Annotated in this window: 40 protein-coding genes and 1 pseudogene (2 of these 41 running past the window's edge); 20 read left to right on the top strand and 21 right to left on the bottom strand. The window is 59.3% G+C overall.

The window, feature by feature from the left end:
• The 4 genes in view from MWU51_RS16865 to MWU51_RS16850 are tightly spaced (at most 12 nt apart) and all read left to right on the top strand, a layout consistent with a single transcriptional unit that may run on beyond the window.
• Positions 1 to 419, top strand: partial view of a carbohydrate ABC transporter permease gene (locus MWU51_RS16865; RefSeq protein ID WP_247039688.1) — the 3' portion only. It extends 412 nt beyond the left edge of the window; only the last 419 of its 831 coding nucleotides appear in the window; its start codon lies off the left edge, out of view; the stop codon is at positions 417 to 419.
• Positions 420 to 431: 12 nt separating this feature from the next.
• Positions 432 to 1,448, top strand: a complete 1,017-nt coding sequence (locus MWU51_RS16860) for an ABC transporter ATP-binding protein (protein WP_247039686.1) — start codon at positions 432 to 434, stop codon at positions 1,446 to 1,448.
• Entirely contained in the window at positions 1,445 to 2,218 is a 774-nt protein-coding gene (locus tag MWU51_RS16855; protein WP_281502799.1) for an L-iditol 2-dehydrogenase, read from the top strand. The genes MWU51_RS16860 and MWU51_RS16855 overlap by 4 nt, the downstream gene beginning before the upstream one ends.
• A complete protein-coding gene (locus MWU51_RS16850) occupies positions 2,206 to 3,684 on the top strand; it encodes a mannitol dehydrogenase family protein (RefSeq protein ID WP_247039682.1) in 1,479 nt (492 codons plus the stop codon). The genes MWU51_RS16855 and MWU51_RS16850 overlap by 13 nt, the downstream gene beginning before the upstream one ends.
• Before the next feature lie 400 nt (positions 3,685 to 4,084).
• On the opposite strand, the gene MWU51_RS16845 is transcribed toward MWU51_RS16850, so the two are convergent.
• Positions 4,085 to 5,017 carry an alpha/beta hydrolase gene (locus tag MWU51_RS16845; protein WP_247039677.1) on the bottom strand — a complete coding sequence of 311 codons (933 nt, stop codon included), beginning with the start codon at positions 5,015 to 5,017 and terminating at the stop codon, positions 4,085 to 4,087.
• Between the two features lie 85 nt (positions 5,018 to 5,102).
• Here MWU51_RS16845 and MWU51_RS16840 point away from each other — a divergent pair, with 85 nt between their 5' ends.
• On the top strand, positions 5,103 to 5,816 hold the full coding sequence (locus tag MWU51_RS16840) for a WYL domain-containing protein (protein WP_247039676.1): 714 nt from the start codon (positions 5,103 to 5,105) through the stop codon (positions 5,814 to 5,816).
• A 9-nt stretch (positions 5,817 to 5,825) separates the two neighbouring features.
• On the opposite strand, the gene MWU51_RS16835 is transcribed toward MWU51_RS16840, so the two are convergent.
• On the bottom strand, positions 5,826 to 6,725 hold the full coding sequence (locus tag MWU51_RS16835) for a LysR family transcriptional regulator (RefSeq protein WP_247039701.1): 900 nt from the start codon (positions 6,723 to 6,725) through the stop codon (positions 5,826 to 5,828).
• Between the two features lie 123 nt (positions 6,726 to 6,848).
• On the opposite strand from MWU51_RS16835, the gene MWU51_RS16830 reads away from it, so the two are divergent.
• Both MWU51_RS16830 and MWU51_RS16825 read left to right on the top strand, forming a co-directional pair.
• Entirely contained in the window at positions 6,849 to 7,571 is a 723-nt protein-coding gene (locus MWU51_RS16830) for a DUF4386 domain-containing protein (RefSeq protein WP_247039671.1), read from the top strand.
• 12 nt (positions 7,572 to 7,583) lie between these two features.
• The gene (locus MWU51_RS16825) at positions 7,584 to 8,585 is read left to right on the top strand and encodes an NAD(P)-dependent alcohol dehydrogenase (protein WP_247039669.1); all 1,002 of its coding nucleotides are present in this window, start codon (positions 7,584 to 7,586) and stop codon (positions 8,583 to 8,585) included.
• A gap of 537 nt (positions 8,586 to 9,122) precedes the next feature.
• Here MWU51_RS16825 and MWU51_RS16820 read toward each other — a convergent pair.
• The 8 genes and pseudogenes from MWU51_RS16820 to MWU51_RS16785 all read right to left on the bottom strand — a co-directional run.
• A pseudogene (locus MWU51_RS16820) lies at positions 9,123 to 9,344 on the bottom strand (IS481 family transposase); the annotation flags it as partial.
• A 24-nt stretch (positions 9,345 to 9,368) separates the two neighbouring features.
• Positions 9,369 to 12,737, bottom strand: coding sequence for a hypothetical protein (locus MWU51_RS16815; RefSeq protein WP_247039667.1), 3,369 nt, complete (start codon positions 12,735 to 12,737; stop codon positions 9,369 to 9,371).
• A complete protein-coding gene (locus tag MWU51_RS16810; protein WP_247039665.1) occupies positions 12,737 to 16,537 on the bottom strand; it encodes a hypothetical protein in 3,801 nt (1,266 codons plus the stop codon). The genes MWU51_RS16815 and MWU51_RS16810 overlap by 1 nt, the downstream gene beginning before the upstream one ends.
• Entirely contained in the window at positions 16,527 to 17,561 is a 1,035-nt protein-coding gene (locus MWU51_RS16805; RefSeq protein WP_247039663.1) for a hypothetical protein, read from the bottom strand. The genes MWU51_RS16810 and MWU51_RS16805 overlap by 11 nt, the downstream gene beginning before the upstream one ends.
• A complete protein-coding gene (locus tag MWU51_RS16800; protein WP_247039661.1) occupies positions 17,561 to 19,651 on the bottom strand; it encodes a hypothetical protein in 2,091 nt (696 codons plus the stop codon). Before MWU51_RS16800 ends, MWU51_RS16805 begins: the two co-directional genes overlap by 1 nt.
• A gap of 1 nt (position 19,652) precedes the next feature.
• Positions 19,653 to 29,396 carry a DUF6603 domain-containing protein gene (locus tag MWU51_RS16795; RefSeq protein ID WP_247039659.1) on the bottom strand — a complete coding sequence of 3,248 codons (9,744 nt, stop codon included), beginning with the start codon at positions 29,394 to 29,396 and terminating at the stop codon, positions 19,653 to 19,655.
• Positions 29,393 to 30,154: a hypothetical protein gene (locus MWU51_RS16790; RefSeq protein ID WP_247039657.1), complete on the bottom strand. Its 762-nt coding sequence runs from the start codon at positions 30,152 to 30,154 to the stop codon at positions 29,393 to 29,395. Before MWU51_RS16790 ends, MWU51_RS16795 begins: the two co-directional genes overlap by 4 nt.
• A 69-nt stretch (positions 30,155 to 30,223) precedes the next feature.
• The gene (locus MWU51_RS16785; protein ID WP_247039655.1) at positions 30,224 to 30,421 is read right to left on the bottom strand and encodes a hypothetical protein; all 198 of its coding nucleotides are present in this window, start codon (positions 30,419 to 30,421) and stop codon (positions 30,224 to 30,226) included.
• 343 nt (positions 30,422 to 30,764) lie between these two features.
• On the opposite strand from MWU51_RS16785, the gene MWU51_RS16780 reads away from it, so the two are divergent.
• From MWU51_RS16780 to MWU51_RS16765, 4 genes are all read left to right on the top strand, one after another.
• Positions 30,765 to 31,166 carry a hypothetical protein gene (locus MWU51_RS16780; RefSeq protein WP_247039647.1) on the top strand — a complete coding sequence of 134 codons (402 nt, stop codon included), beginning with the start codon at positions 30,765 to 30,767 and terminating at the stop codon, positions 31,164 to 31,166.
• Positions 31,163 to 31,693, top strand: a complete 531-nt coding sequence (locus MWU51_RS16775; RefSeq protein WP_247039645.1) for a plastocyanin/azurin family copper-binding protein — start codon at positions 31,163 to 31,165, stop codon at positions 31,691 to 31,693. The genes MWU51_RS16780 and MWU51_RS16775 overlap by 4 nt, the downstream gene beginning before the upstream one ends.
• Positions 31,690 to 32,397 (top strand): RNA polymerase sigma factor, encoded by a 708-nt coding sequence (locus MWU51_RS16770; protein ID WP_247039643.1) that lies wholly within the window; start codon positions 31,690 to 31,692, stop codon positions 32,395 to 32,397. Before MWU51_RS16775 ends, MWU51_RS16770 begins: the two co-directional genes overlap by 4 nt.
• A gap of 68 nt (positions 32,398 to 32,465) precedes the next feature.
• A complete protein-coding gene (locus tag MWU51_RS16765; RefSeq protein WP_247039636.1) occupies positions 32,466 to 33,254 on the top strand; it encodes a lipo-like protein in 789 nt (262 codons plus the stop codon).
• A 411-nt stretch (positions 33,255 to 33,665) separates the two neighbouring features.
• Here MWU51_RS16765 and MWU51_RS16760 read toward each other — a convergent pair whose 3' ends face one another.
• Entirely contained in the window at positions 33,666 to 34,796 is a 1,131-nt protein-coding gene (locus MWU51_RS16760; protein WP_247039634.1) for a helix-turn-helix transcriptional regulator, read from the bottom strand.
• Positions 34,797 to 35,066: 270 nt separating this feature from the next.
• Between MWU51_RS16760 and MWU51_RS16755 the strand changes: the two genes are divergently transcribed.
• Positions 35,067 to 37,769, top strand: coding sequence for a calcium-binding protein (locus MWU51_RS16755; RefSeq protein ID WP_247039632.1), 2,703 nt, complete (start codon positions 35,067 to 35,069; stop codon positions 37,767 to 37,769).
• A 291-nt stretch (positions 37,770 to 38,060) separates the two neighbouring features.
• Here the strand turns inward: MWU51_RS16755 and MWU51_RS16750 are convergent, their stop codons facing one another.
• Positions 38,061 to 38,504, bottom strand: coding sequence for a GAF domain-containing protein (locus tag MWU51_RS16750; protein ID WP_247039630.1), 444 nt, complete (start codon positions 38,502 to 38,504; stop codon positions 38,061 to 38,063).
• On the bottom strand, positions 38,501 to 40,093 hold the full coding sequence (locus MWU51_RS16745; protein ID WP_247039628.1) for an ABC transporter substrate-binding protein: 1,593 nt from the start codon (positions 40,091 to 40,093) through the stop codon (positions 38,501 to 38,503). The genes MWU51_RS16750 and MWU51_RS16745 overlap by 4 nt, the downstream gene beginning before the upstream one ends.
• A gap of 310 nt (positions 40,094 to 40,403) precedes the next feature.
• On the opposite strand from MWU51_RS16745, the gene MWU51_RS16740 reads away from it, so the two are divergent.
• Both MWU51_RS16740 and MWU51_RS16735 read left to right on the top strand, forming a co-directional pair.
• The gene (locus tag MWU51_RS16740; RefSeq protein WP_247039626.1) at positions 40,404 to 41,693 is read left to right on the top strand and encodes a WD40 repeat domain-containing protein; all 1,290 of its coding nucleotides are present in this window, start codon (positions 40,404 to 40,406) and stop codon (positions 41,691 to 41,693) included.
• 26 nt (positions 41,694 to 41,719) lie between these two features.
• Positions 41,720 to 42,205 carry a hypothetical protein gene (locus MWU51_RS16735; RefSeq protein ID WP_247039624.1) on the top strand — a complete coding sequence of 162 codons (486 nt, stop codon included), beginning with the start codon at positions 41,720 to 41,722 and terminating at the stop codon, positions 42,203 to 42,205.
• A 103-nt stretch (positions 42,206 to 42,308) separates the two neighbouring features.
• Here the strand turns inward: MWU51_RS16735 and MWU51_RS16730 are convergent, their stop codons facing one another.
• A complete protein-coding gene (locus tag MWU51_RS16730) occupies positions 42,309 to 43,367 on the bottom strand; it encodes a hypothetical protein (protein WP_247039623.1) in 1,059 nt (352 codons plus the stop codon).
• Positions 43,355 to 44,149 (bottom strand): hypothetical protein, encoded by a 795-nt coding sequence (locus MWU51_RS16725; protein WP_247039621.1) that lies wholly within the window; start codon positions 44,147 to 44,149, stop codon positions 43,355 to 43,357. The genes MWU51_RS16730 and MWU51_RS16725 overlap by 13 nt, the downstream gene beginning before the upstream one ends.
• Before the next feature lie 415 nt (positions 44,150 to 44,564).
• Here MWU51_RS16725 and MWU51_RS16720 point away from each other — a divergent pair, with 415 nt between their 5' ends.
• Positions 44,565 to 45,650 (top strand): tyrosine-type recombinase/integrase, encoded by a 1,086-nt coding sequence (locus MWU51_RS16720; protein WP_247039619.1) that lies wholly within the window; start codon positions 44,565 to 44,567, stop codon positions 45,648 to 45,650.
• Between the two features lie 45 nt (positions 45,651 to 45,695).
• Here the strand turns inward: MWU51_RS16720 and MWU51_RS16715 are convergent, their stop codons facing one another.
• Both MWU51_RS16715 and MWU51_RS16710 read right to left on the bottom strand, forming a co-directional pair.
• Positions 45,696 to 46,787, bottom strand: a complete 1,092-nt coding sequence (locus MWU51_RS16715; protein ID WP_247039617.1) for a ParB N-terminal domain-containing protein — start codon at positions 46,785 to 46,787, stop codon at positions 45,696 to 45,698.
• On the bottom strand, positions 46,787 to 48,172 hold the full coding sequence (locus MWU51_RS16710; RefSeq protein ID WP_247039615.1) for an AAA family ATPase: 1,386 nt from the start codon (positions 48,170 to 48,172) through the stop codon (positions 46,787 to 46,789). Before MWU51_RS16710 ends, MWU51_RS16715 begins: the two co-directional genes overlap by 1 nt.
• 490 nt (positions 48,173 to 48,662) lie before the next feature.
• Here MWU51_RS16710 and MWU51_RS16705 point away from each other — a divergent pair, with 490 nt between their 5' ends.
• From MWU51_RS16705 to MWU51_RS16695, 3 genes are all read left to right on the top strand, one after another.
• Positions 48,663 to 49,844: a replication initiation protein gene (locus tag MWU51_RS16705; RefSeq protein ID WP_247039612.1), complete on the top strand. Its 1,182-nt coding sequence runs from the start codon at positions 48,663 to 48,665 to the stop codon at positions 49,842 to 49,844.
• Between the two features lie 114 nt (positions 49,845 to 49,958).
• A complete protein-coding gene (locus tag MWU51_RS16700) occupies positions 49,959 to 50,447 on the top strand; it encodes a twin-arginine translocation pathway signal (RefSeq protein ID WP_247039610.1) in 489 nt (162 codons plus the stop codon).
• A gap of 18 nt (positions 50,448 to 50,465) precedes the next feature.
• The gene (locus tag MWU51_RS16695; protein WP_247039608.1) at positions 50,466 to 51,071 is read left to right on the top strand and encodes a ferric reductase-like transmembrane domain-containing protein; all 606 of its coding nucleotides are present in this window, start codon (positions 50,466 to 50,468) and stop codon (positions 51,069 to 51,071) included.
• A 52-nt stretch (positions 51,072 to 51,123) separates the two neighbouring features.
• On the opposite strand, the gene katG is transcribed toward MWU51_RS16695, so the two are convergent.
• Positions 51,124 to 53,304, bottom strand: a complete 2,181-nt coding sequence (gene katG, locus MWU51_RS16690) for a catalase/peroxidase HPI (protein ID WP_247039601.1) — start codon at positions 53,302 to 53,304, stop codon at positions 51,124 to 51,126.
• Positions 53,305 to 53,418: 114 nt separating this feature from the next.
• Here katG and MWU51_RS16685 point away from each other — a divergent pair, with 114 nt between their 5' ends.
• Complete coding sequence (locus tag MWU51_RS16685) at positions 53,419 to 54,339, top strand: hydrogen peroxide-inducible genes activator (RefSeq protein WP_247039599.1); 921 nt, start codon at positions 53,419 to 53,421, stop codon at positions 54,337 to 54,339.
• Here the strand turns inward: MWU51_RS16685 and aroQ are convergent, their stop codons facing one another.
• Positions 54,340 to 54,783 carry a type II 3-dehydroquinate dehydratase gene (gene aroQ, locus MWU51_RS16680; RefSeq protein ID WP_247039591.1) on the bottom strand — a complete coding sequence of 148 codons (444 nt, stop codon included), beginning with the start codon at positions 54,781 to 54,783 and terminating at the stop codon, positions 54,340 to 54,342.
• A gap of 188 nt (positions 54,784 to 54,971) precedes the next feature.
• Positions 54,972 to 55,877, bottom strand: a complete 906-nt coding sequence (yghX, locus tag MWU51_RS16675; protein ID WP_247039589.1) for a YghX family hydrolase — start codon at positions 55,875 to 55,877, stop codon at positions 54,972 to 54,974.
• Between the two features lie 179 nt (positions 55,878 to 56,056).
• Between yghX and xylB the strand changes: the two genes are divergently transcribed.
• Positions 56,057 to 57,508: a xylulokinase gene (gene xylB, locus MWU51_RS16670; RefSeq protein WP_247039587.1), complete on the top strand. Its 1,452-nt coding sequence runs from the start codon at positions 56,057 to 56,059 to the stop codon at positions 57,506 to 57,508.
• Position 57,509: 1 nt separating this feature from the next.
• On the opposite strand, the gene MWU51_RS16665 is transcribed toward xylB, so the two are convergent.
• Positions 57,510 to 57,671: the 3' end of an FAD-dependent oxidoreductase gene (locus MWU51_RS16665; protein WP_247039584.1), read on the bottom strand. Its footprint extends 1,821 nt past the window's final position; only the last 162 of its 1,983 coding nucleotides appear in the window; its start codon lies beyond the right edge, outside the window — the gene reads right to left on this strand; it ends in the stop codon at positions 57,510 to 57,512.

Raw genomic sequence — 57,671 nt, 5'->3', positions numbered from 1 at the left:
ACAGCCGCATCGCGCTGGTTGTCATCCTGATGTTGATGAACCTGCCGATCATCGTCTGGATGCTTTATACCTACTTCCGCGAAATCCCGGGTGAAATCCTGGAAGCGGCACGTATGGATGGCGCATCGCTGAAAGAAGAGATCCTTTATATTCTCACCCCAATGGCGGTCCCCGGAATTGCCTCAACCTTGCTTTTGAACTTCATCTTGGCATGGAACGAAGCCTTCTGGACGCTGAACCTGACCGCGGCAAACGCCGCACCACTGACAGCTTTCATCGCAAGCTACTCCAGCCCGGAAGGACTGTTTTTCGCGAAGCTCAGTGCGGCCTCCACCATGGCCATCGCACCGATCCTCATTCTCGGCTGGTTCAGCCAGAAACAACTCGTTAGCGGCCTGACCTTCGGCGCTGTGAAATAAGGAACCTGACCAATGGGACAAATCAAACTCAACCAAGTAAGCAAAAGCTTCGGTGAAGTCGAAGTCATTCCACCGCTCGATCTGACAATTGAAGACGGAGAGTTCACGGTATTCGTCGGCCCATCGGGCTGCGGTAAATCCACCCTACTCCGTCTCATCGCGGGCCTTGAGGATATCACTTCCGGGCATATCGAGATCGACGGCGCAGATGCAACCAACGTGCCCCCGGCGAAACGCGGGCTGGCGATGGTGTTTCAATCCTATGCACTTTATCCGCATATGTCGGTGCGCAAGAACATCGCGTTCCCGATGAAGATGGCGGGCGTGCCCGAGGACGAACAGAAGCGTCGGATCGAGAACGCTGCAAAAGCGTTGAACCTGACCGACTATCTGGACCGCAAGCCTGGTCAACTGTCGGGTGGTCAGCGTCAGCGGGTCGCCATCGGGCGGTCGATCGTGCGCGAACCTGCCGCGTTCCTGTTCGACGAACCCTTGTCGAACCTCGATGCCGCGCTGCGGGTCGGGATGCGCCTTGAAATCAGCGAGCTTCACAAGCGCCTTGAAACGACCATGATCTATGTGACCCACGATCAGGTCGAAGCTATGACCATGGCGGACAAGATTGTCGTATTGCGCGCTGGGTTCATCGAACAGGTCGGCACACCGCTGGAGCTGTATCACGCACCACGCAACGAATTTGTCGCGGGCTTTATCGGCTCACCCAAGATGAACCTGATCAAAGGTGCCGAAGCAGAAAAACACGGCGCGACCACCATCGGCATTCGCCCGGAACACACGGATGTCAGCAAGACCGAAGGCGCTTGGAAAGGCATCGTCGGCGTGGCTGAACACCTGGGGTCGGACACCTTCATCCACGTGCATGAAACAGGACTGGATACCGGCCCTGGCGACATGTTCACGGTGCGGATCACGGGGGACATCCAGGCCAAGCATGGTGACGAGATTTACCTCACACCACAGCTCGACAAGTTGCACAAGTTTGACGCTCAAGGCCTGAGAATCAACTGATGCAGTTGGCTGGCAAAACCGCACTCATCACAGGGGCCGCCCGAGGAATCGGGCGCGCCTTTGCTGAAGCCTATGTGACGGAAGGTGCCAAGGTCGCTATCGCCGACATTGATCTGAACCGTGCGAATGCCACAGCCAACGAGATTGGCGATCATGCATTTGCTGTCCACATGGACGTCACGGATCAGGTAAGCATCGAAAAGGCCATGACCCAAACCATCGAGCGTTTCGGGGCGATCGATATTCTGATCAACAACGCGGCCCTGTTTACTGCCGCGCCCATTGTCGAGATTGACCGCGATGATTATCAACGCGTCTTCGATATCAATGTCGCGGGCACGCTGTTTACCATGCAAGCCGTCGCACGCCACATGATCGAACGCGGCCAAGGCGGCAAGATCATCAACATGGCCAGTCAAGCGGGTCGGCGTGGCGAACCACTAGTCGCAGTTTACTGCGCCACAAAGGCTGCGGTGATCAGCCTGACCCAATCAGCCGGGCTTGACCTGATCAAGCACGGTATCAACGTCAACGCGATCTCACCGGGTGTCGTCGATGGCGAACACTGGGACGGAGTGGATGCGTTTTTTGCCAAGTATGAAAACAAGGCACCCGGCCAAAAGAAACAAGAAGTCGGCGATGCCGTGCCCTTTGGGCGAATGGGCACAGCAGAAGATTTAACAGGAATGGCAGTTTTTCTGGCCAGCGACGCGGCGGATTACATCGTCGCGCAAACCTACAACGTGGATGGTGGACAATGGATGAGCTGACTTCCCTTTCAAACGCGACCCTTGACCAACTGAACGTCGAACGCCCCCACTATGACCGCGCGGCATTGCAACCTGGCATCGTGCATATCGGCGTCGGCAATTTCCACCGCGCCCATCAGGCATGGTATCTGCACCGCCTGATGCAGGCTGGCAAAGCCTTGGACTGGGCGATTATCGGCGCCGGTGTGCGCCCCTATGATGCCGCCATGCGGGACAAACTCTTGGCACAGGATTGCTTGACCACCTTGATCGAGCTTGATCCGGATAACGTCTCTTCCGAGGTCGTGGGCTCGATGATCGACTACCTCCCGATCGAGGAAGGCAACGCATCGCTTATCCGCCAGATGGCCGACCCGGCCATTCGCATCGTTGCGATGACCGTCACCGAAAGCGGTTATTATGTTGACCCCGTTACCAAGGGGTTCAATGCTGCGCATCCCGATCTGGTCCACGATGCTGCCCACCCTGACACGCCGCGCACCGCGTTTGGTGCCATGGTTGCCGCTCTCAGGCAGCGTCGTGACGCAGGCCACGGGCCATTTACCGGCCTCAGCTGTGACAACCTGCAAGGCAACGGCGACATCCTGCGCCAGACGGTTGTGTCCCTTGCCGCCATGTCCGATCCCGATCTTGCAGGCTGGATCGACACCAACACCACGTTCCCCAACTCCATGGTCGACTGCATCGCACCTGCCACCGGCCCGAAAGAACTGGCCCTCGCGGAGGACTTCGGCATTAAAGACGCCGCCGTTGTGACCCACGAAGCCTATCGCCAATGGGTGATCGAGGATAAATTCTGCGCCGGGCGACCGGATTGGGACCAAGTTGGCGCGACCTTCTCGGATGATGTCCACGCCTTTGAAACCATGAAGATCCGCATCCTCAATGCCGGACATCAGGTCATTGCAAATGTCGGCGAGGTCCTTGGCATCGAAACCATCGCCGGATGCATGGCGCATCCCGGTATCTTGGCCTTCTTCGGCAAAGTTCAGCGAACCGAGATCGCTGTGACGGTTGACCCGGTCCCCGGTCGCACCCCGGCTGAATACGTCGATTTGATCGTCAAGCGGTTCTCGAACCCGCGGATCGTCGACACGACGCGCCGCGTGGCATTTGACGGCTCTGCGCGCCACACAGGCTTTGTCTTGCCGATCGTGCGCGATCAGCTTGCAGCCGGGCGCACTGTGGAAGGCCTTGCGCTTGTCGAAGCACTTTGGGCGCGCATGTGCGCCGGAACCCGTGAAGATGGCAGCGCTATCGACGCCAACGATCCGCTCTGGGATGACCTCACGAGTGTTGCGCATGCCGCAAAAGAACGTCCAGCAGCATGGTTGGAACAGAGCAATTTTTACGGCGACCTGGCAAATTCCGAAGCCTTTTCAGCAGCGTTCTGCAAGTGGCTTCCGTTGATCTGGACCCAAGGCTGTGAAGCTGCCCTGGGCAGTTATGTACAATCTGCTAAATAAGGCTAGCACATTTGTCGACGGGCGCTCTTGAACCGAGGCGCCCGTCCGTTTCATGGGATCATGCGGACTGTTCCACTTAGTTCCATGCAAAACGTGTCCTGTCAGTGCACCGGCACGATCCAGCATTCTGTACATCACTTGCAGCCTGATGGATGCGAAGGACAGGCAGATAGGCGCTTCATCCAACCGAAATTTTCTGGGAACGACAGGATCGTGACCCGATTTCGCAGCGCTTTCAGGGGTAATCTACGTCTGAAATTGCAAATTTCCCTGTGAAAGCAAGGATGCATTGGCCTACCTACTTGAAAAGACAGGGCAAATAGTCAGGCGAATAGAAAATCCGCCCGAGGCTGGTGGATGTGGGGCGCAGGATTGCCACTCGAAGCGATCCATCGCGTCCTCAAGCCGCCAACCAGTCCAGAATTGCGCGGGTCGTTTCTGCGGGCTTCTCTTGCTGGATCCAATGTCCACATTCAAGGCTGACAACGTCCACCCCCGGCACGAATTCAACTAGGTTCTGCGACTTCGGGATTATGTCATGTTCGCCGTAGATCATCAGTGCAGGCTTGCGAATAATCGGGTCGACGTCCGCTAAAATGTGCCAGTTGCGATCCATGTTTCTGTACCAATTGATGCTGCCGAAGAAACCGCTGGCTTCAAAGGCGGCGATAAACACACCAAGGTCACTTTCGCTCATCACAGGGTCACCTTTTGGCTCCTTTGCCTTGGCAAGATTGATCATCATCATGCCGGGGTCAGGCGGCGCAAGAGGCACGTTCTTGCGAAACAGATTGCGTAGAAATTGTGGGGTGTTTTCCCCAAGAATGGCATCTGCAACGCCGGGTTGGCGATTGAAGTGGACGAAGTAGTTATCGGCTCCAAAAAAAGCCTCCATCATCGCGATCCACGGGATCTCGGTCCGCGTTTGATAAGGCAGTGCGAGATTGATGATTTTTCGCACCCGTCCGGGGTGCAAAAGCGCCAAGTTCCAGACGACATTCGCACCCCAGTCGTGCCCGACAAAGACAGCGTCGCGATAGCCGAAGTGATCCAGAAGGCTGGCAAGGTCGCCCGTCAGTTTGGTGATATCATACTCCGTGACCTCGGAAGGGCAGGATGAGTAGCCATACCCCCGCTGGTTGGGGACGATGACGTGATAGCCAGCCGCCGCCAAAGCAGGCATTTGCTGGCGCCAGGTGTAGGCATGCTCCGGCCAGCCGTGACAAAGCACGATCGGATTGCCTTTGTTTTCCTGACCGGCCTCGAAGACCTCAAGGGTTATGCCGTTCACGGGAACGAATGTTGGGGATGGGAAATCTGTGATGCTGAGCATGAATTGCCTCTTTGGATTGATGTTCAGCAATGGTCTGGATCATAAAGGTTCCATAATCTGACACCTTTCGTGATATCGTGCCCACATGAACAGCAAATCACGACAGGACGCGATTGTGCGCTACTTGCGACGCAGCGGTGCGGCGACGATCAAGGGCCTCGCGCACGAGGTGGGAGCATCCCGCAGCACGATCCTGCGTGACATTGCAGCCCTTCGCGATGAGGGTTTCCTGATCGAAACCGAACAAGGCCGTGGCGGCGGGGTGTCGATAGATACACGATCCATCCAAACGGCCGCGCGGCTTACCGTGACCGAAGTTTTCGCACTGGTGATAAGCGTGGCGAGTATGCGGGCAGCGGGGCAGCTTCCCTTCTCTGGTCATGCCGATACCGGGCTGGCAAAGATCGAAAAAGCTCTGTCGCCCGATCAGGTCCGGGATCTGCGTCGCCTTCTGGAGTGTCTTTATGTCGGCCCGCTCGCGCCGCAGGTCGACACCTCTGACGTCACCGAAATGGACCCGGCTTTGTTACCTGTATTTGAAGGCGGGTTCCTCAACAAACATCTCCTGCACTTCAACTATCGTGATGCGAAAGGGGCAACGACCAATCGAGAGGTCGAACCGCAAGCTGTGCTGATCCTGCCACCCCTCTGGTATCTTGTCGCCTGGGATCCCGGCCGACAGGATTTCCGCCATTTTCGAATGGACCGGATCTCGGCTCCGAAAGTGCTGGCCGGCTCGACGTTCCGCAAAAGGCATGTCACTTTTTCAGAGGGCATGCACTGCATACGATACGCGTGAGCCAGGCCTCTACCGCTTCAGCTCCTCAATCAGGAAATCATAGACCCGCCGGATGCGGCGGCTGGTGTTCAGTTCGCGGTGCGCAACAAGCCAGATCGGGAAGGTCAGTGGTTCCAGATCAGGCAGAACACGCTCCACACCTGGCTCTGCATCCCCAATCTGCGCATCCAGAATGCCGATAGCAGCCCCTTGCTTCACCAACTCCCACATCACCAAATAGCTTTCTGTAAGCAGCGGGAAGTTCGCTTCGGTCAGGCCAAGCCCAAGGCCATTCAATCCTTTCAACATGCCGCCGGTGCGGTCCATGTTCACGAAATCGGCGTGGCGCAGATCATAGGGCGTCTTGGGATTGCCCAGCGTCGCGATATACTCCGGCGAGGCATATAGAATGGCGTCCGCCATGCCGATCTTCTTGGCGATCAGGTCAGGCTCCGTGGGTCGGAAATTTCTGATTGCGATGTCGGCCTCGCGGCGCAGCAGATCGCTGGCGTGGTTCGACACGACGATCTCAACCTGAATGCCCGGCTCCAACTTGCGCAGCTTTGTCACGATCGGCGGCAGCAAGACAGCAGCATAGGTTTCGCTTGCTGAAATGCTGATCGGCCCTTCCAGCGCCTGAGATTGCCCCAAAGCCGCCAGTGAAACGCGGCCCGCAGCCTCGCCCATCGCGCGCACATGTTCCAGCAGTTCCAGCCCGCTCGGCGTCAGCGTCAACCCACGGCCAACGCGTTCGAACAGCACAACACCCAGCTCCTGTTCCAGCCCGTCAACCTGCCGCCCCAACGTGGGCTGCGCCATGCCCAAGGCACGGGCCGCCGCCGACAATGACCCTTCCTCCGCCGTCACCAAAAACGCGCGGGCCTTGTTCCAGTCAAACTTCACCGACCGCCATTCCATGCAAATCTGCATATCAAAACTGTAGAATTGGTCAATTCGCATAGATCGCAGACAGGCGTAGACCTTTCCAAAGGTCAATCAAACCGATCGCAGCTCCCATGGGCCCGAAACGGCACAACCTTGAAAGGACAGGTCATGGAACAATCAACACACCTCTGGGACCCACATGCGTCCCGCAGCGCAGGCGCGCTGTACCTTGCCATTGCCTTCTGCGGAGGTTTCAGTATCGGCTATGTCCCGATGCAGATCGTGGCCAGCGACGCCGCGACCTCAAGTGCGAATCTTCTGGACAACAGGGGCCTTTATCAACTGGGCGTTCTGGCTGACAGCGCAGTGATCCTGTTCGAACTGGCGATCACTGCGATCCTCTATCAGATGTTCCGACAGGTCGGACCAAAGTTGGCCATGGTCGCCCTGATTTCTCGGGCCGGTATGATCACCGTGATGGGGGTCAACCTGCTGCTGTGGGTCATGCCTTACATCCTGCTGACAACTTCCACGAAATGGGATCTCGCCCAGATCCATGCACTCGTCCAGTTCTGTTTTGAAGCGCATGCAATGGGCGTCTTTGTCTGGCAGCTCTTCTTCGGTGTCCACCTTCTGGCGCTGGGGAGGTTGATCTTGAAGACAGACGTGGTGCCACATCTGCTGGGGCGCGGGCTATTCATCGGGGCCTTTGGCTATCTGGTCCAAGGGATCGCCAAGCTCACCTTCGTCGATGTCGCCGCCATCAACTACACTTACATCGCGCTGCTGGTCATCGTCACAGTGTCCGAAATCAGCTTTGGCCTATGGCTGCTGATCCGCGGCAGCCGCACCACCCCCAAACCCATTCAATCCGCACCTGTAGCGGCATAGAAGGAGATAGCGATGCTTGCCTATTCATACACCCAATACGGGTCTGCTGATGTCATCAAAGAAGTCGAAATTCCAACACCGGGCGTGACGCCGAGCGAGGTTCTGATCAGGATCATCGCAACGACGGTCAGTGCAGGGGATTGGCGTGCACGCAGCCTGACCATGCCAAAGGGCCTCGGGTTGGTTGGTCGGCTTGTCTTCGGCATCACCGGCCCGCGCAAATCGATCTTGGGAACAGAGTTCTCCGGCGTAATCGAACGGGTCGGGTCTGACGTCGCAACGTATCACCTCGGCGATGCCGTCATTGGCTTTCCCGGCGCGTCCTTCGGCGCACATGCCGAGTTCATCACCATGCCAGCGGACGGAAAGCTCACCATAAAGCCCAACACTCTCAACTTCGCAGAGGCAGCCGCAATCCCGTTCGGTGGAACAACGGCCTATGACTTCCTGGTCAACAAGGCCAAAGTGACGGCTGGCGACAGGGTTTTGATCAACGGGGCGTCAGGGTCCGTGGGTTCGGCCGGCGTGCAGATTGCCAAGAACTTCGGCGCTCATGTCACGGCCGTTTGTAGCGCCAGCAACGCGGATCTTGTGCGCAAAATCGGGGCTGACCGGGTGATTGACTACCGGACTCAGGACATTGTCGAAGCCGACGTACACTATGACATGGTCGTCGATACGATCGGAACTTTGCCGTGGTCACAAGCACAGCACGCCATCCGGCGTGGGGGCAAGATGGTCCTCATCGCAGGCAAAACGTCAGACATGATATTCGGGCGCCTCAAAGCTGCTTTGAAGGGCAAGAAGATGGTCGGTGGTGTCGCAGCAGAAAGCCGTGAAATCCTAGAGGCCGTGGTGAACCTAGCCGAGTGCGGTGTCTTCAAACCAGTCATCGACAGAAACTATGCGTTCAGTGACATGAAGGCCGCCCACGCCCATGTTGATACCAGACATAAGCGTGGCAATGTCGTCGTGACAGTTGGTGAGACAGCTCATAAATCACTGGCTGTGTAGTGCAGATGGCCTCTGCAATTACTGCCCCGGGACGCCCGGGGCAGTGGGAGCCAGGCTAAGTCGGCTGTGTACCCGCCTTCGTCGCTTTCTGAACCGCGCGCTGCATAAGGGACGGCCTAGCGTCGTTGATCGTCATCAGAGCGTGAGGAAGGGATCATATGGATAACACCTTCGATGGCTGCTTTCATTGCGCTGAGGTGCATCTAACGCTGACATTATCTAAATCGTCGCAGAAGGACGAAGGCCGTGGACTACCAACTCGCTCACTGATCGCCCAATCGGTTTTTTAACTGCGAGCGCCGCCGATGCCTTCTATCGTTATTGCTGGTCTGAACTGGCATACATCCGACAACACCCCCTTGTTTTCCGATCTTGACCTGTCTTTCGGGTCAAGACGCTCCTGAACAACGACGACATTTTGCGAGGCCTCCGTAACCATGAGCGTACTATCGGCCGATCATTTCTCCTTCAAGGCATCTGTATTTTGGCTGTTCGATTTCCCTAATCTGGACATTAGTCAGGGCGTGCAATGTTTGAAAAAGCGTGGCGGATGCCAATATCCTCGACGTGCCGATGGATCTTCACCCAGTGATTGTGGCTATTTTCAGTTCTAACTTCACGGATGCGAAACGGGTATTTCTGCATGACGTGGCCAACAAAATCTATCGCAATGGCTTGTGTGTGTTTCCCTTAGACCCTCAAGGCTCGAACCCGCGCCGCATCTTGAAAGCGGCGCACCTATTCACTTTGATTGCCTCTGTGCTGAAGCAGGCGGAAGTCGGATCAACTTCGGCGTCGGAACCTTCGCGCCGCCACCTTTCGACTGCGGCGGATCAGCATGGCCAAATTGTTGCGGTTGAGCTGTGACAGCGAAACCGGATCACGTGTCGAGCTTACAATGGCCACCAACAGTTCGTCATCGGTACCCGAGGCGTCCGTAACTGGATGGGTCAAATCAGCCGAAAACTCGACCGCGCGCGGAACGCGGGCTTCAACCGGCGCGGTCAAGTTGCGCCGGGGCGTGCCCGGTTCGGCCAAGGCCCAGCCAGCGGGCGGCGTGTTTGATGATCCATCCATCAGCGCCAAAACAGCCTGACGCCACGGCGTATCAATTGGTACCGTGGTCAAATCAATGGGCGCGTTGGCAAAACGCAGCAGAACCACCGTAACCTGATTGCCCGCCAGAGCATCGGTGTCCCGATGATGCACCATCACATAGGTTGGAAAGGTGCCGGGTGATCGGCGAAGATTGAGCCGAAACGGCATGCGCTCTCGCTCGGTCCGGTCGAACAACTGTGCTTCGTTGGGCAGCACTCCCATGCCCCATGGCGGCAGCGCTGCTGATCCGTGCACATAGATATCCGGGCTCATATCCAGCGTGAAGGTTGCGGGCGGGTTTGAGGTGCTCAGAGGATCAATCGGCGCGGCATCCAATTCGGCCTGACGGGTATCAAGGTTGGTCACGCGCAGGTACGTGTTGCCCACCGACGTTGAGCTATCCGAGATGTTCAGCTCCCAAATCCCCCGGCTTTCCAGTGCCGCGCGCAGCAGCCTTAAATCCCCCTCGCGGTAGATCACAAGGTCCTGCACGACCGCCTGCGGCAGACCGTTCAGTTCTCCAGTCCAGTTCCAACTTGGCGTGTCACCGGAAAAACTCAAAACTCCACGCCACACACCCGCACCGCCCCCGACGAAAACCACGTTCGGATTGTCGGGATGGACGACGACAGCGAATTGCGGTGCCTTGGTGCCCGAGGTTCCAGCAACCGGATCAAGCCCCTGATTGCGCAAACCAGTCGGGTGCCATGTCTCTTCGCCGTCAAACCACCAAAGCGTGTCCATTCGGTCCGCCTCGCCGACCTCGCCGGTGTCCGTCATCTTTGATTTGGACGTCGTCGCGACGTAGAACGAGCCATGACTGCCGCGCGTCCGGTCATGGGGAAAGACATCGGTCCATTTGCCGATATAAGGCAACTTCTCTGATGGGCCGGGTTCGATATCTTCATTCTTGCGGATCCGGTTCTTCATCTTCTCCTCGGTAAACCGGTGGGAGGTCCAGGTGTCCTCGTCCGCTGCATAGCTGTATTGAAAGATGTTCCTGTTCGTCAGAACCAAAAGCCGCGCCCCGTCAAAGTCATTGGTCGCGTCACCACGTTGTGCCCAGCGAAGCGTCACCGCCTTTTCGTTTTCGCCGAACGCATCTTGACCGTCATTTTCTGACCCCGGGCTGCGGGAATCCTCGCCCGATGGCAGCGTCACCCAGGTGTTGTCTGCATTTGCCGGGTTCCAGTCAGGTGAAAACCACACGCGCGTCGTGCCGATGGCAATGCGCGTTTCATCTACCTCGCCAGCCACCGCAGCAATCCCGCTGTAAAACAGCGAAGCATCGTTTTCTTTGGTTTCGCTTTCGGGCGGATCGCTGCCCGCAGCAACCGTGGTTCGAAAGACTGGTCTGGTAAACCGCCCGCGGTTTTCCCGCCACGAGGCTTCGGTATATTGGCCAATGTAATAAGCCGGGTTGGAAGCGTGATAAGCAACGCCCCCACCGTCACCCTTGCGCCAAAGTCGCCAGAGCGATCCGCCGACCTTTTCGATCCGGCCATTGTCCTGTGTGCCCGCAATAAGCCCGCCGGGCACATCGGGATGACACGCCAAAAAGCCCGGTTCCGAAATTGCCAACCCATAATTCAGAGATTCCATGCCAGAACCGCGATCCACGAATACGCCGCCATCGCAGCCGATCCAAACCTCGCCCGTCAGCGGGCAGATTGCGTGCACATCGGCATGGGCTTTATCTCCGAAAAACGTGGGGTCCGTGTGGGCAGTAAGATCGTTGTCAGTGTTGAAATCCGTGCTGTAATCATTTGCCGCATGGGTGCCGCTGATTGTCAACTTGTGCATGTTCGCGTTCGACACATTGCTGACCCGGATCGTCGATCCAGCGACGTAGACGATGTTCTCGTTGGCCGGATCGACCGCCACCGAATTGTTGTAGTAGGAGGAGTTTCCGTCCACCTTCACCGTGGTGCCATCCATCTTCGGTTTGCCGAACAGCCCCGGCGGCACGTCATCGACATCGCGGGCAGGCCCGGTGCCTTCGATTCGCCACAACCGCGCGCGGTTATGTGCACCGGTGCCGAGCACATAGACCACGTCCGGGTTTGTCGGTGCGACGGCCAGGCTCAATCGTGCGGTGCGCCGAACACCATCCAGGTCAATCTTGCTATAATCGCTGTCTGGGCCACTTTCTGTGACATAAACGGCCGTCTTGCCTGTTTCATTGTGGGTCAGGGCCGCATAGATGCGTTTGGGGGTCGATCCGGTCCACAGCACATCACACACATGCGGCCACGTATCGGCGTCGAAATTGAACGGCGCGCGTTCGATCCGGGTCCATGGCGCGTCCGCAACAAACGGACCATCGCGAAAATAAAGCCCGGACGACGCTGCCGCGATCATCACGTTGGCACCTGTGGGTTCAAAGGACAGCGGCACCCCCGGTTCATGGGTCAGCCGGAATATCCCTGCCCCGCGCATCGCCGTGCCTTCGCGCAGCCATGGGATTGTTCCCACGTTGGCCAACGCGTTCGACAACGCGCCATCCAGCCGCAGAACGCCAATACCCGCATGTTTGCTGGAATGGGTGCGTCCGACGACGGCTGTCAACTCGCCAGTCGCCGCATAGATCACATCATCGTCGGGTGTGGCCCCGAACTCGACATCCAGCGCGCCGATGGTCAGCGATTGCACGCGTCCGCCGGTGCCTGAAGCGGCACTGGGGTTCACGCCCCAACTGCCAAGCGGTGCCCAGCTTTGCCCGGCATCCAACGTCACCCAGACCCCGCCATTGGCCGCCCCCGCATAGGCGCGGCTGCCATCGGGTGCGACCTTCAGATCGCGCACCCGACCCGCCACGACCGGATTGCCGGTGGCCTGTCCGTTGATCATGCCGGTTGGGCCAAGCGGTATCCAGCGATTGGCATCAGTGAACAGGTCAAGGTCTTCAAGAACGCGCAGATAATTCGCGCGATGACCAAAAATCTCGTCAAAAAGCCCCTCAGGCGCATGAATGTCGATGAAAGTATTGAAATCATGGCGACGGGCGGCGAAGTCGATGCCAGCGCGTCCGCGGCCTGGCCAATTGTATCGCATCAGCTCTCCTCCTCGTTGCCGGGGATCGGCGCGGTGGCAATGCGCACATACCCCTCCTCGATCGCGGCAGGTGCATCCGGCAGAAGTGCGGCTTGCGTTGCCGCCAGAATGGGATCGTCCTTCCAGGAAAAGGGCGTGTCGCGCCGGGTCCAGATCTGGTCCTCACCGAAACTGGCGATCTTGGGCAGGCGCACCTTGTCGGGGTCGATCAGCACCGGACCGATCCGGGCAGACGGCGCCATCCGTCCAAGCCCGGGGTCCACCCAATCACGCGCGAGTTGAAGCGATTTTCGCGGCACAATGCCCGAGGTCAGATGCACCTTGCCCGCCGGATGCATCAGGATCGTCAGGCGTATGACCTCGCCCAGATGAATGGGGAACTCGTCCTCGCCCACCAGATAGGGATGATCTATCGGGTCAGGCTGCGGAATGCGCGAAGCCCCTAACGCGGCAAAGTGGCCCCTGCGTCGCCCGCTTTCCAGCGCACGGGTTTTGACAATCTTGTCGACCACATGAAAGCGTCGATAGTCATCGTTGATGAAATAGCCATACACCCCGTCATCGTCCCGGGTAAACTCGCCAAGGCGCGCGCGGAAGGCGCGATCTGCAAGGTCGTCATAGACCGCCTTGCGCGCATCGCGCGCGCCGGGCGCTGACAGGTCCAGCAGGTCAAGGTCATCGTAGATCTGCATCCTGATCGTGGCCCGCACCATGGCCATGGGACGCCCGACCAACCCCGCGATATGCGGCGTGCCAAGCGAGGCGAAGGTGTCAATCGACCAAAGCGTGGTATCGACCGCGCGCAGGAAGGCTGAAAGCGCCGTTTCACGTTTGGCGCTCAGCGCCGTTCCGCCCCGCGTGCGGGCGTCGGCTTCGATCATCGCGGCGGCGAAACGACCCAAAGGTTGCGCGGAAGCGGGAAGCTGATAAAGCGGCCCGGCATCGGCCGGCCCCTCGCGCCCTGGTGCGATTTCCCACACGACGCCACCGCCGATGGGTTCATGTTGCAACTGGCCCAAGGGCGTGCCCGCGGCATCAAAAACCTCCAGCGCCTCGTCAATCAGATCGGGCAACAGGAACCCGGCAACCGGGTTCACCATCAGGTCCGGGCGTTCCTGGTTGATTGTCGCCTCTCGCGGCAGCGCTGCGCCATCCGCCGGATCGGCCAACCGGAAGGCAATGCGCGCGGGCCGCGTCAACCGGGGCGGCAGTTCCAGCCACGGCCCCGGGTGGACCAAGGCTGCGGGATGCACCACCCCGCCCGGCTCCAGATCGAGCACCCTGCCGAATGCGTCCACCAGACGCGCCGCGTTGATCCTGATCCGGCCCGTAAATAGAAGTTGCGGCAGATCAATCGGTGCAATCTTTGAATCTGGCGCCTCAACCTGCCCGTCCGGCGCCGCGGGCAGACCCAGCAACGCCTCGTGAATACCGCTTAACGTAGCCGAGATCACATCAGCATTCGTCAGATGCTTGTAAACCGCCCGAACCTCTTTTTCGCCGTCTTCGTCAAGCTGACCTTCATCGTCAATATCGCGCAGATTTTCGGCGGTCATCCAATTCGTGACGGTTGCGGTCAGGCTTTCGGCAGCGCCATTGTTGACAGGACTGCGGCCCGAGAGAATCCGGTTGCCCCCGCCCGGCGGTGGCGTCGCGTCATAATCGACCTGCCCCAGCGCCCAACCGGTTAACCGGTCGGTCAGATCAAGTTCGACCTCCCATTCCAGCCAGATCGGCGACCAGGGTTGCGCCCAAACGGTCACGCCCAATGGGGCAGCATCCACGCCATCCAGCAGCGAATGGCGGCGCAATTGATCGCCCAAAGCGGCTTCCATCGGACCGGGAACAGACGCCTCGCCGGACCGCGTCTGCGGGGCGAACCCCGGCACGGTTCCGTCATAAAGCCCATCGCGCGAATAGCGCAGCGCCACCTCTCCCCGCAACCGCGCGGCCAGAACGCTTTGCGGAAACGGGCTTGTCGGCGCGGCTTGTTCGGCCAGCCAAGGCACTGTGAAGGGATCGGTGATCACCGCGTTCTGCGCCAGCCGAACCACCTCGTCGGGCAAAGCGCCATGCGGGAACGGGCCCAAATGCTGACGGCCCGAAATGCCGCCCGGAATGACAATCGGTATCTGGCTTGGCCATCGGCAGGTCAACGTTCCATCCGGCGAGGCCACGCCGTCCTCCTGATGACGACGCGAGCGTTTGGCATCGCGGATCGCCACCACGGGTTCCAAAGCCCGGAAATATCGCGGACCGGGACGGCGCACGCTGCGCACCTTCGGCTCGGCCTGTGCGCGTCCTTCACGTTCGAAATGGTTCGAGGCAAATCCGAGGTGATCCGGAATGACGCCCACAACACCGGGTTTGGTCGCTGACCATGTCAGCTCGGTCGCCAGCGTGCGTTCGGTTTCCTGACGTTCCGTGTTGCCCGCCCTATTGCGCGCGGCGCGCCCGGCGATCAGGTTTTCAGGCCCGCCACGATCAATGATCTTTTCGATCGTATAATCGCGCCCGCGCTCGGCCTCGAAACGGGCGGCATGCTCGCGTTCCTCGATCTCGACCGCGCCATTACGTTCGCCCAATTTCGCGACCTGATCATTTGTCAAAGCTGCGATCAACCGCTCGGTCTCGGCGCGGGCGTCCAGGTCATCGCCCTCCATCGCGGCGGCGGTCAGCGCGGCGATACTGTCTTCGACCTGCGGGCCAAGGGCGGCGCGAACGCGGCGGGGATCGGGGCGCTGATCGGCGGGCACCGGGCCTGTGACCGGCACGCCGTGGACGATCCCGTTCAGCAAGGTGGAGTAGATGTGTTTGGGTTCCACGGCAACGAACTGCCCGCCTTCGGGCAAGAACACCTCGGCCCCCTGAGAACCAGAAAGCGCGGTCGAGCTTGCCAGCGATCCGGTGTCGACCAGCGAAAAGCGGCTGGCGCTTTCAACCCCGAAATCGGCCAGCTCTGCCTGATAGAGCATCGCCTGCTCGGTCACCGCTGTCTGCCCGCTGGTGTCGCTGTTGACCCGCCAGCCCAGATCCTCGGTCACGCTTGCAAAGCCCGACGCGGTGCGCGCGGCATCCAGCGGGTCTTCTGCCGCGCGGCTCCACCATCCTGCAATCAGATAGGTGGCCGCATCGCCAAACACCCCATTTGGTGCGACCTCGGCGATGTCGTCCAACGGATCGTGGAACGCAAAGCGATTGAAGGTGGCGTCATAGCTGGCGGTCCACGCAAGGCTGCCCCCCGCACCCGCGTTCAAGTCCCGACCCTTGAGCGTCTTGCCCGTCGGCGGCAAACCCAGATCGGTGTCCTCTTTCCAATCCTTCAGGGGGATGACCCGCGTCGTATCGGCTTCGATCACCCAACCGGTGACGGCCATCCGCTCGGCCCCTTCGGGGGCTAAGAGCCGCAGCACCAGCCAGCGGTTTGGCAGGGCCGAAAGGCCAAGCCCGTCACCGTCCACATCCTGCATCTGACCGCTCATCACAGCATCCGGCATCGCCCAATGCAAATGAACACCCGAGGGGCGCGGCGCGCCGGGATCAAGCGGTGCGGGCGATGGCTCTGGCGGGTCCCCGTCAGGTGTCGAAACAGCCCCCGGAAGCCGCACAAACGCTTCTGTCGAGCCTTCTTCGACATACAGCGCCTGTACATCTATTGGCACGATCAATCGCGGCTTGCGGATGATCTTGGGGTCCCATGTCGCGAAGTCATCCACCCCAAGCCCTGTGCGCGTGATCACCGACCATCGCGGAGACGTGATGGCTTGGTCCAACAGTTGTGGGTCAAGTTCAATCGGCATCGAACACCCTTTCAAACTCGGCCGCCAGCGTTGTGACCTCTTTCGACACCGTCGGTCGGAACACGGCCGCAATATCGAAATCGCTTGTCACCTGTGGATCACCAAACACCTGGCGATAGGGGAAACGGATCATTTGCAGGGCAAACTCGGCGCCATCAAGCTCCGACCCCATGTTCAGGTCGTCATCCTCAAGAAACGCGCGGCCTGTATTGGCAAGATCCAGCACGCCAGGGCTTCCGGGTCGGAATCGCACCGGCAGGCGCTTGGCTTGGGCCATCGTTTCAACCTCGGTGCCATCCTCGCCGACATAATTCGCTGTTTGCACATTGCGCGCCGGGATCGACGCGGAATAGGTGTTTGACCCTGTCTCTTTCAGGCTGACACCAAATTGCAGTCCCCGCTTGGGTTCTTCGATGTGAACGACCTCGGGCATCCCGTCAAACAGCGCCAACATCACCGCAGGGGCAAGGCGTTCAAGCCGCAAGAGCTTCAGCCTGTCTGGATGGGATTCAGGCAAGATCTCTTCATCATTGCCCTCCGGCTCGCGCGCATAGGCCCGCACATGCAGGCCGGGCCAACCCGACACAGCCCGGGACCGCAGCAGGAAACCGGTCATCAAGCCTGCGCGTCCGGCTTGACGATCTTCACCACCCGGCAGACGCACCAGACGTTCTTCGCTGTCGATCTCGTCTTCGATGGCGCCATAAAGCCGGTCAAGCTGCGCACGGTCCGCCGTGTTGACCGTTCCGACCGACAAGGCACCTTGGGTCAACGCATCGGTCCAACCCCGATCGACATAGAAAAAGCGAATGGATTCTATGGGCAAAAGCGCACTGTCCGCGACGATGTTGGAAAATGGCACACCTTCCAAAAGCCGCAGACGGGCCAGAAACTGCCGGACTTCGCGTGGCGTGATCTTGTCGTCATCGGTGTAATCATCGACATCCGTCACCGCCAGGACGCCTTCGATGGCGGCCACGGCTTCGTTCATAACGGTTTCGGCGGTCAGGGTCGCTTTGGCCATCAGTCCAACTCCTTTTTGCGACGTTCGGTCGTGCGCCGGATCAGGGCATCAAGCGCATCTTCGTCTTCTGCCACTGACCGCCGCAGGTCGCGCACGGGCTGTGCGCCACCTTGGTCAAGCACGCTGCGCAGCGACTCGTCCAGTCCGGCGTCAAGCGCCTGCATGATCGCCGGATCGAGCGTATCGGCCGACGCACCCCGGGCCACTGAAACGCGGTCCAGCATTGCCGGATCGCGCAGCTGTTGGGCCTCGACCAGAACCTGCCGGTCGATCCCAAGCCCATTTGCCAGATCGGTGATGGGGTTGGCGGCCAGATGTTCGATCGGGCGACCGGGGTCGGCAATTGGACGGGCATCACCGAAATTCGCAACCAGATCGGCCGATGCCACCTTCAAAAAGCGCCTGCCAACCTCGCGTGCGACCCCTTGGCCCAACGTCAGATCGAGGGTCCCGGCGAACTGCCCGACCTTGCTGAGCTTACCGTTCAAAAGCCGCGCGCGCTCAGCCCCGAATTGCTCGCGCCGCCAACGCATCAGGGCTGCAACGAAGGACGGTTGCGAAAGGGCCAAAAGCCGCCCGATCTCGAACGCGACAGCCAGCGACAGATCTTCACGGCCATCCGGGATCGTCAGCCGCAACTGGTCCGAGACATGCGCCAGCACCGGCAAATCGCCCTCCTGATGCCGCCTGCGCGTGGCGAAGGGCACGAAGGGTCCGCGGAACCAGGCGCGCCGATCCTCGCCTTCGCGGGTCTTGTGCGCCAGCCCCACATGGCCGGTGCCGGTGACTTCCGGCGCCACGCGGGGTTTGTCGGCAGGGGGCGGCGCGTCCCCCACCACAGGGGGCAGGCATTCGGGCCGGGGCGGTTCGGCATCCGGGCCGGGCAAGGTGCCCAGAAGCCCCACGTCCAGCTCTTGCATAATGGTGTCGAGCGACCCCGCGCCGTTGCAGGTAAAGCTCCAATGCGCAAGCACAGGAAAACGATAGGTTTTTTCCAGCACATATGCTTCGAACGGGATGCGGAACCCGGCCTTCATCGCGTCGCGCACCACGAAAGCGGCATCGTCTGAATTGGCCGACGTCGCAACATCAGAAATCCGCGCCGTCACAGAATCCGACGCCCATTCGCCAGCACGTGATGACTGGGTTGCAGTGGCGCGCGTTGGATTGCTAACGTTTATCTGCGCTGTGGTACCGCCCAAGACGGCACGAGTTCCGGGTCCGCTACGGGGCACATTGCCGCCGGTAAATTGCGGCGTGAACACGGAGTCCACCTCGGCCCCCATATAACGCAGATCCGGATCGACCGGCTGGTTTTGCACGACAGCGGCAGCGTTGAAGACGAACTCGGTCGCCAGAAACGTGTTGATCGGCGGGGTCGGCGCCGGCAAGGCGTCAAGCTGGCCTTCGAGGTTCAGCAGGCACGCCATATAGCGCACAGGTTTGCAGGCCACCCGATCGAACTGCGGCAGCCGATTGGCCAGCACCACCGCCATGAATCCGTCATCATCCCCCAGCGCGTTTTCCGTATCGGCCAGACTGACCTCGCGCACATGGGCCAGCAGTCGCAGATCCTCGACCGTAGGAAAGACCTTGCGCACCACGGATTGCGGCACCGCCAGATACAGCCCCTTCACCACGTCGGACGGCCCGTTCATCGGCACACCGGGCGTCACGCAGTCGGCAATCGGGGTCTCGACCGAGATCTCGCCCTCGCCTTCCGCAATCACCACCAGCGCGAGCCATGGCGTGTTGCGGTCCGCGGCTTCCTCAGGGGCGTGGGGCACCTCGGGGTCGCCGGGGCGGAGCGGACGGCGTTCCCACGGCATTGTCCTGCGTTTGATGACGATCTGCGGCAGGCGGCTTTCATAGGCGCCTTCGGAATTGGCGGGCGGGAAGGTCGACAGGATTTGATCGGGCGGCAGTTTGAACCGGGGCGAGGTGATGCGCACGCGGCTTGATTGCGTTTCCACGTTCAGCCCGGACACGTCCGGAGAACTGAGCGTGTGGCGGGCAACCAGATCGTAATCCCCGGCTTCCAGTGGGGGCACGAACCCGTCATAGAGCACGAATTTTCCAACCGCGACCATATCAGCACGCCTCCTTGATTTTGTTCTTAGGTTTCTTCCAGGCAATTTTCACCGGCTTGCCGCCAACCGCCTGAGGTCGGTCCAGTAAATCTTCAAGGCTGCGGGTTCCCAAAAGCTCTGCAAACCGCTCGGCTTTTCCGTTTGCCAGCATCACGCCAGCCAGTCGTCCCGGTGCCTTGCTTTCCACGCCGACGCTGACCGGGCTGCCTTTATCCACCGAAACAATCTCAAGGATCAGTGCGGTGCGCGCGCCCAAATTCACAACGACCGGCGCTGCAGCAGTTTCCTTTGCGCCGGTCAAAGCCAGCGCAAAATCGCGCGCGGCATCGGGATTAACCGGGCCTTCAAGCAGCAGCACCAGCAGGGGTTGGAAAGCCTCGAACCGGGTGGTGATCCGACCTTGCCGTGTGAGCTTTGCCGCGTTGATCCAGCCCAGACCCGCCGCCTCGTTGCGGCGTCCGATTTGCGCGCCCGCTGCATGAACTGAACCACCGGCGAAAACAGCGCGGCTCCAACCCACAAACGCCAGCTCCTGTTCGGCCATCCAGCCCGAAACGCCGCCCTTGGCCCCGCCATCACCCAACGCCTCGACAACGATCCGCGAGGTTCTGCCCGGCAGGCTGACGCGCCCGCGCACAGGCTTGCCGGTGTCCAGTACCGCGCCGCCAAGCCCAATGGCCGTCACACGTGCCGCCCCGCCCGAGGTCGCAATGGTCCCCGCCCCAAGGCGCGGGTTCGAGCGTCGGGCGGCTGGCATGTCGAATATGGCGATCTCGCCGGGGGCTAGCAGTGCGCTGTCCGGCGCCCCGCGGCGTGCAGGTCCGGTGGCCACCCGGTCGAACGCCGCCAGACGCGCTGCCGCCGCGCCGTCCTGACCCAGCCCTGCCACGAAACTGGCATTGGCCCGCGCCGATTGCGTCACGGGTGGGCGGGTGCCCGCAATGACGGTCTTCTGGCCACGCGCTGCGGTGTCGACGCGGGTCAGGGCCGAGGGCATTTGTGACGAAAGGCCAGAACGCATCTGCGCAAGGCTCGGGGCGGCGGTGCGCTGGACTTGGCCGGTGCCTCTGACGGTGGTGATCCTTGGCGCAGCCTCGGCCCGGATTTCTGGACTGAGGATCGCGGCGGCGCGGGGCGGTTTGACCGACAGGTCCAGTTCCTTGACCGGCGCCGCTTTCAGGACTTTGCCTAACGTCGCTGGCTCCGGCTCTACCAGACGTTCACCAAGCGAGCCGATGCGCCCCGGCGCGACCCGCGCATTCGCTCGTCCGGCCAACGCCGCTTTGCCCAACCCGTTCTGGGCAAGGATGCCCTGTTCAAGTTCAAATATCTGTTTCGGCCCCAAACCGCCCGGCACGGTCGCAACCAGCCCGCCGATATCGGACAGGAAGCCGGGGCGCACGGTGGCCTCGGTGACGAATGGCAGCGGCTTGCGCTTTCCAGCCTCGACCTGATTGAACGCAATCTCGGGCGGAAGCCGTCCAATGCGCGAGGGCTTCACGGTCATATGTGCGCCTTCAAGCGCGTCCAGCACCTCGCCTTTAGGCATGGACTTGTTGTCAAGCTCTTGCGGCGGCCCCCAGACGGCCATCGGGAACTTGCCCGTGTATCGGCCAAGAACCGTCACGCCGGTTTCGTTGATCCGCTCGGCATCCGTATCGACACGGATCAATGACAGCGACAATTCGGACCCGTCCAGTGAGGCATTGATCGGCGGCAGACCAAGCGGCAAGGTTGAATAATTCTGCGGGCTTGCGGTGCCCACAACAAGACGGTCGGCAGGCAACGTGGTTGTCACGGTCATCTCGAACTCGCTCAACACCTCGAACGGGTGCGCGACGGACCCGTCGGCCGTGCCTTCCTCGCCACCCGGCGGCAAGGCCCCGTTGCCCGCGATGGCCGACACGGCGCGTGCGGTGCCCGGTGTTGCCTCTTCCAGATATTTGACGACGAAATCGGTCCAGCTGATGTAGTTGGGCGACGACTGCTGCTTGGCGCCGAACTTCACCTTCAGCTTGACCGGCCCGACCTTGAACTTCGCCTCGCCCCGGAACTCCGGCCCTTCGACATAGATGCTGGCCCCAAGGCTGATCTTGATCGTGATCTTGCCGATCCAGACATCAATCGTGACGCCTGCTGAAATCTTGGCATAGGCCTCAGCCTCGTATCGGAAGGGGTCGAAATAGATGATCACATCGCAGCCATAGGCCAGATGCGCCCAGGCGGGCCCGAACGTGGCCGACGCTTCCAGCCCGCCCCCCGCCATGATCGCCTCGGAGGTCAGTGCAAAATAATTGCCACCCTTGATGACAATGTTACTGATCGGTTGCCAATGAAAGCCCAGCCGCGGCACCACAGGATAGCCGTCGCGATGGAATTTTGGGTGATAGCCGCCGAAGGTCAGCACGAATTCGCCCTTTTTCGGCCCGCCAAACCACGAGACATAGGCAAACCCACCGGTCAGCCGCACGCTTTCATGCAGCAGCCAGGAATTGTCGGTCAGTTGTGCCTGTATCCAGATCACACCCTCTTCGGTCGAGAAGCGGGCGACCAGCGCGATCTCGATTGACACCAGCCGGAACTGCGGGCGCGGCAAGGCCATCCGGGCCAGGCCAAAGATGTTCAACTCGAACCCGTTGCCGAACTCGACCGCGACGACCGCCACGCCATCGACGATCATGAAACTGGTGAAGCTGATCCCGGCGGCAAACCAGAACGTGCCTTTGCGCGGTGGGAACGTGACCCGCACGCTGTCCATTTCCGCCATCGGGTCCGACGGGGCCGAGGCACTGGGATCAAGCGCCCGGATCATCACGAACTCATCGAATTTCGAAAGATCGTCTGGCACGACGATCTCGCGATTAATGCCGAACCCGCCGCCAATACCGGTCAGGAAGAACGCAGGCGGCCCACCGATGGGACCGACCACCGCACCATAGGCGAAGAAGGCGGTGTAACGCCCCTCGTCGCCTTCCTCGATCGACGCATAGCCGCCATAGATCGACAGCCCATAAGCGGCGAACCGTGCCAACAACATGCCGACATATTCGACATTGTCGGGATTGCCGGGGTCCGAGTATTTCCGCAGCCCCCCGGCCAGTTGCACACCCGACAGATCCGCGCTGACCGCCAGACCCGCCAGATCGACGCTCCAACTGCCGGGGTCATAGACGGGCCCTGCATCCAGCGAATAGGTCAGTTGCAGGTCGTCCACCGCCGCCGTCAGCCCGGCAATCGAGATATTGCCGTCAAACAGAAGCGAAATCTTCTCAAGCTCTTCGCCGGTCTGTGTCACGCCCAGCCCGACCTGATCGACGTAAAGCGGCCCAAAGCCTTTCTTGATCGACAGCCACCAAGGCCCATCACCTTCGCCCGCCGACAGGCGCACCATCACCGGATCGGACCCGTGTTTCTGGATCGCCAGTGCGGGGCTGAACATCGGTGCCAACGCCTGCCCACTGTCCGAGCTTTCGTCCATGATGCCCTGCGCCACCGGATTGCCGCCGGTTCCGCCCGAGACACTGACCGCAAGGTCGGACAATTGCACCTGCACACCGCCTGCAGCTGGGCCATTGCCGATCCGGCCAAACAAATGCAACGCAATGGAGCCAAGCGACAGGCCGAAATCGACCAGCGGCCCACCATCCTTGCCGATCCTGACGCCCAGCCCGTTGGCCGCTATCGACGGCGCAAAGCCCAGCGTCGGGCTTGTCTCGACCAGCCCGATGACGATTCCTGCCGGCGGTGCGTCCTTGATCCACCGGCTGTCATTTTCAATCGAGACCACCACATCGCCCGAGGTCAGCGGAAGGCGTGACGTCAGCCCGACATTCACGCCAATCGCATTGCCATCCCGCGCCAGACCCACCGTCAGGATACTGTCGATGGTCACGGAGGGACCCGCATTGGCGAAGTTTTCGATCAACCTGATCATTCGCGCGACGAAATTATCGCGAATGTCTGCCGCGCTCTGCCCCGGCGTCGGGATCAGTTGGAACAGCGCCAAGTCAAGCTGGCTGGTATCGCCATCCAGAAGGATCACCCCTTCCAGCAGATCCTCGATATCGCTCGAGCCAGTGCCCGGGATCTCAGTTTCCAACAGGTCTTGCACAGCGTCGGTCTGGCGTAGGAAGTCGATCACCAGACCCAGCGTCAGCGTCAACAGGCCCGAGGCCACGCTGGCCGGGTCGGACACAGGCCCGTCGCCATCGTCGAACACGACCTCGAACCCCAACGGCTCAAGGATCGTGCGCAGCGTCAGCACCTGCACCCCGTCGCCCGCTATCGCAAGGCCAAGCCCGACGAAGGGCACCGCGATGCCCTCGCCCACCTCGAACGAGACGACCGGGAACAGGCTTGCGCCGCCTGCGTCAATCGACGCCGGTCCGACGCTGCCGGTGAATTCGTCCAGCCCATCTGCGTCAAACGCCAGTGCAGTGGTGATGGTTTCGACAAAGGGCGACCCGGTGTCGGAATACCCGATGGTAAACCGGAATGGTCCGGTTTCCAGCGACAGGGTCACCGGCCCCGCTGTGATGTCCAATCCGGTCGCGCTTGAAGCCGCCGACACCCCTGCGGGCAGAACCGGCGCAAGCGCACTGGCCAGCGCGTTCAAAGCGCCGGTGGTGATCGCAGGCCAGCGTGCGGCAAGCTCGCCCTCCGGGTCGTTTGCCCAGGCCGACAGGCGCGGGCCGGTGAACTCCGGCGGCGTGCCTTCGCGCAAGACCAGCGCATCGCCCACCGCCGCCACCACATCGCCCGCCGTGCCACCCGCATCCACCAGCGCATTCAGCGCCAGGGGCAAAGCGGTTTCGACCGCCGTGCTGACAAGCGAGGCCAGGCCGGGCGTGTTCGGATACAGCGGCAGGTCGGTGCCGCTAGCGTTGCGCAGGAACAGGCTGATATCCGGGGCGACCTGAAGATGCACGGCGCTGCGCCCTTCGATGGCACTTGGAAGCCCGGCAAAGATGGCGATGCTTGGCGCAACCGGTCCTGTATCGGCGATCAACAGCCCGATCCGGCCACCAAAGGCCAGTTGCTCGGCCCCGCCGCCAATCGCGCTGCTATCCAGCGCCAAGCCCAGATCCAGCACGCCCCCCGCGCCGGTCAATTCAATCGCCACGCCGTCCGCAACGTCCCAACGCCCCGGCGCGCCGGCCAAGCCAAGGAAAGGCCGCAGCGCGTCGAAGGCCGCGCCCACGCGGCTTGCGTCATAGCCACCGGCCAGCCCGAAGACGGCGTCACTTTTCAACCATCCCACCGGATCGCGGAACAACCCGATGGGCGTGATCATGGCCCGATCACCGTCCGGCCCGGGGGCTGCCAAAAGCCCCAACAGCTCAAGCAGCCCATCGATAACAAGCTTCGCGCCATCATCCTGAGCGCGCATATAATCGACGCCAAATTTGACCGCGCTGGCGATGGTCAGCGGCGCGCCTTCGCGCGCAAGGGCGGCGGCGTCCGCATTCGGCCAGATGGGCAGGCTTACCGGTGCAGCGCCCGGTGGTGTCCAATCAAGGCTTATCTCCAACGGAACAAGCGACGCTGTCAGCGCGCCCGACGACGCGGTGCCAATGCTCAGGTCCGCGGTGACTGGCCCCGTGCTCGCGGCACTCGCGGAAACGCTCCAATTGGGCAAGCCCAAGGCCGGGCTCGATCCTGCCAGCGAAAACGAGACAGACCTAGCGGCAATGTCGATGCTCAGACCCGGAATGCCCGCGAAGATCGTGTCAGCGGCATCTTGCAAATCCAAGACCCGTGCAGAGCTCAGAAGCGCGTCACGCACCTGTGCGTCGGGTTCGTGCAGCACACGATCAAGAGCGGTTGCCACCAGCCCGCCCAGTTCATCAACGATGCCCATCGCGCGCAGCAAATCGCCCAACGCGCCCATTTCGGGGCTTGGATCGTCAAGGATTGCCGTCACAACGGATGACAGCAGCACCCGCACTTCGGGCAGCGCGGTCGTGACCACGCCCTCGGCAGCCTCGGCGCCTGCTTCACGCAGCACCCAGACATCGCGGGTCAGACCAAAGATCACCGCGTCATGCAGCCTGATCTCGGCTTCCACCGGACCTGACGCGCCCAAGGGCACCGCGATGTCGACCGCGATCCAGCGAAGTTCCTGCGCGGCCCCTGCCCCGGATCCCGGCCCGCCCAGAAGCCAGCCGCCGTCTCGGCGGATCTCAAGATGCAGCCTTACGCTACGCTCGTCCGTGAGTGATGGAAGGGGGTCAAGCGCAATGGCACCCAGTTCCACAGCCACGTGGCCCGAAACGGAAAGCCCTCCGCTGGTTGGCGAAATCGGCAACAGCAGGCCAAATCCTGCACCGGTGACGGCGGCCCCGGCTTCGAAATCGGCTTGCATGCCCGCACGTTCGCTTAGTCCTGCCGCCGCAGCGGCTGTCAGGGCCGCCTGGATCGCCGCACGATCAAAGACGCCATAGGCGCAATGCAGGTCCAGACCCGCGGCGGCTGCGGCCGGAAGGTTGGCAGGCGGGCTTAGTTCTGCCGCGGGGTCGGCAAAGTGAGACAGACCGGACAGTGCACCAAACGCCGCGCGGGCGACCCCAAGTGCGTCGTCATCGGGCGTGACCGGATCTACGGGCGGCAGCAACCCCAGAAAGGTCCGCAATGCCTCGGCACCTGGGTTGAGGTCAAAGATCGAAAACGCGACCGGGGCCAGCGGCATACCAAGGGTCAAGAGCCGGTTGACCGACCCCGTCCCGACGATCTCACAGGCCAGCCACGCCGCATGGGACCCAGCCGCATCGGCCACCACCGCCACATCACCGCCCACGGTCGAAAACGCACCGATAATCCGTGCCAGCCGCGCGGCCTGCCCGCCGGTGCCGTCCGGATCGCCCGACAACAGCGCGACATCTGCACGAGGTCCCAACGCGATGAACCACTCGCCCGGTGCGGGTGTTGGTGCCTCGAACGTATCGGGCGCGCGACCTGCGGGGCGCAGGTCGATCCTGCGATCGTCCGGGGCAGCGTCGAACGGGAACGCATCGGCCTCGCTGGCCACCGCCACATGAAGGACGGTGCCGGGCACAGCGCCAAACACCACGCCCAGATCTATGGCATCGCGCAGCCCCGGCCCGGCTATATTGGGTATCTCATGGCGCGTCGCACCGCCCGGCAGGACATCCGGCGGCGCAATCAGGCCATCCGTGCCCGACAGCCGCGCCTCAAGCGCGTCGATCCCGGCGGTCAGCGCATCAATCCGCGCGCTTGCCTGAGCAAGACCTTCGCGCGAGGCAAGCTCGACCACGACACCGGCTGCGAGCGAGGCTGCATCAAGCGGCGCAGCGCCGGGTTCCCAGAGACGAAGCGCTTCCGACTGGACCAGCCCATCGCCTTGCACCGCGCGCCCCGGCATCTTCCAAAGCCCCAAGGCCGGGCCACCAAGATTCGGCGCAAGGTCAAGCCGAAACGGGTCGTCGGGGGCACCGCGCCCGCTAAGCCCACCTAATCTCTCGCGGCTGCCGGTCAGAACGCGGCCCAATGGCTCCAACACCTTGCGCAGCGACCCGCCCGGATCGCTGATCAGCCGGCCCAGCCAAGCGCGAAGCGCTGCGTCGGGGTCGGCAATCAGATCGGACAGCGCCAGGCGATTGATCGCGGTATTCTCGGCCAGAACACCGGCGCGGCTCCAACCGATGGCCGCAAGAATGTCCACCGCCCAGGGCGCGGCGATGGAGCCACCCAGTAGGCCAATCAGCTCTTCGATGGCATCCCACTGCGCCGGTGTAAGCGCGTCGAAGCCCTGATCGAAGTCTGGAATCTCCAGCGGAATCTCGATCTGGCTGACGATCAGCGCGGGGTTGGGCGCGGCAAAGCTGACTGACAGCCCTCCGGTCGCGCTCCAGCCAAAGCGCGCACCCACCCGATCTGCGGCAATTGCCAACGGATCGTCGCCCAAAGCAGTGCGGCGCGTGCCTCGACCACGGGCGTCGATGTTCAGGGTGACTTCGGCTGCAAAGGCAGCGTCGGGCGCGGCCAGATCTGCGCGCATGATCAGGATATCAAGGCTGGTTTCCAGCACCGTGCAGCGCTCGCCCAGCTCGGACTGTGTCGCGGTCACGCCAACGGCAAGCTCGATCACACTCGGATCGGGTTGACGAATAAGCAATGCCACCGGTCCGGTGATTACAACCCGCCACGGGGTTTCGACGGTGCCATTCCCCGTCACAGGGTCAGCGGCCACCGCTGCGTCAGCCAACAGCCCGCGCAGGGCGCCCAGAACGTCTGGAATATCGCCAGCGTGACTGCCAAGAAGCCCAAGCCAGTGGTTTCGCACGGCGGCCAACGGGTCGGCCAGGAACGCCGACAGGTCCAATGTCGGCAGTCCCGGTGCACCAGCTGGGGGCGCGATCCCCAAAAGAACCGAGATTGCCGTGCCGGGGGGGCCAAGTTGCGCCAGCAGGTCTGCAATCACATCGCCGATCACCGTCGTGCCGACTTCGGCAATGGCGTCCGGTGTGGACAGGTCCAGAACCTCGTATGAGTTGCCCGCGATCACCACCTGATCAAGCGCAAGGATCGCGATGGGTTGGCGCGAAGGGCCAAGGGCAATGCCAGCGCGCAAAGCCTCGATCCCAGGATCGCCGACAAGAAGCGGCGCACCGGAATTGCCAAGTCTTACTTGTGCAGTCAGCGCAGGAACTGCGACCGCACCACCCGTGCCCAGATCAAGCTTCAGAAGATCCGCCGCCACCTCGACCCGAGCCGAGCCTTGGGTGATCCCGAAGGAAATTGACGGCGTCACGACAGGCCGCCCGGTGGGTCCGGTCACGACCGCAATCACCAGATCCACGCTGACACCACCGCCCAGATCAATGGCAAGCGTATCGCCTGACAGACTTGCCGCGCCGCCGATCAGATTGGCGGCCGCTTGCATCCAAGCAGACTTGGACGCGCTGTCGCCCATAAGCGCTGCGAACCAGTCAGCCAGCACCTGCGGCCCCTGATTGACCAGCCCGTCGATGGGAAGGGGCGGCACGGACCCAGCCAGTCCCAGAAGCTCGGCCAGCGCGGTGATCTCGGGTGTGGCACCGCCATCCGCCATGGCTTGAATGATGCCAAGGATCAGCTCCAGCGCGGATTCATCAAGTGTTTCAAGATCCGAGACCGAGAGCGAGAAATCGCGCGGGGCCGAAAACCCCGGCAGGAACAGCCCCCCAAGTGTCAACGCCACCGCTGGATCGCCATCGCCCGCGGCTGTTGGTGCTGTAAAGGCCAGACCAATGGATCTGAGCCCCGCTTCGCCGGTGGGCGGATTGGGGTCGACAACAATCTCGCTTGCCAGAATAAGCTTGCCACCCGGATGTCCGATCAAGACCGGGTCTGGAACCGAATGACCCTGCTTCGCAGCCCGGAACAAGGGCACGAAGAACGAGGTTGCCGTATCCGGGTCCGTGGTTTTCAACCGCACGCCAAGACCGACGTGAACCTCGGCTTCCGGTTCATCGTCGATGACGAAATAGAAGGTTGCCGCGCCATCATCGCTTGCCACGATCGGCAACCATTGATGACCTTCGCCGTCAAACTCGGTGTCACCTTCCAAAAGCCGATCCATAACCGCCAACAGCGCCTCGCGCTGGGTCTCGTTGGCGAGCATCGTTTTCAGATAGGTGATCGGATCGGCCAGCCAGTCTTCGTTTAGCGCACCGCTGTCGCCCGCAAATCCAAGCGCCTTCAGGACGTCTTCGATATCTCCAAAATCGGCAGCATCAAGGCTCATGGCGCCCTCCGGTCAAATCCGTGCCGCGCCATGGTGCCGATCGACAGCCCCTCGGCCCCCGCCAGCAGGTTGAACGCGATCAGCCCTTGGCGATCCGGGTCTTGTCCGGCACGGTTGGCCAGCACCTCGGCCAGGGTCAGAACGGCCCCCCAGGCGAAGGCGGTCAGGGCTTCGGCCCATATTTCGACAATTGCTTCCGGTCCGATGGGACGCATCGGCGTGGACGCCATCAGCCCGGCAGGACGCTTTTCAGACCCCACCGCGAAAGGCACCTTGATCACCACATCTTTGGTCTGGTCGGTCCTGACGGGCAGGTGAACGACGATCCGTCCCGGTTCGGTTTCGATGGCAACGCGACTTGTGAAAACCAGGATTTCGCTGTCACCCAGCACCCAGATGACCTGCTTGTCGCCCGCCAGCTTCATCGCAGCACCCCGAAACAAGGTCACCGCGGTTTCAGGGCCTAAATCAATTTTGGGACCAACTTGCCCGGTGTTCACGGGACGATCCGGCACCAGATGCGGGCAGCGCTTTCTGAGTGTCCGAAACAACTTTTCACACACCTCATCAACGTCCTTGTCGATGTCCTTGTCCGGTGTCCGTTCAAGCAGCCGATCAATCGCCACCCGCAACGCGCCAGCGCCAACCAGCCGCTCAAGATCAGCGAGATGCGCGTTGGGTTTGGACATCTGAGGTCGCTTCCCCGGACGCGTCGCATCCTGTTCAGTTTCTGGTTTAGGTCGGGGCGGTTTGCCCATAGCGATCCTCCTCGCTTGCTGGTTGGTCCAACAAACGTGATGTGCGTTGACGTCGATAGGTGTGTCGCGTCAGTCCTTGCCGGGTGCCGGCATCACGCGATCAGAAACAAAGCCCAAAACAGCCCACAGGACGAGAAATCCCATAAGCTCCAAGCCAAAACTGCCCCATTTGAAGAAGAGTTGCGCCGTGACCAGTGCGATCACGAAAGGCACGAATTCAGCGCGAAAAGCGCGTGCCAGACCGAAATTTGCGATAAGGGTATACATATCACTCCATTTCGCACAATAAACTCTTTGAATAGTTTTAAGCATGCTCCTTGGCTAACTGATCTGTCAACTCTGAATAGAATAATGACAGAAAGGACCGAATTTCCGCCGACCACATTGCCCGGACGCAACCGTTCAATTGCACAGCAGTGTCTTTGATCAGTCCGATAGCCATGCCAGAATTTCGCCGCTTAGATCGCTTGCATCAACTCACCGCCACTCAAACACTTTACGATTTACCTGTGCTTTGACGGGAACCTTTTCAGAGTTGCTGCATCTAAAGGGTTGAGCGCCGGAAAACTGGCGCCCTTCAAAATCGAAAGGCAACAAGATGATAAAACCTATGGCTTTAAGCGTGGTATTGGCCGTGTCGGCAACCTTCGCCTTCGCACAGGATAGCGAATTGCTGCAATCGCCGCCGGGCGATCCCTATGTACAGGTTAGCGATGTCCTGCCATTGCCCGAATTCATTCCCGGATTGGGGACGCTGTTTGTATCCCCTGATACGCTGCCTGCGGGTCCGTTTCTGGCGTATGACCATGACGGCAAGCTGTCTGCGACGGTCTACATGACACCGCTGGAAGAGCTTCAGAACGGGGTTTCTTACGATGATTTGGCGACAGGGTCGCACGAGGTCACTTCGGTCGATGTCTACTACAATGCTGGCCATCCCGGTGTCGACAAACCGCACGCACATGTTGTGCTGTATCATGATGGCGACGCCAAATCGCGGTTGGCCGAATGACTTTTGCACGACGAACGTTTCTGGCTATGGGGGGTGGCATCCTTGCCACCCTTTCAGCCCCTGCGATCCTGCGTGCAACTTCGATGGAGATTATAGAAATGGTCGGTACGATGCGCGGTGAAAAGGTCTGGTTCAAACCCCATGGCCTTGCCGTGAGGGCCGGCACAACCATCCGGTTTGTCAATCGAGACACAGGCAGCAGTCATACCTCGACCGCCTATCATCCTTCCAACTATGATCGAACCCGCCGCATTCCAAAGGCGGCAACCCCGTGGGACAGTGATTTCCTGTTGCCGGATGAAAGCTTTGAAGTGACACTGACAGAGCCCGGCGTTTACGACTACTACTGCATCCCGCATGAGATGGCGGCTATGGTCGGACGTCTTGTGGTCGGTCGCCCGGACGACACCCGCTGGGAAGGGCCAAGCACTGACACGGACGACGTTTCACCCGAAGTTTTGGCAGCCCTGCCGACGGTTGAGACAATTCTTGCGCGTGGCAGGATCGAAGAGGAGAAAGCCCCATGATCGCCCGACCAAGCCAGAAAATCTGCGAGATTTTGGAGCAGAACACTCCAGAGGCAGACCTCGTTACAGCCGCAAGGGCTGGCAACGAAAGCGCCATACGCGAACTCGTCCGGCGAATGAACCCACGGCTTTTCCGGATCGCACGAGGTATCGTTGCCAGTGATGCGGAAGCCGAAGACGTGGTTCAGGAAACCTATCTGAAAGCATTTACCCAACTGGAAAACTTCCATGCAGAAGCTCGCTTTTCCACCTGGATTACTCGCATCGCGATCAATGCTGCCTTGATGCATATCCGGCGTGCCCGACCACAGGAGGCATACGACACCGTGGCCGAAGATGAAAATTCAACAAGCTCCATCCTTGCGTTTCCCGGCCAGCAGCCAGACCGACCGGAAGAAGCCCTCGGGCGGGCACAAATGCGCGCGTTACTAGAAGAATGTGTTGCTAGTCTGCCTGCGGATTTACGTTTACCCTTTTTGCTGCGTGAGGCCGAGAACATGAGCATACTTTCGATTGCGCGCGACCTCTCGCTGAACCCTGTCACAGTCAAGACACGTCTTTTTCGCGCCCGTCGCCGGTTGCGCAGCGCTCTTGAAGATCGCATTCAGGGCGGCTTCGATGTTATCTTCCCGTTTGATGGTGCCCGTTGTGCTGGTATGGCTGATCGGGTTGTTGCAGCATTGAAAGATGTCAAACATCTCTGACAGGGGGAGACAATACTTCCTAGGTCATTCGCCATCCGCTGTCTTTGCTGTCATCGGAGGAGGTCCACATGATCACAAAAGCAAGACAGGTCTGCGACCAACACTTAAGCAAACTCGGTCTCTGGATTGCGAAAAAGCTTCATGCGCGGAGTTACAGAAGCAATCCGCCCGCACATGTTGATTTTGACAAGGTCTGTCAGGCTCTTCGACCCGGCGACGTCTTGTTGGTTGAGGGAAATGAACGAATTTCTGGTGCAATCAAGTATCTGACGCAATCCACCTGGTCCCATGCTGCGTTTTTCGTTGGAGACGCTTTGGACCAAACTGACACGGCGAGGTCACGGAGCTGCCTGATCGAAGTGAATTTGCACGAGGGTTGTGTAACGTCGCCGCTTTCAAAATATGATGGTTTCAACTTGCGCATTTGTCGCGCACCCGCTCTGAGTGATGCCGAAAGGGCTGCTTTGATCACCTTCATGGAAGGCAAGATCGGCCTGCAATACGATCTGCGTAACATCTTCGATCTGCTTCGTTATTTCATGCCAACACTTCCCATGCCCGCGCATTGGCGGCGCAGGATGCTGGCTGTCGGGTCAGGTGATCCGACACGAGCGATCTGTTCTTCGCTAATTGCACAGGCGTTTCAATCCATCAACTATCCCATCCTGCCTGTTGTATCACTCAATGAGACAATGGACGAAGCTGCACAAAAAGAGATCTATCACATCCGCCATCATTCGTTGTTTGCGCCGCGCGACTTTGACTTGTCACCTTATTTCGAGGTGATAAAGCCAACCCTCGGTCGTGGTTTCGATTTTCATGATCTCGTCTGGGACAAGCCAGTCTTAAGAAAATAACAGAAGTTGATTGGCCCTCGCAAAAGCCTCCTTTGTATGAACCACCGAAATGGGTCTTGCTGGTTCAAACAATGTCGGATGTTCAACCCATGGCTAATCTTGGCATGGCGTGCAGCACGGGTCCAACGAGGCTTTCTGCGAACCTCTGAAGCGGCGCAGCATCCGTGCATTCTTGGCCTTGGAAGTCGGCGTGCCCGGCCATGAGTTGTTGCTAACGGATACCTCTCATTGCTGTGGTACGGCCCGTCTGTCCGGGCTTTCGCTGCAGACGACACACCAAAAAGAAGCTGCAAGGCGATAGCCAAGCGTTTTTTGTGATCCCTATGAAGGAACAATCAAGAACAAAACGAAACTCTAGCCAATCTTTAACCCTTAGTGAATGGAATGATTTCGATCTGCTATCCAATCGTCCTAAATCGAAGTCAGCACCTTGCGAACCAATTCAGTTCGTCGTGAAACATTCAATTTTGACATCGCAGATTTAAGCTGGTTGCGAATTGTGTGTATACTGACCTTGCGAAACTCTGCGATCTCTCGGGTCGAGCGCCCTTCGGCGATACTCGTTGCGACCTCCGCTTCACACGGAGTCATCGAGAACAGTTCAACCAGCATCATTTTTGAGTCTGTGGCCTGCTGATCGCGCATTAAGCATAGCATTATATACGGTCCTCCGATCAGACCATGAACTGAATGCCTAGTGGCCTCATCGGAAGGTACAAGCCTTGCTGTTCGACAATTGAAAACTCGCCCGTTCTTGCGATCGACGGCTTTGAAGGTCGTTTCAAGATTTAGATCATACCCAGCGAGTTTCTCAACCAACCTTTCAAGCAACCGTGCAAGCCGCAGATTTCGAAAAGACAGTCGTTCTTGGAAATCGCAACATAGCACGCAACCACTTTGCATCAGCGACTGCGCTTCTTCATTCGCGAAGCAGACCCGGCGCTGACTGTCTATTGCGACAACCGAAGGTCGGTGCCAAAGCCCAAATTTGGCCGCTTTTCGTTCGATGGCGTGGGCCGCGATCATCTGATTGATTTCGATTGCGTGTTGTATGCTGGGTAGAAGCTGAGTGACAAGTGCCATCCATTGATCCTGTTTGGCTTCAATATCTCTTCGGCGAATGTTTCCCCCAAGTAAGAAGCTGCGGCGTCTGTCGTTAAAGATAACCGCACCTCCACCACCCAGAATATCATCGTTGGGTCGCACCCAATCATTGTAAAACTCGGTTTTAAGCAAGTCTTCAACTGGACACATTTCCTCTGAGTACATGACCGCCCCTGCGGTCCGCCTCATAAAGCCAGGAACCCATGCATTCATCGAACCATAATATTCAATATAAGAGCGGATTGCTTCTGGATCATAGCCAGAGGCCTTTATTCCGAACTGAAAGTTCGACCTGACATCATGCCCGAACATGTGGGTGCGTATACCCCCTGTCATTTCGTGCAGGGCATCCAGAAAATCTTGCCACCTATGAGGCTCTACTGCGGCTTTGAATATCAGGTCCGTCAGCCGCAAAAATTGGTTTTGGTCAACTAGCATCTAAGTCCCAGTCGAAAGCAGTAACTCCACCAAAGATTGATGTGTCAGCGCCAATACTAGCACATTTTCTGCTTTAAGGCGAACCAGCTTGCCAAGCATCCGGGATCTGACGAGCCAGCAATCTGTGCGCTGATGAATGCGCAACTTGTAAAACAGCGATGAAATGGTTGGAGATACCAAAAGCGCTTAGTCCAAATGGATCATGCCAGATTGGAAGTATTCTTCTAACTTCGTGAGTCTTTTCGTCCGCTTTTCATCATGGAGGCTGCAATGGCACTTATATTCAAGAGCTCAAGGAATGACGTCGTAAGGGCCACTGACCGATCTGATTGGATATTTACATTCGGGGGCGATGACGAAGTTCACGCCCGTGCAGGGAACGACTTTGTTTTCGGTGGGCGCGGTAGTGATTGGATCAGCGGTGGCGCTGGCCGTGACTACATTTACGGCCAGCGTGGTGATGACTTTTTGATAGGCGGCGCAGGTGCCGACGTCCTAAGCGGCGGACGCGGAGATGACACCGCTGTATTTGTTGCAGCGGACAACACCCGGAACACAAGTCATGATGACGTATACTATGGCGGCAAGGGGCACGACACGTTAAGGCTTGAGTTTACCGCGGATGAGTGGGCAGACAGCTCGGTGCAAGAAGATGTGGCCAACTTTATAAGCTGGCTTTCAGACACTGCGGCTTCCCGCTCTTTCACCTTTGCGTCTCTCGGCCTGACAGTCCGGGGCTTTGAAAGTTTGACAGTCTTTGTCGACGGACAGGAAATCGACCCCACCGCCCCGCCGGACGTGACCGAGATTGACCTGTCAGACTCGACAGAAGATGAAACGGTCACAATACCGGATGATACTGACACCAATATCCGCACCGGCTCGGGTGATGATACAATCACGACCGGAAATGGTGCCAATGTGATTGATGCAGGCGACGGCAATAACGTCGTGACCACAGGCAGCGGGGACGATGATATCACCACGGGGTCCGGTGACGATACCGTCACGATAGGCGATGGGGACGATATCGTGCGCACCGGTGCCGGAAACGACACGATTATTGCCGGGGCCGGTTTGGGCGATGATATCATCGATGGCGGTTTAGGTAACGATACCGTGGCCTACCCTTCTGTCGAAAATGGAGTAACCATCGATCTCCGTGCCGAAGATCGGTCGAGCACGATGACGATAAAAAATGGCACGATTGGGGATTATCTGACTTCGCATGGTTATGCAGCGACCACCCCGGTGGGCATTGCAACTGGCGATGTTTCCCCAACGGGACAGGACGAAGTCGAAGTTGATATCCTGATCAGCATTGAAAACGCCACGGGTGGCCAAGGCAGCGATCATATCACCGGCAACGACGACGATAATGTTTTGCGTGGCGGGGATGGATCGGACATGGGGAACGATACGCTTCTGGGCCTTGCGGGAGATGACCTTTTGATCGGAGGTGCAGGAAACGACACCATTGATGGTGGCGCGGATGACGATACGATCGAAGGCGGCGCCGGGAATGACACGATCGATGGTGGCGAAGGGTTCAACCAGATCGTCCTGAGCGGGACCAACGACGACTATGACGTCATAAGCAACGGCGACGGCACCTACACGGTTACGGATGTCGGGGGAAATGGCGACGGTGTCGACATAATCACCAATATCGAAGACCTCGTGTTTTCCAACACGACGTTGGCTTTGTGGTCTTTGGTGGACAGCAACTATATATTCGGCACCCCAAATTCTGAAACCATCTTCGGGACACAGGGACGAGACAACATTTATGCTGGCGCAGGTGACGACCAGATTTTTGGACGCGGAGAGGAAGACTGGATCACAGGCGGCGCTGGAAATGACTTGATTGATGGCGGCGATGGAGTGGTTGACCATGAATTTGGTTGGGACGCTGTAGATTACATGGAAGAAACCTCTGAAGGAGGTTCTCAGGGCGTCACCGTCAACCTTGGCACCCAAACCGCGACGGACACGTTCGGCGACACGGATACTTTGGTCAATATCGAACGGATCAACGCCACGAACTTCGCGGACATCCTGATAGGTTCCGACGATGACGACGCATTCGACCCTCATGGCGGTGATGATGAGATTCACGGCGGTGCTGGTTGGGACAATCTGATGTATCAACTGTCCGCCGGAGAGGGCGGAACATTCGGGATCGTGGCAACATTTAGCCCGACCATTGAAGGGTCAGGAACTGTGAAGGACCCGTTTGAGGATACCGACACTTTTTCCGGGATCGAGGCTCTTCGCGGCACCGAGTTCAACGACAACGTAACCGGCGGTATTGGTTTTCAGTTCATTCGCACATTTGCGGGGGATGACATCGTCGACGGAACGATAGGGCAACAGATGTTGGGTTATCATGACGATGCGAATTACGGTGGGTTCGAGGGCATCTCGGTCGATATGTCCGAGGTCGATGGAAACGGTTTTGCCATCGTGACCGATGGTTTCGAGAATAAAGACCTGATCAAGGACATCGAGGAAATTCGCGGCACCGGCACTGACGACTCCATCACCGGCAGCAGCGCGGATAACTTCTTTCTTGGTGAGGCTGGCGATGACCTTATCGACGGACAAGATGGCAGCGATACGATTCAAGGCGGGTTGGGGAACGATACGATTCTGGGTGGGGTTGGCGACGACAATCTTGATGGCGGTGCGGATAACGACACCATCACCGGGGGTGCGGGAGTTGACGTCATGATCGGTGGAGCCGGCGCTGACCAATTCATCTTCAGCTTCGGCGACGGCAATGACATCATCGAAGATTTCACGGTCGGAGAGGATCTTCTGGTCCTTGAGGGCGGCGTGACAATCACCGGATTGTCCGAGCTTGACGTCGGAGGCGATACCAATTTGGACACGGTCGTCGAATTGTCGAGCGGCGAAGAAATTGCACTGTTAGATGTCTCTGGTCTCACCGACTGGAATGCTCTTCTTTGAGAGATTACGACTTTCAATCAAGAACAATGAAACCCAGGTCACCAGCCAGAGTAAGCTAACACAATGATATCGCGGAGCTTACATTGCCGGCAATCGAAAGCACCTTGAACACACAATGAATACAGGTCGACATGGAAAGGCCGTCACATTTGAATCCAATAGCTTGGCTCTTGGCGCTTAACGTCAGACACCACAAACGAGATTTTCTGTATCGCAATGCTGATGGCGTCGAAGGTTCTTCCTGCAACCGTGCCAAGCATGCCTGCGCCGAGTGCAACAGGTTCTAATCCCTCAGAGTGCGCATTGCTCCATCGCCCAAATCAAATCGTCACGATGCTGCTTGATGGCAACGAGGCAGCGATCCACATTCTGTGGCGAGAAGTAGTGCTCTTTGTCGAGAATGTTGACGGTCCCTATGACCTCGTCCAAGCCAATCGGCACATTTAACGCAGCGCCACATCCAAGGCTTTCAATCAAGGCATGGTCCGGGAAATAGATCGCGAACTCCGCAACGGTGTTCGCGACGAAAACCTCACCGCGTTCTACGACCTGTTCTGTCCAAGCCCCTTGCGACATCGATTTGGTCCCGGACACAGGAAATGCGTCGGCGTCAGAAGTATAAACCCGCCGCGCAAGACCAGCGGCGCGGTCCAGCACCGTCACGGTGAACAACCGCCCCCCGGTTTGCGTGTGCAAGGCACGATAGATCGCCTCGGGGGACGGTTGATGGGTCATTCCTTTTCGACCAGACGGTAGAAGACGTAGTCAGAGGTGGCACCGTTGACGTACCCTTTGATGTTGTCCCGCATCGCGACCTGCTTGATCGCCTGGAACATGATGACGTACGGCGCTTCGGCCTGGGTTTCTTTCTGAAGCTCCAGATACATGCCAAGCCGCTTGTCCGCATCCTGCTCGCCCAGGGCTGCCATGGTTTTGGCGTTCATCTCGGCCGGTGGCATCCATGCGTTGCGCCACGTCGTAGTCGAGGCGTATTTGTCATCGGAGTTATCCTTGTTGTACGCAAATGCCTTGGCGTTGGAATGCGGGTCCATGAAGTCAGGCCCCCAATACAGCAACATCGCCTCATGGGTTCGCGCGCGGTACTTGGTGATGACCTGCGCGCCTGTGCCTGCGATGATTTCGAGGTTAATCCCGCCCTCGGCAAAAGAGGCCTGCAACGCCTGTGCCATTTCCACGAAAGTGGGAGCAGATATGACATCCATCGTGACGTTGATGGGTGTCTCCACCCCGGCGTCCTTCAGGATCTGTTTGGCTTTTTCGGGGTCGTAACTAAACGGTGTGTCGGTCAACGCGCCCGGAAAACCATCCGGCCAAAATGCCTGATGCACCTTCATCTGACCCTTGAGCATGCCATTGGCCATGCCCTGATAATCCACCAGATACCGTGCGGCTTCCCATACGGCGGGATCGGTCAGACTGTCGGTTTTCTGATTGAACGATACCCAATGCACGGCAGCTTGCGGGTAGGTCTCCACACGCACGCCCTCAACCCCTTCAAGGCCTGCGATCTGACCGGGATCAAGGTCCTTGGCCATGTCGATATCGCCCGCTTCGAGCTGCAATCGTTGGGTTGCACCTTCGGGGTTGTGTTGAATGACGATGCGGTCCATCAGCGGGCGGCCCTGATAATAATCGGGGTTGGCATCAAGCGAGAGGATATCGGCAGGACGATAGGTGCCCAAACTGAACGGCCCGGTGCCCGCAGAGTTCTTGTTCAACCACGCATGGCCCATGTCGCCGTCGACCTCGTTGGCCATGACGGTGAGCATGTCCACGACTGATGCCGGGCGTGCGGCGAGTACGTTCAGAACGAAAGATGGCGCAAAATCGCCCTCGTAACGCACGGTAACTGTATTGCCTTCTGCCGTGACCATATCGGCGATGTTGTCAGCGGTCCAACCCAATTGTGTCAAGATGAAGGATGGCGCCTTATCAAGGGCGACGACGCGGGTCCATGATCCGACCACATCCTCGGCTCGCAACGGATTGCCAGAGTGGAATTTAACCCCGTCGCGCAAGGTGAATGTGACTGTCTTGTTGGCGGCGTCGACTGTCCATTCGGTGGCTAACGCAGGGGCCAAAACAGTCGTGTCGGTCGCATCGTAGCGCACCAGTGTGTCATAGGTGTTGGCAACATATTCGCCCGAGCTGAATTCGTAAGCCGAGGCTGGATCAATCGTAACAATGTCGTCGATGTTTTGGGCCACCACAAGCATGTTATCTGGCGTTGCGGCTGCCACCGGCGAAAGCGCAAAGGCGCTTGCCAGAAGTCCAGCAATAAACGTTGTCTTTAGGTTTAGCATGTCGTCCCCCTAGTGAATGGTGCCCTCGGGCAGAGGTCTGCAGCAACTGCTGCGAACAAGGATGTTTGGCCCAAATATCACGCTAGACCTCTACATCTACGAATTCAACAATCTCGCGGTCCCTGGTGATCGTGCGCCACGGCTAGGATAAAGAGCTAGCGGACATCGACAGCAGACTCAGCAAAGGTCGATTTGAAAGACACATATAGGCAGCATGCTGAAAGGCAAACATCGGGACTTCGCGACAATTGGCGTTGACGGACGTAGAAATTCTATTGCCTGATAGTACTATTTATTCAGGAGATCTTAGATGCGTGCTTTTCTTACAGTCCTATTTATCATAGCCGGAACGAGTATCTCAGCGGAAGAAATTGCAGATTACCAGTCTCGGGACTTTGCCGCTGAATCACGCGAGGCGTTGGGAATGGGGGACCGTGCTGCGGCGATTATTGCCGCGCTCAAGGGTTTGCCGGCAGAACCGGAAGATGACGACATTGCGCGGTTCGGCAATGCCTACGACGCGCTCGTTCGTGCAGCGGTGTCGCGTTCCATTCGACTTGATCTGCCCGTCATATCCGTTTTCGAGTTCGATGGTACTGGCACCCGTCTTGCGAGCGTAGGTTTGTTTCCCTCTCCCGACGGTGACCAATCGCGGAGCGGTTTGGCACTTTGGGACCCGCGAAGCGGCGAGAAGGTGGCCGAACTCCTACCCATTGAGGCGCTGACGGACGGAGCATGGGGGGTGCAGGCACCTGCCTTCTCGCCCGACGGGCGCTTCCTTGTTCAGATAGCCCCTGCGGAGGGTGTGGCGGTCGTGTTCGATGCCGTATCGGGCGCGGAGATCGCACGTTTGCCGGGGCACGACCCTGGCACACTCCCCAACTCCGGCGGTGTCGCCTTTTCGCGCGATGGCTCGCTGCTTCTGACGCTCGGGGCTTCGCCGACCGTTGCGCATCTCTGGGATACGACCGATTGGCAGCGCGTGGCGAGCGCAAAGTTCGGCGACTTCACGCTTCTCAGCCCCATTGATGGCGGACGGGACGGAATGATGCATTTCATCGCTGCTGATGTCGCTCAGGGCAACCCACCGCCGGTAGAATTTTGGAGGATCGGGCGGGACGGGGCCGAATTGGTTCTCCAGTTTCCATCTGAACCTTCTGGTCTTGGCGCACATTGGGGGCGCATCGCCACGGATGACGAGGATCGCGTTTTTGCGATGCCGAACGGCAATTTTGACCTTATTGTCTTTGAGCGAGTGACAGGAAGTGAGTTGGCAAGAATCCCAGCCTCGATCATGGGTCAGTCAACCGGGATCGTGGCCCCATCCGGAGACGGGGTTTTGTTGCTGTCATCACTTGATGCCTTGCCGCGTCGCCTGAACTTCGATGGCACCGATGCTCCGCTGGACCCCTTGGACAAGTTAGCCGGAATCCATGGCGTGTTCTCACTCGGAGGAGAACTGATCGGAGGATCACCTGGCATGCTTGGTTATCGCGGCAGCGATATGCCGCGCGGTGTCGAACTTTATCAGGCTATCGTGTCGTCGTTACCTGAGAATACGAAGGCCGAGATTGCCGCTGAACAAGTAGTGCCTGAATGAAAACCCGACCACATGAGGAGTTTGCAATGACCAGAATTTTGATCGTGTTCCTAATTTCCTGCTTCCCTGCGACCGAGGCTTTCGCCGAATGGGCGCTGAGGTCGCCGGAAGCGAGCGATGACAACGGCAGCGCATTTGTGGTCAACGCTCAAGGTCATCGGTTGGATATCGGATGTGGCAACGGAGGCATCATTGACATCTCTCTCACCCCGGATACGCGCCCGGATGATCTGAAATTCGTTGACGACGGCGCGGTCGTCTATTTCCAGGTCGATGGCGGTCAGCCCTTACAGATGCCAGCGACCTGCGGCATTCATGGATGTTATCAGGATTTCATGCTGGGTGGCGAACCTTGGCCGGTCAGTCAGATGCGGGCGATCACCTCGGCATTGCGTTCCGGATCAAGCGTCGAAGTCTTGCTTGGCGGAAAAATTATGTCGCGCTTCGATCTATCCGGATCTTCCGCGGCCTTCGACGGATTGGCCGCTCGGACGCAGTGCGATGGTCTTTGATAAGGCGATAGTTCTTACAGCCGGTGGGAATATGTGAACCGCACACTTCGCTCACGAGATTTCGCCGCTTTCGCATGCGGTTTGCGAGTGCGTTGAGCGGATGTCACCCCGCGAACAATTCGTCCTCTAGGTACTGCAAAAGGCACGCCTTCCGTTGCGCCCCTTCTGCCTTGGATAGGCCGATGCGCTCGGGATTCAGTATATCGAAGACACCAATCCGGGCAAATCCCATATAGCGCGAAGGCGGTACCTGCATCGAAAGCGCCTTCGCCTGCTGTTGCACAGTTTCGCCCGCGCCACCCTTAACATCCGCGCAGGTGCCGTGCCGCAGCATCGCCAACCGCTCCAGTTCCGGTTGTGCGACGGGGCCTTCCCGCTCGATGGCACAGGCAGCCTCCCATTCGCTGCGCAAGTTAAACGGCAGGCCCTCGCGCCCTGCGGCCTTGTTCAGGCCCTCCAGCGTCAACTCTGTCTCGTACATCTCCTTGGCGTCGATGGCGCACGCCTCGGATTGCAATCGTGTCCGAAATGCCTTCAGGGCCCCTGCGAACACCGCCTCCGGATCTTCCTGCGCCGCATCAGCCTCGGCGACTATCCAACGTCCCCGGTGGCCAATCCCCGGTCGGAAACTCAGCCCGATTCCCATCAACCGATAGTCACGATTGCCACTGGCATCTTCGAACGGTTTCGCCCGATTGATACGGATGCTGTAACCGTTCTGCAGCCGGTTTGGCTTGCCCCCAAGCGTCGTTCGCAAGGATTGATCAAGAGCGGAGATACCGCCGCCGATAAAGCCGCCAATCTCAATTCCGTGGGATCCGATCAGGTCCCAGACGGGTCCGAACTCTTGAATGTCCAAGATTTTCAGCATCGCGTTTTTCCGCCCGCGCACATTGACGGCAGCTTCCTTCACTCGGACTCCCAACCCATGGATTACGTAGCTGCCATCCTCAAGTTGTATCGGAAAGAAATCTCTCAGGATCAGCTCATCCCCGCGGCGCACTGCATCGAAACCTTCCATCCGCTCCCACACTGCCTGCGTCGCGGACTTCCGGGCCTTGCCAGGCATCGCCTCAGGCAGCGTTCCGAACTCCGCCGCGCCAAGCGGAAGCGGCAGGCAAAGCCAAAAAACAGCAGCAAAAACTCTCATCAACGAAGGCATGAACGTGCTCCTTCCCAAAGCTCGGGACTCAGTGCTGCCGATAGCAATACAGTTTCACGGGAAAAACCGTCCTCGATACGCGCCAGCCAATCTTCTGGCAGACCTTTCCAGAAGAGGTCAGACAGGCAATCGCAGGCGGCATCTACCGGGACTGACATGCGGCCATCCAGCCCCGCGACTCCCGTGGCACCGCAGCGCGCTTCCAGATGTGTCGGCACGACGCCCTGTCGCTGCAGCGAAGGCTCACCACGCACGATCGCTGCGAGGTTGCGCTCAAAAACCTCAAGCTCCGCCGAGCCGCATTCATTAAGCCGGATCGCTTCGACACTCGCGCTGGTCAGACCGGCAACCATCTGCAAGTAGTCCGGCCCGAAGACAAAGGCCATCTGAACCGGATTGTAGGCGAGCGACATGCCCTCCCCGAACACATCAGCATAGGGCAGTCTCACGCGAATTTCGCGCGAGGTACCCTCCTCAGTTTCTTCAATCCCAGGCGCGATCCGTTTGACCCAGTCAACCCGAACAGAGAAGACTTGGGCCGGTTCGGGCACGGCACATTGCTTCTCATAGACAGCGTGATACACCATTGCCAGAACTGTCAGTTTTTTCGTCTGCCGCGCAATCACGTCTGCCTCGTTCAAAATCGCGCCTCGCGCGATCTCAAAACGGCCTAGTGCGATTTCTCGAAGCCATCCCCCCGAGACGCCAGAACCGTCGAATTCAGCCCTGGCCGGGCCTGCCAAAGCCAGCGCAAGACACGCCAATCTAAACGACGTCCACATTTAATTCTCCGACGAAACTCAATCTCGCTAGACGCTACCATTTGGCAAAAAGCAATCAAGCTTGTAGATCAGTATAGCTCACTGTGCATCGGTGCGTGCGCGTGCTGGAATGCAGGTTCATCGGGACTGGTTGGGTCTTTTAGCGCGGGACCATATCACGCAGTGCAAAAGTCATACTCGACAAAAACATCACATCTTCAAGGGTTTCAGAATGTCCCAACGTGACCCTATGCGAAAAGTTGGCTAGACTACTCTGGTTGTTCACGTGCGTTGCGGTCTGACAGATCGTGTTACAGGATCAATCTTTACACGGCGCTTTCGTTCACAAATTACCGCATTAACCGCCGCTCCTTGCCTCCCGCCATTATGTCCAATAAGGTTATGTTATCGGACATATATTACAGGCCCCGTGAAAATGACAAAAAGAACCGATTCTCCGGCAGATCAGGTAGAGAATAGCGCCATAAAGAGCGATCAAAACGAGGCAATTGCCCTCCCCTCACACATTGCGGGGTCTGGTGCGTTAGACCGGTTGGTCGATACGGCGCGCGATTATGCGCAAGCGGCCGCGTCCGAAAACACGCGGACAGCCTATGCAAAAGACTGGGCTCATTTCGCGCGTTGGTGCCGCCAACGTGGGTCAGACCCACTGTCTGCCCCCTGCCCTGAACCGCAGCTTATTGGTCTCTACATTGCTGATCTGGCCGCTCCCTCAGATCAAAACCAACCCCTGTCGGTTTCAACCATTGAACGGCGACTGTCTGGCCTTACCTGGAACTATGCACTACGCGGCTTCAGGTTGGATCGCAAGAACCGCCACATTGCATCTGTATTGGCCGGAATCCGACGCAAACACGCGCGACCACCGGAGCAGAAAGAAGCGATTTTGGCCGAGGATATCTTGGCGATGTTGGCTACCCTGCCCTTCGACCTGCGTGGCCTTCGTGACAGAACAATCTTACTTTTAGGTTACGCAGGCGGACTGCGGCGGTCCGAGATCGTAAGTCTTGATGTCCACAAGGATGATACGCCTGACTCGGGGGGCTGGATCGAAGTTTTTAGCGACGGTGTCCTGTTGACCCTGAACGCCAAAACCGGCTGGCGAGAGGTCGAAATTGGTCGCGGGTCCAGTGACCAGACTTGCCCCGTGCACGCGTTGGAGCAATGGCTGCGGTATGCAAAAATCGACTTCGGCCCAATCTTCACCCGCACGTCGCGGGATGGGAAACGGGCCTTGGAGGCACGGTTGAATGACAAGCACGTCGCCCGCCTGATCAAGCGCTGCGTGCTTGATGCGGGTATCCGGGCGGAACTGCCCGAGAAAGAGCGACTGGCCCTGTTTTCCGGCCACTCCCTGCGTGCTGGTCTGGCCAGTTCGGCAGAGGTTGACGAACGCTATGTGCAAAAGCAGTTGGGCCATTCCTCGGCCGAAATGACCCGGCGATATCAGCGCCGACGGGACCGGTTCCGGGTCAATCTGACCAAAGCCGCGGGTCTGTAGCCCCTACCCCAACTCAGGTTTCGCAGCGAAACCACCGCCTGAAATCTATGGCTTTTCCAACCATCGCTCGACCTCAAGGATGATCGCGTCGATCATCTCAGCGTCGATCTTGCGGCCGTCAAAACGTATCATATAGCCACGGTCGTCATGTTCGCGGCGCAGCACGAAGCCGGTCGAGGTTGTGACATCCGGCCCGCTTGCTGGACGCGCTGGCGGCGCTTTGGGACGACCACCACGGCTGGCATCACGGGGCTTGCCCTCGTATTGTTCGATCACGCTTTCCAAAAGAGCCCATTCCGCATCAGCGTCCAAACCCTGCCCTTCGGCCAGAAGATTTCTGATCTCGGTTTCAGCACCAGCGCGCAAGGCACCGGCAAGACGCAAACCTTGCCGTTCGGTCAGGGCCTCGGGAAAGGCCAACATGTCGCCCAAGGCCTCGAACACCATAGCGAAGGACCTCACCTTGGATCTTTTGGCTTTTGAGGCTGAGGCAAACAACTTGTCCACCGCGTCTTCGACACTGTCGAAAACACCGCTCTGGGCCGAAATGGCGGCAATGCGACCCCGTTCAAAATGGCTGAGGTCTGCGCGTACTTCGTTCTCTTCGACCATTGCAACGAAGGCAGCCGGCAGCGTTTCCGGCAGCTTGATCAGCGCCTTGATGGTCTCAAATCGCGGCTCGCCGGTTGCGGACAACAAGCTGCGCATGGCAAGCACACGGCGATAGCCGGAAATGATGCCATATTTCTGATCACCGTTTGGTTCGATCAGTTGATAGAGCTCGACCGGCAAGCGCAGCCCGTTTTGACGAATTGACGCGCGCAGTTCGTCCATCTCTGCTTCGTCCACCGTGATCCGATCGCGCACCATATCAGTGCTGTCGATCTGGTTCAGCGGCACTTCGACCATGACCAGACCTTTGTCCTGTGCGGCGCGATGGGCCTCGGCGTCGGCCTTATCGCGCGCCGTCAGGCTGCGGGTTTCAGCGTCCAGCACCTGCGACTGTTGGGCCGCTTCGGCGGCAACTTGTGCGATTGGCGCCATCGGCAACCGGCGGGAGGTTTCGCTGCGAAACTCCTCTTCGATGCGGTCCAGATCCTCGGCGCTGGGGGCTTCTAGTTTACGACGTTTTGCCATCACTTATCTCCCTTTTTGGCCATCTGAAGGTCACGCCACCAGCAGCCCAGAATGATCTCTTTCACCTCGGCCCATGTGCGATCGAATGTCTCGCGCCCACGAACATAGGTGTCGCGATTGAACTCGCGATAATCGGCTTCATAGATGCCGTTCACTTGCTCGCCGGCCTGCCCGACCATCGCGGTCATTTCCTGACGATAGGTGGTCATGAAGTCCCCGAAATAGGCCTGAATCACATTGGCCAAATCGGTTTGCTGTCCCGCATCAAATCGGGTGATCAGCGCGCGCACGGCGTCCCATTCAAAGCGGATTTCCGGCAGATCATGCGCGCGTCGCATCGAGTTTTCGCCATCCTCGATCGACGCGAAGGTGGAATAGAGCATGTCGAAGAACCGACCAGTGGAGTCGAATTCAAGGAAGGACGCGCCCAGCGGGATCAGCAGGATGTCGGCGGCGGACAGCGCGTTGATCGTCAGATAGCCAAGGGCAGGGGGGGTGTCGAGGATCACGAGGTCATAGTCCTGAAGCAGCCCTTCGGTTTCTAGAAAACCCGACAGGGCGTCCCACAGCGGCCAGGACCGCATCTGCATCCGCCAGACCGGCACCTGGAACTCGGCCCAATACAAGTTCAACTGCGCGCCGATCAGGTCGATATTGGGCCAATGGGTTTTCTGGATCACACGTTTCGCAGCGAAACCCAATGCCTCGGTCAGGGTTTCATCAAGGGGCAGGGGGGGCTGACCGGCGGCGGTGCGGACCTTGTTCTCGGCCTCGACATGTTGGGCATAGTGCTTGGCCATCAGGGGAAAAGCGGTTTGCCATTCATCCTCGACCTGACCACCCATGATCGACGTCATGGAGCCTTGGCTGTCCAGATCGACCACCAGCACGCGGTAACCATCAAGGGCCGCTGACATCGCCAGATGCGCGGCGGTCGAGGTCTTGCCGACCCCGCCCTTGAAGTTCGCCACCGCGATCACCTTGGCGTCGATCCCATCTGGGCGCCAGGGGCGGTATTCACGGGTCGAGACCCCTTCGGCGGCGAAAAAGTTCCGAAGCGTCAACACATCTTCAAGACTGAACCATTTGGCACCGCCATCACCTTCGCCCTGCGGCAGGTCAGGGTTTTGCTTCAGCACCCGCCGGAAATGGGCAGGGGCAACGGGGATCAGGTATTTGCAGATTTCCCACGTTGAAAACCGGCGCAGGCGTTTGCGTCCATCCGGGGCATAGCCCCGCTTGGCGAGGTCGTCGCGGCCCTTCGAGGCGAAGGCTGCCGCTTTGGCGAATCGAGCGGTGCTGATAGGGTCGGTTAACTTTTGCGACGCCGCTTCGGGATTGATGTTGAAATAGGGCGGGGGAGGGGTCTTGGGGGGCTGTGCCATCTGCTCTCTGCTATATACGCGGTTTTGTACGTTGTTGCCGCAAATATCGCACATCAAGGTTGGGATGGGAACTTGTTTGAGGTTTCGCTGCGAAACTTATGTAGAAAGACGCCAACATACTTGTAGATTCTTTATGAGTTTTAGAATCTTTGACGTTAAAAATCCCTTTATGAACAGGGCGGTAGATTGGTTTGGGTGCCTGAATACGGGGCTAATGGTGCCCAAATACAGGACATCGGGTGCCGATTCGCGGGTGTAAGGACTCCTGCAAACAGGAAGACCGGTCCCCGGACTCGGTTTGGGTCTGAATAGGGCTTTATTCCGCAGTTTACTGTCATAAGGTGCCGTACGTGATCCTGTAAATTGGTTCCTTTCGCATCATAGGGACCTGTTTGCGGGATTGGCAATCCTGCATTCAGGCACCCATGTTCGCGTTGAGTGAAGGTGCCGTTTGTGGCATAAGAGGCAAAACCCAAAAAGGGACGAGCAGATGGACAGTTCAGATAAGGCGCGGCTGACCGGGGCGCTGAAACGCGAGAGCGTCAAGAAGAACGTGGCGGCGATCCATGTCTCTGGAAAACTGTCTCTATTACAGCGGAAATTGTCAAATGTGCTGCTGTTGAACGCCTATGACACGCTGACCAGCCAGACCAGCCACCGGATCGACGCGCAGGCGCTGTGCCTGATGATTGGCTATAACTCGAACGATATCGAGACGCTGAAATCCGCGTTGCGCGGGTTGGCGGAAACGGTGGCTGAATGGGACATGCTGGACGAGGCGGGGCGGCAGGAATGGGGGGTTTCGGCGCTGTTGTCCTATGCCAAGTTGAAGGGGGGCGTGTGCGAGTATGCCTATTCCCCGGCCTTGGCGGAAAAGCTGCATGACCCGAAAGTCTTTGCCCTGATTAATCTGAACATCCAACGGCAGTTTACCGGTGGGCACGCGCTGGCGCTCTATGAAAATTGTTTTCGCTTCTTGAAGACCGGGTCGACCGGCTGGTGGTCGCTGGATATTTTTCGCCGCCTGATGGGGGTGGAGGGCTCGGAGTATTACCAAAGTTACAAGCATCTGAACGCGAAGGTGATCAAACCGGCAGTGGCCGAGGTGAACAAGGTGTCTGATATTATTGTCACGCCCGAGACGCGGAAGATGGGACGCAGCGTGTCGGACATTCGGTTCCTGATCCGCCGCAATCCGCAACTGGCGATTATGAATATTGATGACGGTGAGGGCGCGCGGACGACGCGGACCTATGCGCGGCTGATGGAGTTAGGGGTCAGTGACCGGCTGGCGCGGCAGTGGATTTCCGAGCATGGTGAAGCGTATGTGGCAGGCAAAATCGACTATGTCACCGGCCAGCCCGAAGTACGCAGCCCCGCGAAATATCTGAGCCGGGCGATCAGCGAAGATTATGTCGCGCCCGACGCGCCCAGATCCGAAAGGGCAGGGGACCCGGCCATCAAAGCCCGTGCCGCGAAGTTGAAGCGAGTGCAAGAACTGGTGCAGGCCCGTAGCCCGACCCAACGCGACGCCGACAAGCGGCTGTTCATGAGCCAGCTGACCACGAACAGCGAGCGGTTGGATTTCGAGAACCATGGCTGGATGTCCGCCCTGAACGCCGAGGCGATTTTCCAGTTCTGGGCCGAATTGGTGCCAGAGGAGACAGAGTAACAGCAGGCGATCAGGTGGCTTCACGATGCTGTGTGGCCCGTTTTGCACGTCGGGCTTTTGTAGTATTGTTGGCGCTGAAAAACGCGCCATATCTGTCTGACGGAAGGGCTTCGTATGTCCCAAACCCTGATCAAACGCCGCACGCTTCTTTCCACCGCGATCGCAGCCGCTGTGACCGGGAGTGCTGGTCTTTTGCTTCCCGCCAGCGCGCAAAGCCTTGCGCCGACCCGGTCGATGCGGGGCGGGTCAAATAACTATCTTCCCGGTGCGCCGATTGTGGATCGGATAGGCAATGGCGGTTTCTTGATGACGGGCACGGTGCGCCGCGCGGGCGACGGGGCTCCGCTGGCCGGGCAGCGCATACAGGTCTGGGCGCACACCACCGAAGGTCACGAACGTGACCCACATAGCCACGGCGCCACATTGACGGACGCAAATGGTGCGTTCCGTCTTGAAATGCCGCAGATCGTGCCCGCCTTCGGGCAACCGCATGGTCATCTGGCATATGATGACGACGCGTTCGAGACAGTCTTTCTGCGCCCGGTCATGTCCAGCTCGAAAGAGACAAGCCTAAGTGCGCATTTTGTCCTGCAACCGGCCTAACGGGATGCACGGCGGGTGATGCGCGGCTTCAGAACCACCCTTGCCGTATTGGGTGTCGCAGGCGCAATTGCGATACCGCTGACACTTGCTGCGCGCAGCCCACTGCTGGCGTGGCGCGAACCGATCTATATCGTGGCCGGGTTTGCCGGGATCGTTGCGATGGCGCTGTTGCTGATCCAGCCATTGCTGGCGGCTGGGCTTGTTCCCGGTCTGCGCCTTTATGATGGTCGTCGCATTCATCGCGTGACCGGTGGGGCATTGGTGCTTGCGGTGGTGATCCATGTCATTGGCTTGTGGATAACAAGCCCACCAGATGTGGTCGACGCGCTTCTTTTCTCTTCACCTACACCGTTCTCTGCTTGGGGTGTCATTGCGATGTGGGCCATGTTTGGCGCATCCGGTCTGGCGCTGGTGCGTCGGCATCTGAGGCTGCGGGTCTGGCGTCTGGGGCATACGATGCTGGTGGGTGTGGTCGTTATCGGCAGCGTGGTGCATGCGATGCTGATCGAAGGGACGATGGAGACGATCTCGAAATCCGTGCTTTGCCTGCTGGTGCTGTTGGCGACGGCAAAAGCCGTGGCGGATATGCGGGCCTGGGCGGGCAGGGGTCGCGGGAGCAGGTAAGCGCCTGCAATAATCGGGTGGGCAGGGTTGCCCCCGCCCGTCCCGGTGTTTGTCAGGCCAGCAGATCGAAGCGATCTGCGTTCATGACCTTGGTCCAGGCGGCCACGAAGTCGCGCACGAATTTCGCTTCGTTGTCGTCCTGGGCGTAAACTTCGGCATAGGCGCGCAGGATCGAGTTTGATCCAAACACAAGATCGGCGCGGGTCGCGGTATATTTGACCTCGCCTGTCTTGCGATCTTGCAGCTCATAGGTGCCATCAGCGTCTTCCGGCACCCATTTGCAGCTCATGTCGGTGAGCACCTGGAAAAAATCGGTGGTCAACTGACCTTCACGCTGGGTGAAGACCCCGTGTTTTGAGCCACCGTGATTGGTGCCCAGCACCCGAAGTCCGCCGACAAGCGCGGTCATTTCGGGACCGGTCACGCCCAGAAGCTGCGCGCGGTCCAGCAACAGCTCTTCCGCATTGACGGACAGGTCTGGCCGTTGCCAGTTGCGGAACCCATCGGCGACGGGTTCCAGCACCGAGAAGCTGTCGGCATCCGTCTGCGCGTCAGAGGCGTCACCACGTCCCGGTGTGAACGGCACGGTGACGTTTGACCCGACGGCCTTGATGGCCTGTTCGACCCCGACATTGCCTGCCAGAACGATCACATCGGCGATGGACGCACCGGTTTCGGCCGCGATGGGTTCGAGGATGCCCAGCACCTTGGCCAGTCGCTTCGGTTCATTGCCCGGCCAGTCCTTCTGCGGTGCAAGCCGGATACGGGCACCATTGGCCCCGCCGCGCATGTCAGACCCGCGATAAGTGCGAGCGCTATCCCATGCAGTGGCAATCATCTCGGCGGCACTCAGACCGCTTTTTGCGATTTTCGCCTTCACCGCATCGACGTCGTAGCTGGTTGACCCGGCGGGCACTGGATCTTGCCAGATCAGATCCTCTTCCGGCACAAATGGGCCAATATAGTTGGCTTTTGGGCCCAGATCGCGGTGGGTCAGTTTGAACCACGCCTTGGCAAAGGTCTCGGCCAGATAGGCGGGGTCTTTGTGGAAGCGTTCGCAAATCTCGCGATAGATCGGATCGACCTTCATCGCCATATCGGCGTCGGTCATGATCGGGTTGTGTTTGATCGAAGGGTCGGTCGCGTCGGGCACCTTGTGGTCTTCGGCGATGTTGATCGGCTCCCACTGGTTGGCGCCGGCGCGGGATTTCTTGACCTCCCATTCATAGCCGAACAGCATATCAAGGTAGCCGTTGTCCCACTTGGTGGGGTTGGTCGTCCATGCGCCTTCAAGGCCAGAGGTGTGCGCCGTGTTGGCGTTTCCGTCAAAGCCGGGATCAGCCCAACCAAAACCGCCCGCCTCAAGATCGCAGCCTGCGGGGGCAGGTCCGACCTGGTCTGCGGCCAGACCGCCATGGGCCTTGCCGACGGTGTGACCACCCACGGTCAGGGCGGCGGTTTCCTCGTCGTTCATCGCCATACGTGCGAAGGTCATGCGCACGAACTTACCTGTCTTGGCCGGATCCGGCACACCGTTCACGCCTTCGGGGTTTACGTAGATCAGACCCATATGAGATGCGCCTAGCGGGTCATAGAGCGAGTCCGCATCTTCCAGATCGGCAATCCGTTCGTCCGTGGGGGCCAACATTTCGCTGTCTGTGCCCCAGTTGATATCAAGCTCAGGGGCCCAGATGTCTTCACGCCCAAAGGCGAAACCATAGACTTTCAGACCCATATTCGCATAGGCGACAGTCCCGGCCAGCACCAGAAGGTCGGCCCATGACAGCGCGTTTCCGTATTTCTTTTTTACCGGCCACAGGATGCGCCGCGCCTTATCAAGGCTGGCGTTGTCGGGCCAGGAGTTCAGAGGTTCAAACCGCAGGTTGCCGGTGCCGGCACCGCCGCGCCCATCGCCCAGACGATATGATCCGGCGACGTGCCATGACAGTCTGATGAACAACCCGCCATAGTGCCCCCAGTCGGCGGGCCACCAGCTTTGGCTGTCGGTCAGCAGTTTGTCGACGTCGTCCCAGACGCCTTGAAAATCCAGAGCCTTCACCGCTTCGCGGTGGTTGTAGTCGGGATCCATGGGGTTTGATCGCGCATCGTGCTGATGCAGGATGCTTATGTTCAGCGTTTTGGGCCACCATTTTGCCGGGTGGTTGTCCATACCGGTGTTGCCGCCATGCATGACGGGGCAGCCGCCGCCCTTCATCACGTTGTCTCCGTCCATAATACTCTCCCTGTCGGATGATTGCTGCGGCGATTCCACAGCTTAGAATGAGTCTAGTGCGGCAGAGCGATAAATCCCAATTGATTATTCTTACAGAAGCGATAACTTGCGGTTATGATAGGTTTGACCCTGAAACATCTAAGGTATTTCGATGCTCTCGCACGGCACGCCCATTTTGGCCGCGCTGCGGATGCCTGTGGAATCTCGCAGCCTGCCTTGTCGGTGCAGATCAAGGAGTTGGAGGCGATGCTTGGCTCGCCCTTGGTGGAGCGGGGATCGCGGAACATTCGGCTGACCAGCCTTGGGACCGCGTTTCTGGATCGGGCGCGCAAGATATTGGTGCAGGTGGGCGAGCTGGACGATCTGGCGCGATCCGCCACGGGGCCGCTTGCCGGGCAGTTGCGGCTTGGGATCATTCCGACGGTTGCGCCTTATCTTCTGCCGCAAGTGATGGCTGCGCTGTCGACCCATATGCCCACGCTTGAGCTGTATCCGCGTGAATCTGTTACCAAATCATTGATCGCTGACTTGCTCGACTCGCGGTTGGATGCGGCCATCGTCGCCCTGCCGATTTCCGAGCCTGCGTTGCAGGAATTTGCGCTGTTCAAAGAGGATTTCGTGCTGGTGCGCCCTAAGAGCGAGACGAACAAGCCGGTGCCTAGCCCCAAAAAGCTGCGGGACATGCGGTTGCTCTTGCTGGAGGAGGGGCATTGTTTCCGTGATCAGGCGTTGAGCTTCTGCGAGATGTCGACCGCCAAGCCACGCTATCTGATGGAGGGCAGTTCGCTGTCGACGCTGGTGCAGATGGTCGGGGCGGGGATGGGGGTGACCTTGATCCCCGAAATGGCGCTGCCGCTTGAGACGCGGCAGGCGCAGGTTTCGATTGCCCGGTTCCCGCCGCCCAGCCCCGCGCGCAGCATCGGCATGGTGTGGCGCAAGACCAATCCGTTGGCTGAAAAGTTGATGGAGGTCGGGGCAATTGTCCGACAGGTGGGAGACGCACAGCGCAGGTGCGCCGATGCGACCCCTGCCTAGCTAGTTTTCGCCCAGAAGATGGGCCATATGCTGCATGGCAAGGGCATATCCGTGCGTGCCGAACCCGGCCATGACCGCGTCGGCGCGATGGCTGACGTAAGATTTGTGCCGGAACGCCTCGCGTTTGTGGATTTGGCTGATATGAACTTCGATCACCGGGCCGTCAAAGGCGTTCAGCGCGTCCAACACCGCGATGGAATAATGTGTCAGGGCAGCGGGATTGATGATGATCCCGGCGGCGTCTTCGCGTGCCTCTTGAATCCAATCGACAATCTGGCCTTCGTGGTTTGACTGCAGCATCTTTTGCGACAGACCCGCAGATGTTGCGGCCTTCTGACATTGCGCTTCCACATCAGCCAGCGTCTCGTGGCCATAGACCTCGGGCTGTCGTTTGCCCAACAGGTTCAGGTTCGGGCCGTTGAGGATATAGATCAGTTTGCTCATCAGGCGGATTTCTCGTCTTTGTGTGGGGCGGTTGCCGAATTTTCAAGTTCTGGCATTAATGCCGATCTTACACAAGGAAGCCAAAAAGATAACAAGGCCGCTGTGGGAATGGTGCCAGTGTGGACCGATTGAAAAGCCCCGGTCGCGGTTGCGCCGGGGCTTTGTCTGTTTGGATGATCTGTAGACCGTCAGCTGGCGGTCAGGCGAGTGTCGAAGAAGGCCAGTGTCCGCTCCCACGCCAGTGTTGCCGCTTCTTCGTCATAGCGTGGGGTGGTGTCGTTGTGGAACCCGTGGTTGACGCCCGGATAGAAGTGGACGGTATAGTCTTTTCCGTTTTCATCCAGCGCCGCCTTGTAGGCGTCCCATCCCGCGTTGATCCGTTCATCAAGTTCGGCATAGTGGATCAGCAGCGGGGCCTGTATCTGCGGCACGTCTTCTGCGGCGGGTTGCCGGCCATAGAACGGCACAGACGCGGCAAGGTCGGGATAGGCCACGGCCAGTGCGTTGCACACGCCGCCGCCATAACAGAACCCGACACACCCAACGCGGCCCGTGCTGTTTGGATGGTCGCGCAGGTATTCGAAGGCGGCAAAGAAATCTTCCATAAGCTTTGCGCCATCAAGCTCTCGCTGAATCTCGCGACCTTCGTCATCCGTGCCCGGATATCCGCCAAGTGGCGTTAGCCCATCCGGCCCAAGCGCGAGGTATCCGGCCTTGGCTGCCCGGCGCACCACGTCTTCGATATAAGGGTTGAGACCGCGATTTTCGTGCACGACCAGAACTGCGGGCAGGGGACCTTCGGCACCCGCCGGGCGGGCCATAAGCCCACGGATCATGCCATGACCTTCGGGGCTTTCATATTCGATGACCTCGGTTTCAATATCCGCATCGTCCGGCGCGACCTGTTGGGCCAGCGCATAGTTCGGCTGAAGCTGTTCAAGGATCATCGCGCCGGTGACACCAGCGGCGGCATAGCGGCCTGCCTTGGCAATAAACTCGCGTTTGCTGAGCTTGCCATGCACATACCCATCGAACACTTCCAGAATGCGCGGATGGAAGTCGGACGCACGCTTGCGTTGGGGTTGGTTGGTCATTTGTTTCCTCCTGCGTTGATTGAAGTTAGTGATGTGGTTTGGAATTGGTGCTGGCCTCTGCTGTGTCGCGAGGGCTTTATCAAGTGTAACACGCGCGATGATTCTGGATTGAAGCGTTCCGTTCACATATGCGCGACCGGTTGCGCAATGTGATGCGGCAAGGAACGAAAGGGCAGTTGATGACCTATCTGGGGATTGATCTTGGCACTTCGGGCTTGCGAGCATTGCTGGTCGATGCGGATGGCGCGCCGTTGGCTGCGGTCGAGCGGAGTTATGCTGCGACCCATCCTCGGCCCGGCTGGTCAGAACAGGACCCCGCCCAGTGGATCGCCGCGTTTGACAGCGCGATGGACGAGCTGCGCGCAACGCAACCACTGTTTACCGGGTTGCGCGGGATCGGGGTGGCGGGGCACATGCATGGCGCGACACTTCTTGATGCGGCGGGCAAGGTACTGCGCCCATGTATCCTGTGGAATGACACGCGTTCGGCGGCCGAGGCGGCGGTGCTGGATGCACTGCCCGAGGTGCGCGGGCTGTCTGGCAACATCGTGTTTCCCGGTTTCACCGCGCCCAAACTGGAATGGGTGCGCCACAACGAGCCCGAGGTTTTCGCAAAGACCGCCAAGGTTCTGCTGCCCGCGGCCTATCTGAACTATTATCTGACCGGCGACTATGTGGCCGACATGTCGGACAGCGCGGGCACCTCGTGGCTGGATGTTGGCAAGCGCCAGTGGTCTGAGCGGTTGCTTGAGGCCAGCCACATGCGGCCAGACCAGATGCCCCGGTTGGTCGAAGGGTCAGATGTGGCGGGGGGGCTGCGCCAAGAGCTGGTCAGGAAATGGGGGCTGAGCGGTCCCGTGACCGTGGCGGGCGGGGCAGGGGACAACGCCGCCGCCGCCTGTGGCATTGGCGCGTTGGATGAGGGGCAGGGCTTTGTCTCGCTTGGCACATCAGGCGTGCTGCTGGCCGCGCGGGACGGTTACAGCCCTGCGCCCGAGACCGCCGTGCATACCTTCTGTCATGCGGTGCCGGGGCGGTGGTATCAGATGGGCGTCATGTTGTCGGCGACTGACAGCCTGAACTGGCTGGCGCGGATCACCGGGGAAAAACCTGCTGACCTGACGGCCAAGTTGGGCGAGGAGTTGCAGACACCGGGCGCGGTTCGGTTCCTGCCCTATCTGTCCGGCGAACGCACACCGCATAATGATGCCGACATTCGCGGCGGGTTTACCGGCTTGTCCGCAGGCACCACCCGGCAGGACATGACCCGCGCGGTGTTGGAAGGGGTGACGTTCGGGTTGCGCGACAGTCTGGATGCGTTGGCAAGCACCGGCGTCACGCTGGACAAGATCATTGCTATCGGTGGCGGAACCGCGTCGCGGTATTGGTTGAAGCTGCTGGCAACGGTGCTGGGTGTCCCTGTGCAATTGCCCGCGTCCGGCGAGTTCGGCGCGGCTTTGGGGGCCGCGCGTCTGGGCAAAATCGCGGCCACAGGTGTGGCGCCGGAAAGTGTCATTACCCCGCCAGAGATACAGGCCGAGATCCTGCCGGATACCGAGAAGATGGACGCGTTCGCCGCCGCTCATCAAGCATTTCGAGCCGCATATCCGGCGGTGAAATCCATTCAGTAAATCAAATCGTCCGACCCGTCTGTCGCCCCTCGTATATCGCCAAGGCCGCATTGCGGGGCGCATTGGCGTCGCCGATGGTGTGGGTGAGAATACCTTTTGCGGCCAGCGCCGTGTTCAGGCTGGTATCGGCGACATTCGTCGTGGCCAGAACCAACGTGTCCGC

Origin of the sequence: Aliiroseovarius sp. F47248L, assembly GCF_023016085.1 — a bacterium.
In the GTDB taxonomy this organism is placed as follows: domain Bacteria; phylum Pseudomonadota; class Alphaproteobacteria; order Rhodobacterales; family Rhodobacteraceae; genus Aliiroseovarius.
The sequence above is the reverse complement of the archived record's forward strand: the minus strand, read 5'-3'. Positions and strand labels throughout refer to the sequence as shown.

Bases quoted from the DNA above. Each gene is read 5' to 3' on its own strand.
- MWU51_RS16860 (WP_247039686.1), top strand. From the start codon at position 432: ATGGGACAAATCAAACTCAACCAAGTAAGCAAAAGCTTCGGTGAAGTC.
- MWU51_RS16850 (WP_247039682.1), top strand. From the start codon at position 2,206: ATGGATGAGCTGACTTCCCTTTCAAACGCGACCCTTGACCAACTGAAC.
- MWU51_RS16845 (WP_247039677.1), bottom strand. From the start codon at position 5,017: ATGCTCAGCATCACAGATTTCCCATCCCCAACATTCGTTCCCGTGAAC.
- MWU51_RS16840 (WP_247039676.1), top strand. From the start codon at position 5,103: ATGAACAGCAAATCACGACAGGACGCGATTGTGCGCTACTTGCGACGC.
- MWU51_RS16835 (WP_247039701.1), bottom strand. From the start codon at position 6,725: ATGCAGATTTGCATGGAATGGCGGTCGGTGAAGTTTGACTGGAACAAG.
- MWU51_RS16830 (WP_247039671.1), top strand. From the start codon at position 6,849: ATGGAACAATCAACACACCTCTGGGACCCACATGCGTCCCGCAGCGCA.
- MWU51_RS16825 (WP_247039669.1), top strand. From the start codon at position 7,584: ATGCTTGCCTATTCATACACCCAATACGGGTCTGCTGATGTCATCAAA.
- MWU51_RS16815 (WP_247039667.1), bottom strand. From the start codon at position 12,737: ATGCGATACAATTGGCCAGGCCGCGGACGCGCTGGCATCGACTTCGCC.
- MWU51_RS16810 (WP_247039665.1), bottom strand. From the start codon at position 16,537: ATGCCGATTGAACTTGACCCACAACTGTTGGACCAAGCCATCACGTCT.
- MWU51_RS16805 (WP_247039663.1), bottom strand. From the start codon at position 17,561: ATGGCCAAAGCGACCCTGACCGCCGAAACCGTTATGAACGAAGCCGTG.
- MWU51_RS16800 (WP_247039661.1), bottom strand. From the start codon at position 19,651: ATGGTCGCGGTTGGAAAATTCGTGCTCTATGACGGGTTCGTGCCCCCA.
- MWU51_RS16795 (WP_247039659.1), bottom strand. From the start codon at position 29,396: ATGAGCCTTGATGCTGCCGATTTTGGAGATATCGAAGACGTCCTGAAG.
- MWU51_RS16790 (WP_247039657.1), bottom strand. From the start codon at position 30,154: ATGGGCAAACCGCCCCGACCTAAACCAGAAACTGAACAGGATGCGACG.
- MWU51_RS16785 (WP_247039655.1), bottom strand. From the start codon at position 30,421: ATGTATACCCTTATCGCAAATTTCGGTCTGGCACGCGCTTTTCGCGCT.
- MWU51_RS16780 (WP_247039647.1), top strand. From the start codon at position 30,765: ATGGCTTTAAGCGTGGTATTGGCCGTGTCGGCAACCTTCGCCTTCGCA.
- MWU51_RS16775 (WP_247039645.1), top strand. From the start codon at position 31,163: ATGACTTTTGCACGACGAACGTTTCTGGCTATGGGGGGTGGCATCCTT.
- MWU51_RS16770 (WP_247039643.1), top strand. From the start codon at position 31,690: ATGATCGCCCGACCAAGCCAGAAAATCTGCGAGATTTTGGAGCAGAAC.
- MWU51_RS16765 (WP_247039636.1), top strand. From the start codon at position 32,466: ATGATCACAAAAGCAAGACAGGTCTGCGACCAACACTTAAGCAAACTC.
- MWU51_RS16760 (WP_247039634.1), bottom strand. From the start codon at position 34,796: ATGCTAGTTGACCAAAACCAATTTTTGCGGCTGACGGACCTGATATTC.
- MWU51_RS16755 (WP_247039632.1), top strand. From the start codon at position 35,067: ATGGCACTTATATTCAAGAGCTCAAGGAATGACGTCGTAAGGGCCACT.
- MWU51_RS16750 (WP_247039630.1), bottom strand. From the start codon at position 38,504: ATGACCCATCAACCGTCCCCCGAGGCGATCTATCGTGCCTTGCACACG.
- MWU51_RS16745 (WP_247039628.1), bottom strand. From the start codon at position 40,093: ATGCTAAACCTAAAGACAACGTTTATTGCTGGACTTCTGGCAAGCGCC.
- MWU51_RS16740 (WP_247039626.1), top strand. From the start codon at position 40,404: ATGCGTGCTTTTCTTACAGTCCTATTTATCATAGCCGGAACGAGTATC.
- MWU51_RS16735 (WP_247039624.1), top strand. From the start codon at position 41,720: ATGACCAGAATTTTGATCGTGTTCCTAATTTCCTGCTTCCCTGCGACC.
- MWU51_RS16730 (WP_247039623.1), bottom strand. From the start codon at position 43,367: ATGCCTTCGTTGATGAGAGTTTTTGCTGCTGTTTTTTGGCTTTGCCTG.
- MWU51_RS16725 (WP_247039621.1), bottom strand. From the start codon at position 44,149: ATGTGGACGTCGTTTAGATTGGCGTGTCTTGCGCTGGCTTTGGCAGGC.
- MWU51_RS16720 (WP_247039619.1), top strand. From the start codon at position 44,565: ATGACAAAAAGAACCGATTCTCCGGCAGATCAGGTAGAGAATAGCGCC.
- MWU51_RS16715 (WP_247039617.1), bottom strand. From the start codon at position 46,787: ATGGCAAAACGTCGTAAACTAGAAGCCCCCAGCGCCGAGGATCTGGAC.
- MWU51_RS16710 (WP_247039615.1), bottom strand. From the start codon at position 48,172: ATGGCACAGCCCCCCAAGACCCCTCCCCCGCCCTATTTCAACATCAAT.
- MWU51_RS16705 (WP_247039612.1), top strand. From the start codon at position 48,663: ATGGACAGTTCAGATAAGGCGCGGCTGACCGGGGCGCTGAAACGCGAG.
- MWU51_RS16700 (WP_247039610.1), top strand. From the start codon at position 49,959: ATGTCCCAAACCCTGATCAAACGCCGCACGCTTCTTTCCACCGCGATC.
- MWU51_RS16695 (WP_247039608.1), top strand. From the start codon at position 50,466: ATGCGCGGCTTCAGAACCACCCTTGCCGTATTGGGTGTCGCAGGCGCA.
- katG (WP_247039601.1), bottom strand. From the start codon at position 53,304: ATGGACGGAGACAACGTGATGAAGGGCGGCGGCTGCCCCGTCATGCAT.
- MWU51_RS16685 (WP_247039599.1), top strand. From the start codon at position 53,419: ATGATAGGTTTGACCCTGAAACATCTAAGGTATTTCGATGCTCTCGCA.
- aroQ (WP_247039591.1), bottom strand. From the start codon at position 54,783: ATGAGCAAACTGATCTATATCCTCAACGGCCCGAACCTGAACCTGTTG.
- yghX (WP_247039589.1), bottom strand. From the start codon at position 55,877: ATGACCAACCAACCCCAACGCAAGCGTGCGTCCGACTTCCATCCGCGC.
- xylB (WP_247039587.1), top strand. From the start codon at position 56,057: ATGACCTATCTGGGGATTGATCTTGGCACTTCGGGCTTGCGAGCATTG.